The 57,671-nt window shown below is 44.0% G+C and carries 56 protein-coding genes and 1 other annotated feature (1 of these 57 running past the window's edge); of the genes, 20 read left to right on the top strand and 36 right to left on the bottom strand.

Annotation, left to right across the window (positions count from 1 at the left end):
• The 4 genes from GX348_04730 to GX348_04745 form a co-directional block, all read left to right on the top strand.
• Positions 1-1,173: cell wall metabolism sensor histidine kinase WalK (locus GX348_04730; GenBank protein NLP41492.1), on the top strand; the 1,173-nt coding region annotated here is incomplete at its 5' end.
• A gap of 84 nt (positions 1,174-1,257) precedes the next feature.
• The gene (locus GX348_04735; GenBank protein ID NLP41493.1) at positions 1,258-1,395 is read left to right on the top strand and encodes a hypothetical protein; all 138 of its coding nucleotides are present in this window, start codon (positions 1,258-1,260) and stop codon (positions 1,393-1,395) included.
• 16 nt (positions 1,396-1,411) lie between these two features.
• Complete coding sequence (locus GX348_04740; protein NLP41494.1) at positions 1,412-2,797, top strand: PhoH family protein; 1,386 nt, start codon at positions 1,412-1,414, stop codon at positions 2,795-2,797.
• A gap of 145 nt (positions 2,798-2,942) precedes the next feature.
• A complete protein-coding gene (locus tag GX348_04745; protein NLP41495.1) occupies positions 2,943-3,080 on the top strand; it encodes a hypothetical protein in 138 nt (45 codons plus the stop codon).
• Positions 3,081-3,181: 101 nt separating this feature from the next.
• On the opposite strand, the gene phoU is transcribed toward GX348_04745, so the two are convergent.
• The 10 genes from phoU to GX348_04795 all read right to left on the bottom strand — a co-directional run bounded on the left by phoU (position 3,182) and on the right by GX348_04795 (position 13,959).
• Complete coding sequence (gene phoU, locus GX348_04750) at positions 3,182-3,841, bottom strand: phosphate signaling complex protein PhoU (GenBank protein ID NLP41496.1); 660 nt, start codon at positions 3,839-3,841, stop codon at positions 3,182-3,184.
• Between the two features lie 15 nt (positions 3,842-3,856).
• Positions 3,857-4,612 (bottom strand): phosphate ABC transporter ATP-binding protein, encoded by a 756-nt coding sequence (locus GX348_04755; protein NLP41497.1) that lies wholly within the window; start codon positions 4,610-4,612, stop codon positions 3,857-3,859.
• Between the two features lie 107 nt (positions 4,613-4,719).
• Entirely contained in the window at positions 4,720-5,418 is a 699-nt protein-coding gene (locus GX348_04760) for a response regulator transcription factor (protein NLP41498.1), read from the bottom strand.
• Between the two features lie 83 nt (positions 5,419-5,501).
• The gene (locus GX348_04765; protein NLP41499.1) at positions 5,502-5,774 is read right to left on the bottom strand and encodes an HU family DNA-binding protein; all 273 of its coding nucleotides are present in this window, start codon (positions 5,772-5,774) and stop codon (positions 5,502-5,504) included.
• A gap of 96 nt (positions 5,775-5,870) precedes the next feature.
• Positions 5,871-7,340: a nucleoside triphosphate pyrophosphohydrolase gene (gene mazG, locus GX348_04770; GenBank protein NLP41500.1), complete on the bottom strand. Its 1,470-nt coding sequence runs from the start codon at positions 7,338-7,340 to the stop codon at positions 5,871-5,873.
• An 89-nt stretch (positions 7,341-7,429) separates the two neighbouring features.
• A complete protein-coding gene (locus GX348_04775) occupies positions 7,430-9,031 on the bottom strand; it encodes a polysaccharide biosynthesis protein (GenBank protein ID NLP41501.1) in 1,602 nt (533 codons plus the stop codon).
• 200 nt (positions 9,032-9,231) lie between these two features.
• Positions 9,232-9,801, bottom strand: a complete 570-nt coding sequence (gene spoVT, locus GX348_04780; GenBank protein NLP41502.1) for a stage V sporulation protein T — start codon at positions 9,799-9,801, stop codon at positions 9,232-9,234.
• A gap of 146 nt (positions 9,802-9,947) precedes the next feature.
• A complete protein-coding gene (gene mfd / locus GX348_04785) occupies positions 9,948-13,226 on the bottom strand; it encodes a transcription-repair coupling factor (protein NLP41503.1) in 3,279 nt (1,092 codons plus the stop codon).
• 106 nt (positions 13,227-13,332) lie between these two features.
• Complete coding sequence (locus GX348_04790; protein NLP41504.1) at positions 13,333-13,572, bottom strand: anti-sigma-F factor Fin family protein; 240 nt, start codon at positions 13,570-13,572, stop codon at positions 13,333-13,335.
• 3 nt (positions 13,573-13,575) lie between these two features.
• Positions 13,576-13,959: a hypothetical protein gene (locus tag GX348_04795; protein NLP41505.1), complete on the bottom strand. Its 384-nt coding sequence runs from the start codon at positions 13,957-13,959 to the stop codon at positions 13,576-13,578.
• A 163-nt stretch (positions 13,960-14,122) separates the two neighbouring features.
• Here GX348_04795 and GX348_04800 point away from each other — a divergent pair, with 163 nt between their 5' ends.
• Positions 14,123-14,320 carry a hypothetical protein gene (locus tag GX348_04800; protein NLP41506.1) on the top strand — a complete coding sequence of 66 codons (198 nt, stop codon included), beginning with the start codon at positions 14,123-14,125 and terminating at the stop codon, positions 14,318-14,320.
• Between the two features lie 106 nt (positions 14,321-14,426).
• Here GX348_04800 and GX348_04805 read toward each other — a convergent pair whose 3' ends face one another.
• The 16 genes from GX348_04805 to GX348_04880 all read right to left on the bottom strand — a co-directional run bounded on the left by GX348_04805 (position 14,427) and on the right by GX348_04880 (position 31,305).
• Positions 14,427-15,347 carry a peptidoglycan DD-metalloendopeptidase family protein gene (locus tag GX348_04805; GenBank protein ID NLP41507.1) on the bottom strand — a complete coding sequence of 307 codons (921 nt, stop codon included), beginning with the start codon at positions 15,345-15,347 and terminating at the stop codon, positions 14,427-14,429.
• A 185-nt stretch (positions 15,348-15,532) separates the two neighbouring features.
• On the bottom strand, positions 15,533-16,498 hold the full coding sequence (glpX, locus tag GX348_04810; GenBank protein NLP41508.1) for a class II fructose-bisphosphatase: 966 nt from the start codon (positions 16,496-16,498) through the stop codon (positions 15,533-15,535).
• A 121-nt stretch (positions 16,499-16,619) separates the two neighbouring features.
• Entirely contained in the window at positions 16,620-17,267 is a 648-nt protein-coding gene (fsa, locus tag GX348_04815) for a fructose-6-phosphate aldolase (protein ID NLP41509.1), read from the bottom strand.
• Between the two features lie 20 nt (positions 17,268-17,287).
• Positions 17,288-17,926, bottom strand: coding sequence for a hypothetical protein (locus GX348_04820; GenBank protein NLP41510.1), 639 nt, complete (start codon positions 17,924-17,926; stop codon positions 17,288-17,290).
• A gap of 99 nt (positions 17,927-18,025) precedes the next feature.
• Entirely contained in the window at positions 18,026-18,427 is a 402-nt protein-coding gene (locus tag GX348_04825) for a response regulator (protein ID NLP41511.1), read from the bottom strand.
• Between the two features lie 146 nt (positions 18,428-18,573).
• Complete coding sequence (locus GX348_04830) at positions 18,574-20,910, bottom strand: hypothetical protein (GenBank protein ID NLP41512.1); 2,337 nt, start codon at positions 20,908-20,910, stop codon at positions 18,574-18,576.
• 118 nt (positions 20,911-21,028) lie between these two features.
• Complete coding sequence (locus GX348_04835; GenBank protein ID NLP41513.1) at positions 21,029-21,610, bottom strand: YIP1 family protein; 582 nt, start codon at positions 21,608-21,610, stop codon at positions 21,029-21,031.
• Positions 21,611-21,619: 9 nt separating this feature from the next.
• Positions 21,620-22,552, bottom strand: coding sequence for a signal peptide peptidase SppA (gene sppA / locus GX348_04840; protein ID NLP41514.1), 933 nt, complete (start codon positions 22,550-22,552; stop codon positions 21,620-21,622).
• Positions 22,553-22,663: 111 nt separating this feature from the next.
• Positions 22,664-24,271 (bottom strand): CTP synthase, encoded by a 1,608-nt coding sequence (locus tag GX348_04845; GenBank protein NLP41515.1) that lies wholly within the window; start codon positions 24,269-24,271, stop codon positions 22,664-22,666.
• Between the two features lie 164 nt (positions 24,272-24,435).
• Positions 24,436-26,100: an arginine--tRNA ligase gene (locus GX348_04850; protein ID NLP41516.1), complete on the bottom strand. Its 1,665-nt coding sequence runs from the start codon at positions 26,098-26,100 to the stop codon at positions 24,436-24,438.
• Entirely contained in the window at positions 26,090-26,527 is a 438-nt protein-coding gene (locus GX348_04855) for a DUF1934 domain-containing protein (protein NLP41517.1), read from the bottom strand. Before GX348_04855 ends, GX348_04850 begins: the two co-directional genes overlap by 11 nt.
• 188 nt (positions 26,528-26,715) lie before the next feature.
• The gene (locus tag GX348_04860) at positions 26,716-27,588 is read right to left on the bottom strand and encodes a chemotaxis protein (GenBank protein NLP41518.1); all 873 of its coding nucleotides are present in this window, start codon (positions 27,586-27,588) and stop codon (positions 26,716-26,718) included.
• A gap of 45 nt (positions 27,589-27,633) precedes the next feature.
• The gene (locus GX348_04865) at positions 27,634-28,506 is read right to left on the bottom strand and encodes a chemotaxis protein (protein NLP41519.1); all 873 of its coding nucleotides are present in this window, start codon (positions 28,504-28,506) and stop codon (positions 27,634-27,636) included.
• 339 nt (positions 28,507-28,845) lie between these two features.
• Positions 28,846-29,343 (bottom strand): hypothetical protein, encoded by a 498-nt coding sequence (locus GX348_04870; GenBank protein ID NLP41520.1) that lies wholly within the window; start codon positions 29,341-29,343, stop codon positions 28,846-28,848.
• 71 nt (positions 29,344-29,414) lie between these two features.
• Positions 29,415-30,437 carry a SpoIID/LytB domain-containing protein gene (locus GX348_04875; GenBank protein ID NLP41521.1) on the bottom strand — a complete coding sequence of 341 codons (1,023 nt, stop codon included), beginning with the start codon at positions 30,435-30,437 and terminating at the stop codon, positions 29,415-29,417.
• A gap of 43 nt (positions 30,438-30,480) precedes the next feature.
• Entirely contained in the window at positions 30,481-31,305 is an 825-nt protein-coding gene (locus tag GX348_04880) for a VanW family protein (GenBank protein NLP41522.1), read from the bottom strand.
• Positions 31,306-31,416: 111 nt separating this feature from the next.
• Between GX348_04880 and GX348_04885 the strand changes: the two genes are divergently transcribed.
• Positions 31,417-32,916 carry a UDP-N-acetylmuramoyl-L-alanyl-D-glutamate--2,6-diaminopimelate ligase gene (locus GX348_04885; GenBank protein ID NLP41523.1) on the top strand — a complete coding sequence of 500 codons (1,500 nt, stop codon included), beginning with the start codon at positions 31,417-31,419 and terminating at the stop codon, positions 32,914-32,916.
• Positions 32,917-33,085: 169 nt separating this feature from the next.
• Here GX348_04885 and larA read toward each other — a convergent pair whose 3' ends face one another.
• Both larA and GX348_04895 read right to left on the bottom strand, forming a co-directional pair.
• The gene (gene larA, locus GX348_04890; protein ID NLP41524.1) at positions 33,086-34,348 is read right to left on the bottom strand and encodes a nickel-dependent lactate racemase; all 1,263 of its coding nucleotides are present in this window, start codon (positions 34,346-34,348) and stop codon (positions 33,086-33,088) included.
• Positions 34,349-34,466: 118 nt separating this feature from the next.
• A complete protein-coding gene (locus GX348_04895) occupies positions 34,467-35,498 on the bottom strand; it encodes a DUF2156 domain-containing protein (GenBank protein ID NLP41525.1) in 1,032 nt (343 codons plus the stop codon).
• A gap of 104 nt (positions 35,499-35,602) precedes the next feature.
• On the opposite strand from GX348_04895, the gene GX348_04900 reads away from it, so the two are divergent.
• The 3 genes from GX348_04900 to GX348_04910 all read left to right on the top strand — a co-directional run bounded on the left by GX348_04900 (position 35,603) and on the right by GX348_04910 (position 39,200).
• Positions 35,603-37,045 carry a hypothetical protein gene (locus GX348_04900; protein ID NLP41526.1) on the top strand — a complete coding sequence of 481 codons (1,443 nt, stop codon included), beginning with the start codon at positions 35,603-35,605 and terminating at the stop codon, positions 37,043-37,045.
• The gene (locus tag GX348_04905) at positions 37,042-38,613 is read left to right on the top strand and encodes a DUF3369 domain-containing protein (protein ID NLP41527.1); all 1,572 of its coding nucleotides are present in this window, start codon (positions 37,042-37,044) and stop codon (positions 38,611-38,613) included. Before GX348_04900 ends, GX348_04905 begins: the two co-directional genes overlap by 4 nt.
• 113 nt (positions 38,614-38,726) lie before the next feature.
• A complete protein-coding gene (locus GX348_04910) occupies positions 38,727-39,200 on the top strand; it encodes a hypothetical protein (GenBank protein ID NLP41528.1) in 474 nt (157 codons plus the stop codon).
• Positions 39,201-39,284: 84 nt separating this feature from the next.
• On the opposite strand, the gene GX348_04915 is transcribed toward GX348_04910, so the two are convergent.
• Positions 39,285-39,782 (bottom strand): hypothetical protein, encoded by a 498-nt coding sequence (locus GX348_04915; GenBank protein NLP41529.1) that lies wholly within the window; start codon positions 39,780-39,782, stop codon positions 39,285-39,287.
• A gap of 86 nt (positions 39,783-39,868) precedes the next feature.
• On the opposite strand from GX348_04915, the gene GX348_04920 reads away from it, so the two are divergent.
• Positions 39,869-40,048 (top strand): hypothetical protein, encoded by a 180-nt coding sequence (locus tag GX348_04920; GenBank protein NLP41530.1) that lies wholly within the window; start codon positions 39,869-39,871, stop codon positions 40,046-40,048.
• Between the two features lie 92 nt (positions 40,049-40,140).
• Here GX348_04920 and GX348_04925 read toward each other — a convergent pair whose 3' ends face one another.
• Positions 40,141-40,803 carry a hypothetical protein gene (locus GX348_04925; protein NLP41531.1) on the bottom strand — a complete coding sequence of 221 codons (663 nt, stop codon included), beginning with the start codon at positions 40,801-40,803 and terminating at the stop codon, positions 40,141-40,143.
• Between the two features lie 272 nt (positions 40,804-41,075).
• On the opposite strand from GX348_04925, the gene GX348_04930 reads away from it, so the two are divergent.
• From GX348_04930 to GX348_04950, 5 genes are all read left to right on the top strand, one after another.
• On the top strand, positions 41,076-41,414 hold the full coding sequence (locus tag GX348_04930; protein NLP41532.1) for a hypothetical protein: 339 nt from the start codon (positions 41,076-41,078) through the stop codon (positions 41,412-41,414).
• Positions 41,415-41,805: 391 nt separating this feature from the next.
• The gene (locus tag GX348_04935; GenBank protein NLP41533.1) at positions 41,806-42,036 is read left to right on the top strand and encodes a hypothetical protein; all 231 of its coding nucleotides are present in this window, start codon (positions 41,806-41,808) and stop codon (positions 42,034-42,036) included.
• Positions 42,037-42,191: 155 nt separating this feature from the next.
• Positions 42,192-42,329: a hypothetical protein gene (locus tag GX348_04940; protein ID NLP41534.1), complete on the top strand. Its 138-nt coding sequence runs from the start codon at positions 42,192-42,194 to the stop codon at positions 42,327-42,329.
• A 145-nt stretch (positions 42,330-42,474) separates the two neighbouring features.
• Complete coding sequence (locus tag GX348_04945; protein ID NLP41535.1) at positions 42,475-42,789, top strand: hypothetical protein; 315 nt, start codon at positions 42,475-42,477, stop codon at positions 42,787-42,789.
• A gap of 166 nt (positions 42,790-42,955) precedes the next feature.
• On the top strand, positions 42,956-43,708 hold the full coding sequence (locus GX348_04950) for a hypothetical protein (GenBank protein NLP41536.1): 753 nt from the start codon (positions 42,956-42,958) through the stop codon (positions 43,706-43,708).
• A gap of 9 nt (positions 43,709-43,717) precedes the next feature.
• On the opposite strand, the gene GX348_04955 is transcribed toward GX348_04950, so the two are convergent.
• Positions 43,718-47,494 (bottom strand): phosphoribosylformylglycinamidine synthase, encoded by a 3,777-nt coding sequence (locus GX348_04955; protein ID NLP41537.1) that lies wholly within the window; start codon positions 47,492-47,494, stop codon positions 43,718-43,720.
• A 100-nt stretch (positions 47,495-47,594) separates the two neighbouring features.
• Between GX348_04955 and GX348_04960 the strand changes: the two genes are divergently transcribed.
• Positions 47,595-48,491, top strand: a complete 897-nt coding sequence (locus GX348_04960; protein NLP41538.1) for a LysR family transcriptional regulator — start codon at positions 47,595-47,597, stop codon at positions 48,489-48,491.
• On the opposite strand, the gene speD is transcribed toward GX348_04960, so the two are convergent.
• The gene (gene speD / locus GX348_04965; GenBank protein NLP41539.1) at positions 48,488-49,264 is read right to left on the bottom strand and encodes an adenosylmethionine decarboxylase; all 777 of its coding nucleotides are present in this window, start codon (positions 49,262-49,264) and stop codon (positions 48,488-48,490) included. The genes GX348_04960 and speD overlap by 4 nt on opposite strands.
• A gap of 210 nt (positions 49,265-49,474) precedes the next feature.
• Between speD and GX348_04970 the strand changes: the two genes are divergently transcribed.
• From GX348_04970 to GX348_04980, 3 genes are all read left to right on the top strand, one after another.
• Complete coding sequence (locus GX348_04970; GenBank protein ID NLP41540.1) at positions 49,475-50,569, top strand: HD-GYP domain-containing protein; 1,095 nt, start codon at positions 49,475-49,477, stop codon at positions 50,567-50,569.
• A gap of 122 nt (positions 50,570-50,691) precedes the next feature.
• Positions 50,692-50,910, top strand: a binding site (T-box leader).
• A gap of 46 nt (positions 50,911-50,956) precedes the next feature.
• Entirely contained in the window at positions 50,957-51,436 is a 480-nt protein-coding gene (locus tag GX348_04975) for an Lrp/AsnC family transcriptional regulator (GenBank protein ID NLP41541.1), read from the top strand.
• Positions 51,433-52,599: an aminotransferase class I/II-fold pyridoxal phosphate-dependent enzyme gene (locus tag GX348_04980; protein ID NLP41542.1), complete on the top strand. Its 1,167-nt coding sequence runs from the start codon at positions 51,433-51,435 to the stop codon at positions 52,597-52,599. The genes GX348_04975 and GX348_04980 overlap by 4 nt, the downstream gene beginning before the upstream one ends.
• Positions 52,600-52,914: 315 nt before the next feature.
• On the opposite strand, the gene GX348_04985 is transcribed toward GX348_04980, so the two are convergent.
• From GX348_04985 to GX348_05000, 4 genes are all read right to left on the bottom strand, one after another.
• On the bottom strand, positions 52,915-54,540 hold the full coding sequence (locus GX348_04985; protein NLP41543.1) for an L-lactate permease: 1,626 nt from the start codon (positions 54,538-54,540) through the stop codon (positions 52,915-52,917).
• Positions 54,541-54,961: 421 nt separating this feature from the next.
• Positions 54,962-55,384 (bottom strand): acyl-CoA thioesterase, encoded by a 423-nt coding sequence (locus GX348_04990; protein NLP41544.1) that lies wholly within the window; start codon positions 55,382-55,384, stop codon positions 54,962-54,964.
• Between the two features lie 16 nt (positions 55,385-55,400).
• Positions 55,401-55,820, bottom strand: coding sequence for a hemerythrin family protein (locus tag GX348_04995; protein ID NLP41545.1), 420 nt, complete (start codon positions 55,818-55,820; stop codon positions 55,401-55,403).
• Positions 55,821-55,997: 177 nt separating this feature from the next.
• Positions 55,998-57,383 (bottom strand): NAD(P)/FAD-dependent oxidoreductase, encoded by a 1,386-nt coding sequence (locus GX348_05000; GenBank protein ID NLP41546.1) that lies wholly within the window; start codon positions 57,381-57,383, stop codon positions 55,998-56,000.
• Between the two features lie 170 nt (positions 57,384-57,553).
• Between GX348_05000 and GX348_05005 the strand changes: the two genes are divergently transcribed.
• Positions 57,554-57,671: the 5' end (the start) of a LysR family transcriptional regulator gene (locus GX348_05005; protein ID NLP41547.1), read on the top strand. The gene runs 785 nt beyond the window's last position; the window shows 118 of its 903 coding nt (coding positions 1-118); it begins with the start codon at positions 57,554-57,556; its stop codon lies off the right edge, out of view.

Below are 57,671 nucleotides of genomic sequence, written 5' to 3' on the forward strand. Positions count from 1 at the left end.
GACGGCAAGCTCGACGAACGAGTCCATATTAACACCAATGACGAGTTTCAATTATTGGCTCATACTCTTAATAACCTAAGTTCGAGTCTTGAAGATAAAATTGCCCAAATCGTCGCCGAATCAAAGAAATTAGAACTTATCCTCCACAATATGGATAATGCTGTTTTTTTGCTAGACCGCTATGGGAGGGTAACTACCGCCAATAAAATGGCCGGCGAAGTTTTCAATCTTACACCAGCCATGTTGGGTAGACACAATATCCATGTTATCGGCAGTAGCTTTTTTGATCATGCTGTCCACGAGGCAATTGCCAAAAATAAACATCAGGTTATCGACCTAAAAACCAGCCTTGACGGTCAAAAACGAGTGTTCCAAGTTTTCCTGGCTCCAGTGACGGCTGCGAGCAATGATGTCATTCATTTATTAGCCGTATTTCATGATATAACCGCCCTGCAGGAGCTTAATGACCGTCAGGCCGAGTTCATTGCCAACGCCTCCCATGAATTATCTACCCCGCTCACCTCTATTAAAGGTTTTGCCGAAACTTTGCTGGACGGAGCAATTAAAGACCCTGAAATCAGCCCAAAATTTGTCAGTATCATTCTAAACGAAGCTGAACGCATGCATCGGCTGGTTAAAGATTTGCTCCAACTGGCCAAGCTCGATTCGGACGAGTATCGCCGCCAGATTGCACTTGAATCGGTTGAACTAGCTCCGCTGATGGCAAAAGTTATTCAGGAGCTAACCCCCCAGGCCCAACGAAAAAAGATAAACCTCCAGATGGAACCGACAGATGACAATATTTTTGCGGCGGCACACCACGATTGGTTAAAGCAAGTTCTTGTGAACATAGTAGATAATGGCATTAAATACACACCGGATGGCGGAAGCGTCCTGTTAAACTGCCGGCGACAAGATCAGAAGGCCGTCATTATAGTTCAGGATTCTGGAATGGGTATCCCGGCCAAGGACTTACCTCTCATCTTCGAGCGTTTTTATCGCGTCGACCGTGCCCGCAGCCGCACGGCCGGCGGTACCGGTTTAGGCTTGTCAATCGTAAAATTTATTGTCGATATGCTTGGAGGCCAAATCGACGTCCAAAGCAAGGTTGATGTCGGAACAACCTTTATCATCACCCTGCCACTGGCCGCTAAAGAGTTAACAAAAGATTAACAAATTTATAACTCGGGATTAGCTGTCTGTGCATATAATGTAATAGAAGACCTAGGTTAATTCCGCCAAAAGGAGTGACTAGCATTGAGACAGTTTATCAATAACCGCCTTAATGCTGCTGACAATCTTACCCCTGCTTTACCGTTAAAGCTGCCTAGCACTGCTGTGCTGTTAGGCGGCTTTACATTTTCCTCACGACTATTGACTAACACTCGTTATTAAAGAGGGGGTTTCTAACTTGTCAAAATATTATGTGCTTGACACTAATGTTCTGCTTCATTCACCTAGTGCGCTATATACCTTTAATGAACACACCGTTGTTATTCCTGAAGTAGTGATTGAAGAATTAGACCGTTTCAAAAAAGAAGCATCCGACCGGGGCGCAAACAGCCGCGAAATAAGTCGAATAATCGACAACTTGCGCTTTACAGGCAATTTGCTGGAAGGGGTGATCATTAACGATAAAGGCGGCATGCTCAAGCTTGAATCAAATCATACCGATACCAAAATGCCTTCACACTGGGAGCGCGACAAAGCTGATAACCGTATCCTCCAAGTATGCAAAGGTTTAGCCGAGATCAATCGGCAAGTCATCCTGGTCAGCCGCGATACCAATATGCGGGTCAAGGCCACCATTCTCGGCGTCCATGCTGAAGACTTCCGTAATGACAAGGTGGCTGACATCGACGATCAGTACACCGGCCGGGCAGTTGTTTATACCTCGACCGATGTTATCAATCATTTTTACAAAGATGATCTTAACTATATCGACATCTGTGATTTAAAGCTTTATGACGAAGAAACCTCAAGACTTGTCAGTCCTTCGCTTGTGACCAATCAATTCCTGCTGATCCGTTCTACCGATAAAGATCGCCATACTGCTGTCGGCCGGTTCGACGGCAAAAAGGTAGTCCAATTGAAATACCGCAGCCGGAACCCTTTCGGCGTCATACCGCGCAATGTCGGCCAGATTTTTCTTCAAGAATGCTTAATGATGAGCGCCGAAGAAGCACCGCTCGTCATCATCAAAGGAATGTCGGGAACCGCCAAAACCTTTTATTCCTTAGCGGTCGGCCTCTATAAATACATGGAGTGCCGCCCCCGCGAATACCATCATCTCCTGATTTGTCGCCCTAATATCCCGATGGATGAAGACATTGGCTTTTTGCCAGGGTCTGAGGCCGAAAAAATCAGCCCCTTTATGCGCGGCATCCATGATAATCTCTTTACGCTAATGTCAGGTAACGCCGCTGTCGAAGAAAAAGAGATTGCCCAAGTCGAAGACACTGTCCAAATGCTGTTTGACAAGCGGATTATTCAGACTGAAGCACTGGCCTATCAGCGTGGACGCTCAGTGCAAAAGTACTGGATGATATTCGACGAAATGCAGAATTCCACGCCGCGCCAAGCGAAGGGCGTAATCACCCGCCCCGGCCACGGCACAAAAATCATTCTGCTCGGCGACCCGGCCCAGATTGATCATCCCTATCTCGACAGCCGTACCAACGGCCTTGTTTACGCCAGTGATAAAATGCGCGGCTCCAAGCTCTGTTTCCAAGTCACAATGGAACCTGATGAGTGCGAACGCTCACCGCTTGCTGCCGAGGCCGCCATGAGATTGTAATCCAAACGTCTGTTTTGGTATATCTGGTTGATGCAACTCCTATTGCGGCTGATGACACCATTACCACTAAAGCAGCGTAAGGCTAAGAATACTGACGATAATAATCTTTTTCCAAAGTGGCAACACTAGCTACGAGGTGAATACAGTGGACGAAAACCTGCAATCGTCAGTAAGATCTCCTGAAACTGTCAAAACAAACCCTGATCGAACAGGATTGGGATCAGCTAAAGGCTATGTAGAGTTCGTTGAATCCCAAACCAACGAAAACAATTCCCAAAAATAAAGAGGTTGTCCCAAAAGCTTTTAAGCTTGGGGGCAACCTCTTTATTTTTGGAGAAGGCAATTCAAAAGCAGCCTAGTTAGGCGAAGCTTGTAAATAGCCTGTTATTTTTTTCGCAAGCGTTGGCCTGTCACAAGATAAATCACCCACTCAGCAATATTCGTCGCATGATCGGCTACCCGTTCCAACGACATAGCCACTAGAATAAGCTGCGTGGCCTGAGTGATGGCACGGGGATCTTCCATCATATAGGTTAGCAGTTCCCGGAATATCTGCTGATTCAGTCGGTCTACTTCATCATCAGCCTCACAAACCTGCTCAGCTAGCGCAATATCTAAATTAACATAGGCTTCGAGGGCATCTTTAAGCATCTTTTGCGACATCTCTGCCATTCGCGGAATGTCAATCAGCGGTTTTATAAGAGGCTTGTCAGCAATGTGGCAGGCAATCTTGGCAATATCAAAAGCGTGGTCCCCAACCCGCTCAAGGTCAGTTGTAATTTTAAGGCCGGTTCCGATAATTCGTAAATCGCGGGCTAACGGCTGCTGCCGGGCAATGAGCACCATGCACTTGTCCTCGATTTCGATCTCCAAATTGTCAATGATATCATCGCCAGCCATTACAGCTTTAGCCATTGCTGCATCCTGCCTAGCTAGTGCCTCTATGGCCTTAGCGATTGCTTCCGTAACAATTGTGCCCATATGGGAAAGGTCTTCGCGCAGCGTTTCAAGCTCATTGCTATAACTTCGTCTTATACTTGTCATATTCTCCCCTCCTGGTTAGCCGAAGCGGCCTGTAATATAATCTTCAGTTCGCTTGTCCTGCGGTCTGGTGAAAATTGCATCAGTATTGTCATGCTCGACAAGCTCGCCGTTTAAGAAAAAGGCTGTATAATCCGATACCCGGGCAGCTTGCTGCATGTTATGCGTGACCATGACAATCGTATACTTAGTCTTTAGTTCAGTAACCAATTCTTCAATTTTCATTGTCGAAATAGGATCAAGTGCTGAACACGGTTCATCCATTAGGAGGACTTCAGGTTCAACAGCTAAAAGACGGGCAATACATAAACGCTGCTGCTGACCGCCTGACAGGCCCATTGCTGAGCTGTGAAGGCGGTCTTTAACCTCATCCCATAGTGCCGCGCCGCTAAGACTCTTCTCAACGATCGCGTCAAGCGCGGACTTGTTCTTGAGCCCATGGATTCGCGGTCCATAGGCGATATTATCGTATATCGACATCGGAAAAGGATTAGGTCGCTGAAATACCATGCCTACCCGCTTGCGCAACGCAACAACGTCAGTATCAGGGTGGTAGATATTTTCACCTTCAAGCAAGATTTCACCCTCGATTTTTACATTGTCAACAAGGTCATTCATCCGATTGATTGTCTTAATGAAGGTTGATTTTCCGCATCCTGAAGGACCGATTAGAGCCAAAACACTATTTTTATTAACACTTAGCGAAATATCTTTTAAGGCTTGATTCTCACCGTAATATAATGTGAGCTTGTTGGCCTGAATTTTGTATTCCATATAAAAATACCTCCTTATGGAGCCTAATTGTCGATGCTACTTGACAACTATACCACAGGAGGAAAACCTTCAGTGTTAAGCAATTGTTAAGTTAATGTTAAATTTATTTACAGCAGCTCGTCGCTCAGGCGGTAACCAACGCCGCGAACGGTCTCAATGGCGTCGGCAATGGCAGGGTCTTTTGCCAATTTGGCCCGGAGATGGCGGACATGGACATCGACTGTCCTGGTGTCGCCATAATATTCGTACCCCCACACCTTGTCCAAAAGTTGCTCACGACTAAATACCTTACCAACATTAGTGGCAAACAGCTTTAAGAGTTCATACTCTTTAGGGGTAAGCTCTAGTTTCTCTTTATTTAAATAGACCTCATAGCGGCTAAAATTAAACTTTAAACTGCCGACTACCAATTCCCCGGCTGGCAGCGGTTCCTTTTGACTGCGGCGCAGTACGGCTTTTACCCGGGCGACAAGTTCGCGGGTACTAAAAGGCTTCGTTATATAATCGTCAGCACCCAACTCCAAACCAATAACCTTATCAATCTCTTCGGCCTTTGCGGTCAGCATGATTACTGGAATACCCGCTGTAGCTTGATAATTCTTGATTGTCCGGCAGACATCAAGGCCATCCATGGCGGGCAGCATTAGATCGAGCAAAATTAAATTAGGCCGTTCGGCCTTAGCAAGATTAATGCCGTCAACACCATTATCGGTCTCAATAACAGTGTAGTACTCCTTTTGCAGATTGAATTTTAACAGTTCGCGGATGGGAAGTTCGTCTTCAATAATGAGAATTTTGCCTGCCATAATATCTCCTAGTGTTTGGTGATAGGTACGTAAATTTAGTTATAGAAAAACCAGGTCAGTTAACCTGGTTTTAGCTTGTTATATTAGTTGACGGCGTCTTTTAGGCCTTTGCCTGCTTTAAATACTGGGGTTTTTGATGCTGGAATAGTAATCTCAGCACCTGTTTGCGGATTGCGTCCTTTTCTTTCTTCGCGTGCTTTAACCTCAAAAGTACCAAAACCAATGATTTGAACTTTATCTTCTTTGGCCAGAGCTTCTTCAACGCTAGCGAACAAAGCGTTAATCGCCTTTTCGGCATCTTTCTTTGTCATTCCGGATTTTTCAGCAACGCTAGCTACTAATTCGGTTTTATTCACAAATTTAGCCCCCTCATCAAAAATCGTTACGAATAGCATTATTCGCTATTTAGCTTTTTATTCCTCTATGTTCTTAAAAATTTTACCACAAATTACTTATTTTTTTGTAAATTGTTCCATGTTTTTGGCATCATTCCATAATTTATCCAATTCTGACAGCGTAAGTTGCTGCCACTTTAGGCCTTTAGTCTCAATCTGCTGCTCAATATAAGTAAACCGTCTGCGAAACTTGTTGTTGGTAGCCGTTAATGCCACTTCGGGTTCTGCCTTTAGGAACCTGGCTAAGTTAACTACAGCAAATAGGACATCGCCGAGTTCACTTTCGACTGCGCCGCTGTCACCTATCTGAATTGCTTCTTTTAATTCCAGGATTTCTTCTTGTATTTTGCCCCAAACAGGGTCGATATTATCCCAGTCAAAGCCGACTTTTGCTGCTTTAGCCTGAATTTTATACGCCGCCATTAAGCTGGGCAGCCCTTTTGGTACGCCATCCAGTACTGATTTGCGGTCATATCCCTTTTCCCGTTTTTTGATATCCTCCCAATTAACAATAACCTCAGCAGCATCACGTACACTTATGTCGCCGAAAACATGAGGGTGACGACGAATCATCTTTTCGGTAACGGTATTGACCACATCCTGCATTGAAAAGTTGCCGCTCTCTTCCGCTACCCGGGCATGGAAAACTATTTGCAGCAAAAGGTCGCCTAATTCTTCACAGAGCTTGTCTGCATTTTCTAGCTCAATTGCCTCGAGCACCTCATAAACTTCTTCGACAGCATATCGCCTCAGGCTGTGATGATTCTGTTCAATATCCCACAAGCAGCCGTCAGGCGCACGCAGGCGGGCCATCACGTCAATTAATGGGTCTAAGGTAAACTGCTTGCCTTTTTCCTTATAAGGAGGCAAATAAAGGCTTGTCAGGTGGTCGATCTGGCGGACACGATCCAATTCATAGAGCGGCAAGACATCTACCGTCTCATCCGGCAGGCCCAAGTTGCGGACGAGTGTTACCACATAATCATCCGGATAATATTCCATTAGCGATAATTTAGCATCTGAAGCCACTTGACGACTAAATAATTGGGTTACTACCAATCCGGTCGTTAAACCTGGCGGCAATTCATTAATGTCAGCAGCATCAATAACAGTAATGCCGTTGATAGGATCAATTCCTAATCGCACATACAAAACCTCAAGAAAACTCATGCCAGGCAAAATTTTAACCCCAACTTCCTGAGTACCAGCCTGTTTTCGAATAAGTTCGACTGTTTTCTCGGCCACCAGCGGGCTGCCAGGCACCGCATAAATAATATCTTGTCCCAGCGCGGCTCGCGCTAGACAATCTTGGACAATAGCTTGATAAACCTCGTCAAAGGTGTCTTTTTCCTCGTATAGGTAATCATAGCTGGTAAATTTAATCCCCTGCGCTATAAGATGACTTGTTGTCGGATGTTTGATCGTGCGCAGTATTAAGGTTTGGGCCGACTTAAGAACCTCCATGGTCTCGGCCGTAATAAGTCCGGTTGGACCAGGTCCTAAGCCAACAATTGTTATAATTCCCATAATGAACTCCTCTAAGTCAGGCTGCTCTCAACCTCACCCGTCAAGCCTGGTTAAGAACAGCCCTTTTCTCGAAATCTATTTGATGTTTATTATTTACGGATTAAGTGCAAAGCGCGCAGCACCTTAACAAGCTGAGGCCCAACTTTAGGAATGCGCTCTAAATCCCGTTCCTGAATGCCGCCCAATAACAGCAGCGCAATTCCGTAGACCGTCCCGCCGACTGCTATGGCAATTATGGTAGCTAATGTATTATGTAAAGTTTGTGTCATAATGAAGTCATAAGTTAATAAGACCACGCCGCCCATTATAATTGCCGCTCCGGCTGCCTTCGCCGTATCCTTAACATCTATACTGAATCCGACATAACGATAAACAAAATACATATTAAGCAGCGCGGCCACACCAAAGTCGGCATTTGTCGCCCATGCCGCTCCTTTAATGCCTAATGATGGTATGGCAGTTAAGGTCCAGCTCATAATAATTTTAACTACAGCGGAAATTACCATATTGACCAAAGGGATTGTTGTATGACCTAGACCTTGCAAGACACCGGTAGTAACTTGATGAATGCCTAACAGCACAATTCCGACTGACAGTATGGCAATACTAGTTCCGGCATTAGGTGTCCCATAAAGCATTTGCGAAATAGGTGTGGCCAGAAGGCCCAAACCCACAAAGCTTGGGATGGTAATTAAATTAGCAATGCGCATAGCCGTACTGGTCCGCTGATAAATACGCTGGGGATTCTTTAGTGTAAAGGCTTCGGATATAGCCGGAACTAAGCTAGCAGCCAATGATGCCGTCAAAATAGTCGGGAGATTGATTAAGGCTATTGCCATACCGGTCAGGTAGCCAAACAGCTCAGTAGCCTGTTCAACTGTATAGCCGGCAACCTCCAGTCTGGCCGGTACGATTAGTAAGTCAATACTAGAAACAACCGGCAGCATAATATTTGCAAGCGATACCGGCAGCGCCAGTTTAACAATCCGGTAAATTATGCTCACACTTGATTCCTGCACAATATTGGGCTGATTATTCATCAGCTGCTTAAACGATTTGCGCTGCTTATAGTAATAAAAGATTAAAACAAGCAACCCGACAGCAGCGCCTGGTCCCGCCCCAAAGCTAGCGCCTGCGGCAGCATATTCCAGTCCGTACGGCAGCAAGAGATAGGCGAGCGCAATCATAGTTACAACCCGGACAAATTGCTCGGCAATCTGAGAAATTGCTGTTGGCGTCATCATCTGAAGACCTTGGAAATAGCCCCGGTAACTTGACAGCACGGTAACAAAGAATATAGCCGGAGCCAAGGCAGCAATAGCGTAATATGCCCGGGCATCTCGGACAAATTGATTTTCAGTCAGCCAGCCAGCCGCAAAATACAGTAAAAAGGTGAATGTAATACCAGTAATAGCCAATACGCCTAGGGAGAGACGGAAAACGCGATTAGCGCCGCGATAATCAGAACGGGCAATCTTTTCAGCAACAATTATCGATATTGCCACCGGAATGCCGGCAGACGATATGCTGAGGGCCAGCAGATAAATAGGATAGGCCATCTGATATAGGCCAATTCCTTCGCCGCCCAATAGGCGTGACAGTAAAATCCGGTTAACAGACCCAATTATTTTTACAATTATTCCGGCAGCCGTTAAAATCAGCGCGCCTTTTAGAAATGTATCTTTGCTCACTTGGTTCATTCCTCTCCAAAAATTGCCCAGTCCGTCAACGCCATACTAAAATGCATTATATATTATAACAAAATATACCTGTCGATAAAACAACTTTTAGGAATTGTTGCCATAATGTAAGCTAAGCTGTACTATTATTTTCCCCAAGCGACAAAAAGTAGCGAACGCTGTTCGCTACTTAACCGGGAATGGGCTATAAATTATTGCGACATTTGCTTAGCAAGGAAACCGGCTGCCGTCTCGGCTAGCTTTACTTCGGTGTCCCCCATTTGTACACCTGGCTGCTTAGAACAGATAACTACAGCTCCGATCGCGTCACCTTCAACAACAATCGGTGCAATAACTTCCGCTGAGAACTTGATAGCTTCCTCATCATCATCAACTTCAATCGGACTTGCTTTGCCGTGCTTATATTCACTAGCGTTATTGATAAGCATGGCTTTGCGATCGTCCATAACCTTCTCGATAATCGGGCCGATTGGCTTGTTAAGAAACTCTTTCTTTGCCGCACCAGCAACAGCGACTACATTGTCACGGTCAGCAATTAGGATAATTTGACCGATAGCTTCATAGAGTGAATCAGCATATTCCTTTGCAAAATCGCCTAACTCTCCAACTGGAGAGTATTTTTTCAAAATTACTTCGCCCTCACGGTCAACGTATATTTCTAACGGATCACCTTCGCGAATCCTTAGTGTCCTTCTAATTTCCTTTGGTATAACTACTCTTCCTAAATCATCAATTCTTCTTACTATGCCAGTCGCTTTCACCAGTATCCCCCCTTTTCTACAGTATTTGACAACTTGATTTCAGTGATAGTATATATCCCGCAAGCTCTTTTTATTCATTTTTAGGGGGAAAAAACATCTAATGGGTTTTGCTGTCAAAGCAATGATTGTCTAAGAATCAAAAAGATTTAAGAACTAAGTTGTTCTAATACCTCGATAATCAACTTTAATAAGCCTTTTTGGTCAATTTTGGCCGTATTTATCCGAATACTCGAAGGCGGACCTTGGTGAATTATTATCATGCGAGGATGATTATTCCTTAACTCTATAATTTTAGCGCCATCAACCTTGGGATTGCTGTCAAACACCAGTTCAACATATCGCGGTCGTTCAGCTATCGACAAGATTCCAAGTTTACGTGCAACATTTTTAACTTTAGCGACATTTAACAAACACAGCACTGGTTGGGGCGGATCACCAAATCTATCAATCAGTTCATCCAGCAGTTCGTCGATATGCTCATTACGCCTTATCGCTGCTATCCGCTGATATATTTCAATCTTATGCATGGCGTCGCTTATATAGTCGCCCGGAAGGTAGGCCTCCAAATTTAATTCTAAACTTGGCTCGACCGGAGGCTCAACTTTTTTACCTGTTTTTAGCTCATGCACCGCCTCATCTAGCAGGCGGCAATACATCTCAAAGCCAACACTGACAATATGACCATGCTGCTGTGCCCCTAAAAGATTGCCAGCGCCGCGAATTTCAAGGTCACGCATGGCAATTTTAAACCCGGCCCCTAATTCGGCAAATTCCTTAATAGCTTGAAGGCGCTTTTCAGCAATTTCGGTTAGCACCTTATCCTTACGGTAGGTAAAATAAGCATAGGCCATACGGTGTGACCGGCCAACCCGGCCGCGCATCTGATAAAGCTGAGATAAGCCGAAACGGTCAGCATCGTAGACAATAATGGTATTAGCATTAGGCACGTCCAGGCCATTTTCGATAATGCTGGTACAAACCATAACATCATAGTGATTTTCATAAAAATCAACCATCACATTTTCCAGCATTTCTTCAGGCATTTGCCCGTGTGCCGTCATTACCTTGGCATCGGGCAGCATTTCAGCAAGCTGACGCTGGATTTTGTCAATTGTTTGGACGCGATTATATACAAAATACACCTGCCCGCCGCGTTTGAGTTCCCGTTTAATAGCATCTTTGATAATATCATCGCTATACTCAACAACATAAGTTTGAACCGGAAACCTTTCTTCCGGCGGGGTTTCAATGATACTCATGTCGCGGGCACCAACCAGCGACATATGAAGTGTCCGGGGGATGGGCGTCGCGCTTAACGTCAAGACATCAATCTTAGCGCTCCATTTCTTAAGTTTTTCCTTTTGGGCTACGCCAAACCGCTGCTCTTCATCAACAATCAACAGTCCTAGATCCTTAAATATTATGTCAGATTGTAAAATGCGATGAGTGCCGATTAGGACGTCAACCCGCCCATCATTAACACGGGCAATTGTTTCACGCTGTTCTTTTGCGCTCCGAAACCGGCTGACCATATCGACAACCGGCCCAAATCCGGCAAACCGCGAACTGAAAGTTTGATAATGCTGCTGCGCCAAAACCGTTGTCGGTACGAGCACAGCGACTTGCTTCCCGCTCATTACCGCTTTAAAAGCCGCCCTTATAGCAACCTCAGTTTTACCAAACCCGACATCGCCGCATAATAGCCGGTCCATCGGCCTTGGCTGCTCCATATCCTTTTTGATCTCGGCAAGCGCATGAAGCTGGTCAGGCGTTTCTTCAAAGGGAAAAGCATCTTCAAATTCCCGCTGCCAGGGCGTGTCTTTATTGAAAGCATAACCGGGTGTTACCTGCCGTTCGGCATAAAGCTTAATAAGTTCTTTGGCCAAATCTGCCACCGCTGCTTTAGCCTTCGTTGTTGCTTTCAGCCAATCTGTTCCACCCATCTTGCTCAGGCGGGGCGTTTCCCCTTCCGAGCCTATATACTTCTGCAACAGATGTACTTGGTCGGTTGGAACATATAGCTTATCTTCACCGCTATAGCGTATTAAAAGATAATCTTTATTGACACCTGCGACTTCAAGCGTCTCAACGCCAACATATTTACCGATACCGTGATTAATGTGGACAACATAGTCACCGATTTTAATATCGCGAAAGTAAGTGATTTTCTGTTCTTTAGACACTCGGACCCGGGGTCTTTTCTTCTGTCGGCCAAAAATGTCCATTTCGGTTATAACAACAAGCTTGGCCTGCGGTAATTCAAACCCGGCTTCAATAATGCCTGTTGCAATTGTAACGCTGCCAGGCTTTATTAGATCGCCTTCGGCGGCGAAAAGCGCCCGCAGCCCCTGCTGACTTAGACTTTGTTGCAAATTTTTAGCTTTTTCAGTCGACGACATCAATATTAAAACATGGTAGCTATGATCTTGCCAGTTTTTAAGTTCGCTTTCAAGAATATCTAACTGGCGGTGAAAATGCGCTAAACTTTTAGCCGTAATTGCAATAATGTCATCAGGCTTGGTATAAGGGGTCTTCTGCAGCATCAGCGAAAGGTACATAATACCATACTGCTGGGCCGATACAGCGATATCGCTCCAAGAAAATGTATTCTTTTTAAGCTCTGGGTTCTCCTTGATTAAAGTAGTGATCTGCTCACGAATTCTGGTTGGTTCATCAAAAACAACCATGCCGTCAGCGGGCAGGTAGGATAAAAAGACTACCGGCTTGCCAGAGTGCTCCGGTTCTGTCAGCGGCAAAATATCAACATTATCAAGGTTGGCGCTTGAGCGCTGAGTTACGGCATCAAATTCTCGTAATGAATCTATCTCATCACCGAACAGCTCCAAGCGGACAGGCTGCGAACGATTAATCGGGAATATATCAATAATTCCGCCCCGGACACTAAACTGGCCTAGATTATCCACACGATCAACACGCTCATAGCCGAAGGAAACCAATCGGGAAATAAGTTCCTCCGGTTTAACAGTATCATTAAGGACTATGGTAATCCGGCTTTTTTCAAACTCTTGGCGGGGCAGCGTTTTCTGAATTACCGCATCTGTACTGGACAAAACAATTATAGGCTGACCGGCTGCCAATTTCCCTAAAACCTCCATGCGACGAGCCTGCAGTTCAAGACTTTTGGCGTCAGCAGTAAAAGTTGTTATGTCTGCTGACGGAAAGTCAAAGACAGCGACTCCCGGCAATAAGGTTGCAAAGTCAATAAGGTATTTTTCAGTAGTTTGACGATTGGCGGTAACAATTATTAACGGACGCGGCTGTTGCGCAAAGGTGGCCGCCAGTATAGTTGTTTTTTGCGGACCTGTTAATCCATAGACCCAAGTCTGATGGTTTTCCTTTCTGTAATTAGCAATAACCCGCGCTGCATTCTGGTCAGCTGCGATTATCTCAAAAAGTTTCTTCATTAGAGCACCTCATCCCAACTGGAACAAAAATATAATTGGACGGACAAAATGGGCTTTAGCTGTTGCTAAAGCCCTAGTTAAGTTTTTCTATTAACATTACTATGCATCAGTGCAATCGGTTAACACCTTTGAGAAATGAACTTTCGTTTGCAATACCCAGTGCTTCAATACAGCAGTCGCATAGTGATTTAACATACATGGCGTTATTTAATTCATCGGTTTTAATTATATCCCGGCGTTCTTCCTCAGTCAAGCAATCGAACCCGAATCTTACCTCATCGACCTTATCGACTTCGATCATATCAATATGCGAATCGCAGTACTCACAGCTATAATATATCCTCATATGCTACCTCCTTGTTGATGCTTGAATGACGGTGAAATTCCACATCAGATGAGCCACTATACCGCCCGCAAGACCTAACCAAATACTGGTTGAAAGATGCAAAATTCCGACTGTCAAAAGCCCAAACAGGCTATGCCCGATTATGCTGAACGCGGCAGCTTTGCTTTTAAATTCAGCATTGCGCCAATCGTATATAGCCTCAAGCACGCCAAAAGCCGCATGAGTCGCTATAATATCTGCGCCAAGATAAAATGACAGCAGCGTTTTAGCGCTTTCTTCAACTACCGGACTTGCAGTGATTATTGTCAGATTGCCGATATATTTCAACAATACCCGGTTTAGCAGAAAACTGAGAGACGCCATCAAACAGGCGATTATGTAAGCCATAGCCACCTCTCAAAATTGAGAATCAAGATTATTATCACCGCCGAGCAGAGCCGTTATACATGGCAGAGTTTCATCAAAAATCAAAAAATGTTTTTGCCTTTTTCAGTAGCAGTTTGAGGCTTCCTGCATATTATGTAAAAAGAGCCCAAAGGAGGGGGTAGATATGAGTTTTCGCAGGCCGGACTGGGAAAACCCCGTGATAGATAATCCTGACATTACTGATAGCAGCTTAACTGATTTAGAGCACGAACATCAGGTAGGATGCGCCCCGTCTGTGTGCACTCCAGAACCCGGCGTATGGACCTGGGGACCGCCGGTTCCCAGACCGTCATTAAAGAAAGCACAAAAAGAAGAAGGTTAACCGCCATCTCATAAGCTGCATTAAAAAAGAGTCTGACCCAATTAAGGTCAGACTCTTACTGTCTAATGGCGTTAGTTCATATGTAGGCGAAGCTTCCTAAATCCATTTATGGCAAAACGCTGCTTGGATTAATCAGCCGCCCATTCTTACGAACTTCAAAATGCAGGTGCGGCCCAGTAGAATAACCGGTATTACCCATATAGGCCACCGTCTGACCGGCCCGGACATACTGACCTGGTCCTACCGCAAACTCTGACAAGTGCCCATACAGTGTTTCGTAGCCGTGTGAATGTTCGATGACCATTGTATAGCCATAACCGCTCAGCCAGCCGGCAGATACTACTCGCCCAGCCATGGCCGCCCTTACGGATGTTCCAATATCATTGGCAATGTCAATGCCGGCGTGAAGTCGACCCCAGCGAGAGCCGAATGATGAAGTTAGTGAGCCGCTTGCCGGCCACAAGAATCGGGCTGGGGCACTCCGGGATACTTGGTAATCGGCACGGGCCACAACGGTTTCTGCCTTAGGCTGCGGCTTTGCCCCCGGAATAAACAGCTTTTCACCAATGCTAAGGTCTTCCGAATCCTTGCTATTGGCTGTTATAATTTTCGCAACCTCAACGCCATAAGCATTAGCAATGCTCCATAGAGTGTCGCCCATATCTGTGGTATAAATAATGCCTTTTTGCGGCAATATTGTCAGTCGTTCGCCGATTTGCAGGCAGTTTTCGTCAGTATCAGGGTTTGCGCCTCTGATTGTATCAACATCAATATTGTACTTGGCAGCAATAACCTCTAATGTTTCACCCTCACTAACGGTGTGAGTTTTTATGGCGGTAGCAGCGCTTTCGGCCTTTTCGGGCTTTTCAGCCTCGACAGAGCTATCTTCCGATGCAGACTGGACGTTTTGAGCCTCTAAAGGACGGCTCTGCTGCGGCAGCGGAGTTATAGCTACAGCAGTTACCGCTAAGACAAGCGTCGCTGCTAAAAAAAGCAATGGCTTTCTTTTGAATTTTGCTAAATTCATTGCATCTCCTCCGGTATTATTCGTAACTGCGTGGTTAGCATAAGTACTTTTTAACCAAATTATGCATAATGTGGATTAATGGAAGCTTTTCTGACAATATTGGAATTTTTATCCAAATGGAAAGCATTAAAATAGGGCGGGATTCAGAGCCCGCCCTAAAAAGGTTCAATAATAGATAAAATGGGCTAAGCGAGTTTAACCACGAACGGCTTACGGTCAAATTTATGGATTGCATCAACAAATCTAACCGTGCCTGTTTTATAACGCATCACTATCGAATGTGTCCGAGCTCCGCCGCCAAAATAACGCACACCTTCAAGCATATCTGCTTGGGTGATGGCGGTGGCCACAAAAAAGACGTCTTCGCCGTGAACCATATCATCAATTTTTAAAACCTTATTGATATCGGTAATGCCCATTCTGAGGGCCCGTTGAACATCATTGTCATCTTCCGGCCAAAGCTTGCCCTGCATATCTCCGCCCAAACATTTAAGAGCAGCCGCGGCAATTACACCCTCCGGTGCTCCACCGACACCCAGCATCATATGTAAACCTGAGCCTTCGATACCAACACTTACAGCCGGTGAAACATCACCATCGGTGATTAGCTTGATTCGCGCCCCAGCATCGCGAACTTCCTTTATCATTTTGGAATGGCGGTCGCGGTCAAGGATTACGACAGTTAGATCCTCAACAGCGCGATTCAGGGCCGATGCTACTGCCTTCAGGTTTTCCTTGATAGGGGCATCGATATGAATTTTTCCTGCCGCCTTTGGTCCAACAGCAATTTTATTCATATACATATCGGGGGCATGGAGTAAACCACCCCGCGGCGCAATAGCCAAAACGGCAATTGACCCCGGCCGGCCCTTAGCGACAAGATTGGTCCCCTCCAGCGGATCAACCGCAATATCTACTTCAATCCCGCCAGCCCCAACTTTTTCACCAATATAGAGCATCGGCGCTTCATCCATTTCACCTTCGCCGATTACAACAGTACCACTAATATTAACGCTGTCAAAAGCAGCCCGCATAGCATCAACTGCCGCTTGGTCAGCTGCAATTTTGTCTCCTTTGCCCATTAAACGGCCACTGGCAATAGCGGCCGCTTCAGTAACGCGGACAAACTCAAGCGATAACTCACGATCCATTTAAAATTACCTCCTGCATATCAGTAGCTTGCGCCACCTTATATACTAGCAGTATTTGCTCAATAAAACAAACGGACAATATTGCCGTTTGTTAGAGGCATTTACCTAATAAGTGCCCATTTTAGCTCATATTGGCATTTTTCCAGTCCTCAAGAAAACGCTTGATTCCTGCGTCAGTAAGAGGATGGTTAAGCATCGTTGTAATAACTTTATACGGCACAGTCGCAATATGAGCGCCAGCCAAAGCAGCCTTAGTAACATGCATCGGATGGCGAATACTTGCCGCAATGATTTCGGTATCAATACCATGGATAGCAAAAATATCAGCAATCACCCTGATAAGCTCCATGCCGTCTTCACTGATGTCGTCCAGACGGCCAATAAACGGGCTGACAAAAGTTGCTCCTGCTCTGGCTGCCAACAAAGCTTGGTTCGCAGAAAAAACTAAGGTAACATTAGTTTTTATTCCCTCTGCGCTTAACGCCCTTACTGTTTTTAGCCCCTCAGCGTTCATAGGCACTTTGATTACGACATTATCAGCAATTTTAGCCAGTTCTCGGGCTTCGGGAATCATATCAGCCGATGTTGTCGAAACTACCTCCGCACTAATTGGTCCGTCAATTAGGGCGGCAATCTCTTTGATAACCGTTTTTATTTCGCGCTTTTCCTTGGCAATCAGTGAAGGATTGGTCGTTACACCTGCTACTATTCCCAGAGATGCTGCCTCCCCGATCTCTGAAATATTAGCAGTGTCAATAAAAAATTTCATTTTCCTCCTCCTAACCGATATTATTGCTTTTGGTGGGAACGGCGCTCGGCAATAAGTTCAATGACTTCAAGCGAGTTTATCAGGGCTAAATCCTGTTCACGCCGGGCGTCAATAATTTTATGTCCGCCGCAATGAATACATCTTAACGCAATGCCATCGGGCAGAAGGTTAATCTCGACAGCACTGCTGCCGCAACGGCAGAAAATTCCACCACGCTCAGCAATATCATGGACCCTGTTCAGTATCTCCAACATAAGCGACGGATTCTCAATATATTCACCATAATCATCAAAATCCATTTCATGAATAATGCTATCAAACTCACGCTTATGGTCAGCAATCGTTTTTTCAATAACGTTCCGCTTCCCAATGAAGCCCAATTCAAGGTTTTCCTGAGCACAATAAATTTTGTCAAAATTAGTATGCCAGAATTCTTTCTTGTTTAGACGTATTATGTGATTTGTCTGACAAAGCAAGCAAGGGATATTGAGCAGATATTGGTGCCGGCAAGCGGTAAGCGTTGCCTGAATTTGGCCGCAGCTGCAGCTAAGATCCAGCCGCATCGAACTTTTCATTGCAAACCGCGAAATATCATGATTCTGAATTTTGCCGCATCGAGGACAATAAAGCGCCAATGTGGCAACCGTACCAATGATCATTTTCAATCCCCCTTTCTGCCTAATCTTTTCGCCAAAGAGGAAAAAAATCCTGCATGCAAAATTGAAGCATCCGCTGGTTTAACCCGCGGATGCTAAAAATTATCCTATTCTCAATTGACGTGATACTTCGGTGCCGGCAATCTGCTGGCTGACCATCTGACACAAATTAATTATGTCGAAAGGCTTGGTAATATAAGTGTACGCTCCAAGCTGCTGAGCTTGGTTAACAAGTTCCAATTCACCATAGGCAGTCATCATGATAACTCGGTCGGCTTTACCAATCCGCTTTAGTTCCCGCAGCGTTTCAATTCCATCCATACCAGGCATTTTCATGTCCATTAGCACTAAATCCGGATTAGTGTCCTTGACTTGCTGCACGCCTTCGTAACCATTTGCGGCGGTAAATACAGTATAGCCTTCTTCAGCTAAAACTTCGACTAATAACCGCCTAATACCAGGTTGATCGTCAATTACTAAAACTTTTGAATTAGCATTAGCCATCCTTTGATCACCTTATTTCTCAATTTACTGTCCTAGTACATGTTTATTCGCACTCAATGACAAATATCCTCCTATAATTTGGTAAGAACGTATTATTTTCAAAATTTTGGGCGATTTTTTTAGAATATCTTACTAAAACTTATTTTTTACCGCCCAAAACCAATCTTATCCACCAACCAAAACAGCATATTGTTATGATAAATTCTCATTGTATACTTTGCCTGTGCATCATCGACAGTAAATTCGATGTCGTTATAAGGGGTCGGCAGCGCCCATGTCGAATAAATTTGTTCACCGTTTTTCAAGATGCTGATTCGGTAAGCATCGTCACGGTAATAAAGCGGATACTTGACTGATACATTATGCCGGTGGTTTTGATCAATGACAATATCCCGTCCAAGAATATTAATGGCATACTCGCTAATCCAATTGCCGGATTTTAAACATTCTCCGTATACAGCTGTTAGTTTAGGCGTGTAATAGTCCAGATATGCTGCCACCAGCTCGGTCGCTGTCCCAAAAACCAGCTGCCCCGAATCAGCATAAGCTGCTTTTAAATAAGCTAAATGGTCATTAATAGCATCAAACTGCCCGCCTTGCAGACTTTTCCAATCACCTTGCCCCATAATGAACATAGCATGAGTAAAGCCAACAATCGCATGAACGCCTGGCTGGACTTGGCCATCAACGGTAAAGTAGGCCATACCTTGATCAGCTTTGCTATTCATGACGGCTGCTGTCTGGTTATCATAGCAGATAAACGCGCGCGGCGTCGGTTTAAATTCAACAACGCCAAGTTGCTGCAAATCTGTTGCCCTGGTATTGATATCATCCGGGGCCGCAAAGTAAATTTCCTGACCGTAGTCGGCCGACGTTACTCCGCCGGCATTGCCATCAGCGTCGCTAGAACCCCATAAACCCGTTTTTCTAAAGGCTGCAGTACTTTTTAACTCGTCCTCACTGCCATTGCCAAAATCAAATGACCCGGCTCTGGCTGTCAGGATTTGACCTTGCCTTGAAGCGCTGGCAAGCCGATCCAAAATTCGCTGATAGGAATAAAGCATTCCTACCCGGCTGGTATGATCATTGAAATCACCCTCATCAGCAGTCGAGTGTGCCCAGCCATGCTTTAAATGATTTGCCCACAGCCCGTCCACAGCCGGGTTATACGATAACACATTACCTGGTAAATAAGGATCATAATCAGAATGTAAATGAATGCCGTATTCATGTCCTCGCTCACTTTGGTGGCGTACTGATTGTTCGATAGCCGTTACGGCTTTCTGCCAATTGTCATCTTTAGACTGTGATGCCGCCCACTCGGCTGCTTTGACTGCCGGCCAGGCAATATAGTGGGTCCACTTAGCTCCATGAAGTTCAGCAATCCTGTTAAGCTTTTCGGCTTTATGCACAAGTTGGACGATATACTCTTCAGAGTCTAGCCAACCGTTTTTATTGCCCCAGTCAACTGGATAACCAGCCGAATCAATCGGCTCCAAATCTTCGGTCATAACATAAAAGACTTTACCGGGCCGCAGGTCAGTAATATCTATTTTGACAATTGCAGCAGTTTTTACGTTATTAATAGCAAAGCCAACTTGCCACGGTTTGTTTAAGTTGACACTGTTTGCTCGCTGAGCGCTGACTTGCCAGATCAGTTCCCGGCTCTCATTCGGCTGTAATATCTCAATAGCCTTTACGGCGTTTGACGTAGTGACACCAAAGCCATATGGTTCAAGCAGCATAACTTCGATATTATGGACAGCTGCTTTATTATCGTTATGAACTACCGCCCTTATCTCAATCTTGTCACCCACATTGGCAGCAATTTGAGGTTCAGCCGGCATGATTTTTACCGACTTTTCTTTATCGTGCCCTACAGCAAATTCTTTAATTAAGGCATGCTGCCCCTGACCAACCTCGACACTTAAGCGATACTTACCGACATTTCCCGAGTGCTGCGCAGTAAACTGCTCGGTAAATATATCAGTAATATTATAAACCGCCTGCATCCAGTCACCTTTATAGTTAGTATTTGAGCGGATGTCAATCCATTTGACTGTACTCGAATTAGCAGGCAATTGTCCGGTTACCACCCAGCCGACCGTCGAAATAATCTTGCCTTGACTATCTACCGAGCTGATTTTGAGGCGGCCGGTCCCCTGAGTCGATAAAAACTGCAGATGAAATTTGGCCAAAGCGTTCGGTCCCGCCGCGCCTTCAACGGAATACTCTAAGCTTCCGCTTCCACCGGCAGCAAGTTCCAGCATCGTCCCACTGTTCCACTTATCACCAGACAACACACGATAGGTATTGCCCTCACCCTGTTGGATAAGATTGCCGTGAACCTTCCAAGCAGTCAGTTTGTCCTCTTCATTAGGCCGCAGCCCGGCTACAGGTTCCGAAGCTGGAAGTGTTCCGCAGCCGGCCAGCGCTGCAAGTATTAGCAGCAATAGTAAAAATACAATCATTCGGTATCTCATATCATACTCCACTTTTTTGTTGTATGTGTCGCGAGACACTTAAACGAACGGCTGAACAGCATCAGACCCCCAAAGCGTCTTTATGGCGAATTACAAACCCCGCCCTGCGGGACTCCTCTCAAGCGGGGAATGGCATTTTGATGAAAGCTGTTCCCATGAAGATCGTTACTGCCGTTATGACCGCAAAGATGGCTAGCGGCGGCGCCAGCAGTACCAGCAATGCTTTAGCTGTGGACAGCTCATGCGCCTCTTTCAAGGCCGCAACATCAAGATACAGCACCCAACCAGCAATTATCAGCCCGGTCATCCCCATAACAAGCGGCCTGCCTCCGGCTGGCATAAGCGCTGCTACCACCCATAATGGAACTATGAAAATTCGCGGCAGATGGGCAAAGCCAAGGGCGGCTAACAACCCTACTGCTGTGCCCTTACCGCCCGCCATCTCGGCAATTAGGTGCCACAGCGCAGCACCCATAATCCACGCAGCGACACTCCCAACCAACTGCAAAATAACAAAAACTCCGAAAGCATGCTGCATCCCGGCCGTCTTTAACCCGAAATAAACAGCCCAGACTGGAATAATAACACTAAGCAAAACAACAGCTAACGCTTGACCTAGCTGTTTGTCGGCGGCGATTTGCCGCATTGCGGTACGCGGCTGAAATAGCACATCATATAATGTTTCAAAAAATGATCCCATTTCCTCCACCTACCACTTTTCTGGCATGGCCAGCGGCGCCATTATCGGCATGCCTTCATTTATTTGTTTAAACAGCAATTTATCAAAATGTATCTGCTCATTAGCACCTAGCAAGACAGCTAGCGGACTAACTCGGCCGTACTCCTTTATTTCCGGTTTGCCCTTAATTCCGGCGAGCTTGGCTGTCCCATCGATTGCGTCATACATGTTGCCAAGTTCGTCAACCAGACCTAACTCTTTTGCTTGATTACCGGTATAAATCCGGCCGTCAGCAAGCTGGCGGACGCGCACCGGATCCATTTTGCGGCCTTCGGCAACAACGGCTACAAACTGGTTATACATATCGTCGACCATGGTTTGAATAATTTCTCGTTCTTCATCTGTCATCTGCCGTTCAGGTGACAATATGTCTTTATGTTCTCCGCTTTTTATTTTTTCTTGTCTAATGCCAATTTTCTTATAAAGCTCTTCCCAATTAGAATACGGCATATAGACACCTATACTACCGGTCAGAGTTGCGGGATTAGCATATATTTTGTCAGAGCAGGCAGCCAGCCAGTATCCGCCGGAAGCAGCGACATCACCCATCGATGCAACAACAATTTTTCCCGCTGCCCGCAGTTTTTTAATTTCTTCACCTACTTCCTGTGACGCCGGTGCACTGCCGCCCGGACTGTTAATGCGCAGCAAAACAGCTTTAATACTTTGATCATCCCGAGCCTCATGCAATTGTTTAATAACAAGGTCAGTACCGCCATACTCCCTAAGCAGACTGCTTTGTCCACGACCGCCCATTATTACACCTTCAACGTAAATAACAGCAATTTTACCCTGCCCGGCTGCCACATTCCGATTCCTAACCATGGGCGCAACAAATGCTACCGCTACCATAGAAAAAAGGACCACCGCCGCAATTGCCAGCACTACTGTGCGTTTGAACATTATATACCTCCCTTAATTAAAGCCTGTTCCTAAACTTCGCCTGCTACACATTTGGGAACAGCTTTGGCTTCAAAAAAATAAAGCCGCCGGATAGTCCGACGGCTTTGCCCATTACTGCTTATTTTTCAGAGCTGCTCTCACAAATTCTCTGAATAAGGGGTGCGGATTAGTCGGACGCGATTTAAATTCCGGATGAAATTGAGTGCCGACAAACCAAGGATGATCTTTCACCTCAACAATTTCCACCAGACGCCCGTTTGGCAGTGTCCCGCCTATAACCAGTCCGGCTTGGGTCAATTGTTCACGATAAGCATTATTAAATTCAAAACGATGACGATGCCGTTCATACACGATCTCGTCTTTATAGGCTTGATAGGTTAGAGTGCCTTCCATAATCTTGCATGGATAAACACCAAGGCGCATTGTGCCGCCTTTTTCAGCAACGTCTACCTGTTCTGGCATAAGGTCAATAACAGGATGCGGAGTATCGGGATTAAATTCACTGCTATGGGCATTGGTTAGGCCGCAAACATTGCGGGCAAATTCAATGACAGACAACTGCATACCCAGGCACAGACCGAAGTATGGAATCTTATTAACCCGCGCATACTCAATCGCCCTTAGCTTGCCTTCTACACCACGGTCACCGAATCCTCCCGGCACAAGGATGCCGTCAACATTATCGAAGTAATCCTTCAGATCGACGTCCTTGTTCTCAATTTCTTCAGCGTTTACCCATTTTATGTTTATGGCAGTATCATTGGCGATACCGCCATGACGCAAGGACTCCGAGACGCTCATATAGGCATCCTGCAGCGCGACATATTTGCCGACAATAGCAATATTTACGCTATGGATCGGGCGAAGAATCTTGTCCACCATTGTTTCCCATTCAGTCATATCCGGCTGACCGGCAGAAAGGTTTAATTTATCCATTACAATGGTATCAAGTCCTTCTTTTTGCATCATAAGCGGGACTTGATAAATCGTTGAGGCATTTTTATTCTGAATTACGGCCTCGACATCAATATCGCAGAAGAGAGCCAATTTTTCTTTCATTTCGTCAGAGATTTCATGTTCGGTCCGGCAGACAATAACATCAGGGTGAATACCGATCCCTCTAAGCTCTTTTACGCTATGCTGGGTTGGTTTGGTTTTAAGTTCGCCGGCCGCCGAGATATAAGGTACAAGCGTTACATGTATGTATAAAGCGCCGTTTTTGCCGACTTCCTTCTTCACTTGGCGGATTGCCTCTAAAAACGGCAGACTTTCGATGTCGCCGACAGTGCCGCCGATTTCAGTAATGACAACATCGGCATTATCTTCTTTACCAACGCGGTAGATTCGTTCCTTAATTTCGTTGGTAATGTGGGGAATAACTTGGACAGTACTGCCAAGATAGTCGCCTTTACGCTCCTTATGGATTACCGACCAATAAATTTTACCGGCTGTTACATTGGAGCTTTTGCTTAAGTTTATATCAATAAACCGCTCATAATGCCCCAAGTCCAAGTCAGTTTCAGCGCCGTCTTCAGTAACGAAGACCTCGCCGTGCTGGTACGGACTCATTGTCCCGGGGTCAATGTTGATGTAGGGATCAAATTTCTGAATGGTGACTTTAAGTCCACGATTTTTTAGCAATCGCCCTAAGGAAGCCGCAGTAATGCCTTTGCCAAGTGAAGACACAACCCCCCCGGTCACGAATATATATTTTGCCATAATTAACGTCCTCCTTACAAACTTGACTTGCACCGGCAAATCGGCGAAGTCCGGAAATCCGAATGTCCTATCAGCAGTATTATACCCTAACGAGCAAGGGTAAAATTCTTCCGAAGCCCTGCCCGTAATTGTACACTTTGGAATTAAATAGTGTCAAGGCAGATTTACATTTTATCAGGGGCATCAATACCCAAAATACCAAGAGCATGACGAATAGTGTTCTGGACAGCCTCAACTAGGGCCAGTCGCGCAATTTGCAGCTCAGATTCCACACCGATTATCCGGCACTGATTATAGAAAGTGTGGAATAATCCGGCGAGTTCATGTACATAGCGGGCAATACGATGCGGAGCCCGCTCCCGGGCAGCGGCCGATACTTCGTCAGGATAACTGCCCATTTTTTTAATTAAGTCTATTTCACTTTCTTCAACAAGCATATTAAGCTTAGCATTTGCATGGCCCTTGTAGTTTACACCGGCTTCAGCAGCCTGGCGGAAGATGCTGGAAATCCGGGCATGCGCATATTGGATGTAATAAACCGGATTTTCATTTGAATGCGATTTAGCAAGATTAAGGTCAAAATCAAGCTGACTATCAATTGAGCGCATTATAAAGAAGAACCGCGCGGCATCGCGCCCAACTTCCTCAATAAGCTCAGATAAAGTAACGCTCTGACCGGTCCGTTTTGACATCTTAACAAGCTCACCGTCACGATACAGGCTCACCATCTGCAAAATCAACACTTCTAAGCTATCGGCAGGATATCCCATGGCGGCAATGGCGGCTTTTACCCGGCATATATAGCCATGATGGTCGGCACCCCAAATATTAATCAGTTTATTAAACCCACGCTGTAGTTTATCACGATGATAAGCAATATCGGCAGCCAAATAAGTTGGCACGCCATTGTCCCTAATGACTACACGATCTTTGTCATCGCCGTATGCTGTGGCCTTAAGCCATAAAGCCCCGTCTTTTTCATACATATTGCCATTGGCTTTAAGCGTCTCGCAGGTTTCATCAATAGCGCCGCTTTGATGCAGGGTACGTTCGCTAAACCATACATCAAATTCGACATTGAATGCAGCAAGGTCTTCTTTGAGCGCTGCAAGTTTTTCCTGCAATGCCAGTTCTTTAAATAAGGCTAGACGGTCCTGCTCAGGCATATCGAGATATTTTGAGCCGTCTTTGTCAATTAAGCGCCGGGCAGTGTCGATAATATCTTGGCCATGATAGCCGTCCTCGGGAAACTCTACCATTTGACCTAACAGCTCAAGATAGCGGGCGTTGACCGATGCTGCCAGATTATCAATTTGATTGCCAGCATCATTTATGTAGTATTCGCTTTCAACATCATAGCCCGCGGCTTTTAATAAATTAGCCAGCGCACTGCCTACCGCTGCCCCCCGGCCATGCCCAACATGGAGAGGTCCAGTAGGATTGGCGCTGACAAATTCGACTTGAATGCGTTCGCCTTGTCCGGCCTTAGTATTGCCATATTCTTTTCCCTCGGCAAGAATACTTTCAAGTTTTTCATACAGCCACTCAGGCTTTAAGTAAAAATTAATAAATCCCGGTCCGGCGATAACAGCCTTGTCCAACCAGCTAGCTTTAAGCCGTTCCACAAGAGCGGTTGCAATAGCACGAGGATTGGTTCGAGCCGCCCGCGCTGCCTGCATGGCAAAATTGGTCGCAAAATCGCCAAACTCTTTCTGGGGCGGCACTTCGAGAATAATTTCCGGCATCTCGCTTAAAGTAATAACTCCGTCACTTATGGCCTGCTCTACAGCCTGCCGAACCGCCTCCTTAACTAATTCCTTAATGTCCAAAGTTTTGTCCCTCCTGAATGGTTATCGATAAAACATTCTCGCTTTGCCATTGTCCGTCCACTTCTAGATCATAAGCAATATCAATCGCCCCTGAGGCTACTCTAAAGTCGGCCTTGATTTGACGGGTTAAGATAGAAAGCTCCATATTGCCATAAGGCGTAGCATATGTACTGCTTGTCCTATCTCCGAGCCGAAACACCTGCCGCTGCTCTACATTGCCCGTACGGGCCAGAATAATATGGTCAGAATAAACCTTCAGCAAAGTAGTTGTCTGAAAGCCTTCTCTACTAAGCGGTTCATCAATATAAGTAAGATAGTGAACGCCATTTTTTAAATAGTAACGTCCCAAGACCGTTGTTTCGATGCAAGTTTCCTCACCATAAATATCTTTTTGCACACCAATAATCTTTACTACAACATTATCCATAATATATCACCTTTCAACAACGAATATATTATAACCTACTCGGAAAGGCTTGCCAACTTTTTAAGTGAAAAGGTTTTCTTTAGTCAAAAACCAAGCGCCGCTTGTCCAATATGGGACAAACGGCACTGTCGCGTCATTTTTCCATTGTTAGTATATGCAAATAGATGCAAAAAACTCAAATAAACAACTTACTTGCTGTCTTTTTGATAAAGGTTAACTAACTCGCTAGTCGAAACTTGGACTGACTCTACCATTTGAATAATATCCTGCATAGCGCGAGCTTGCTCAGCTGAAATCGAAGCAGATTGGTTAATGCCCTCAATTACTTTTTGAATTGCATCTTGAATTTCTTGCAGAATTTTATTGATATTTTCAGTTGCGTCAGCACTGTTTTGGGCCAATTTTTGCATTTCCTGGGCAACAACTGCAAAACCGCGGCCATGCACGCCGGCGCGGGCAGCCTCAATGGAAGCGTTAAGACTCAAAAGCTTGGTCTGAGTAGCAATGCCCCGGCTCATATCCAGAATCTTTCCGGTGTCTTTCACTTTTCTCACAGCTTCGTGTGATACTTTTACTACACCGTCAGTGGTTGCCGCCAACTCTTGCGACGAGGCCGAAATTTCTTCTACCGCAGCCGCCGCTTGGTGGACATTGTTCGAAACAAGCGCAACCACTTGTTCAACAGCTATTCGTTGATAATCTTCCTTCACCCGGGCCGATACGACGGCTGCACCTACTTGCGTAAGCGGTCTAACAATTTCAATAGGACCAGTAATGCCAAATGTACCGATCCGTTCGCCGTCAGCTTCAATCAGGCAGCTGAAACCCTCTTTAACATTAGGGTTTTGCGCGGCCTCCTCCGGCGTCACTGTATAATCGTCCATAAGTCCCTGAACAATCTTTTGCGCTCCTGCATGCTTAGTGCCAACCCGTACTCCGCCTAAACAGTCGGCAATTACTGTTCCCGTATCATCACAGATAATCATATTATAACCGGTTTTACCTTTAATAAATTGGACAAGTTCACCTGCAAGCGCGCTGGGAATCTTGTAATTAGCCATATTCTAACCCCTCTTTGTTCTGTGGATTTAAGCTAAGATATATTGCTATTTGGATTCTTTCTCAAAAATAGCTACTAAATTGCTTGTCGATGTTTGAACAGACTCGACCATCTGAATAATATCCTGCATCGCATGGGCCTGTTCGCTTGAAATAGATGCCGTCTGATGAATGCCTTCAATGACCTTTTGAATTGCCAGTTGAATTTCATTAAGAATATTATTGATGTTTTCAGTTGCGTCGGCACTGTTTTGCGCAAGTTTCTGCATTTCTTGGGCAACTACAGCAAAGCCCCGGCCGTGTATACCGGCGCGGGCGGCCTCAATTGAGGCATTTAAACTCAAAAGTTTCGTTTGGGTCGCAATCCCGCGGCTCATATCAAGAATTTTCTCGGTATCTTTAACTTTCTTGACAGAATCCTCCGAAAGCTTAACTACACTATCGGTAGTGGACGCTAATTCTTCGGAGGACGCTGAAATTTCTTCAACAGCAGCTGCCGCTTGGTGCACATTGGTAGAAACATTAGAAACCACTTGCTCTACAGCCTGCCGTTGATAATCTTCCTTGACTCGGGCCGCAACAACGGCGGCGCCCACTTGGCTGAGTGGTTTAACAATATCAATCGGACCGCCGATTCCAAATGATCCAATCCGTTCGCCGTCAGCCTCAATCAAACAGTTGTAGCCTTCTTTAACGTTAGGGTTCTGTGCTTCCTCTTCAGCCGTTACAGCATAATAATCGGTAAGACCCTGGACAATTTTTTGAGCCCCAGCATGCGTAGTACCAACTCGAGCTCCGCCTACACAATCTGCAATTATCGTTCCATTCTCATTGCAGATAATCATGTTGTAACCAGTTTTACCTTTGATAAATTGCACAAGTTCACTTGCAAGCTCAGTGGGAATGCTGTAGCTAGCCATGTCCTACACCTCTCTCTGTAATAATTTTATGAGCGTTAGCAACCTACGAAGACTCTTGTAGGCCGCTCTAGATAATTTGTTATCGAGATTCCGCCTAATCCTTTTCCTTTTTTATACATCTTTCCACAAAGCCACTAGAAATCCTGCATTATGGACAATGTTTTTTCATTTTTCACGTCTTTTTCCAGAATATAACTATACTAAAAAAAGCCGTAGCGCCGCTGCTCTGGAGCAGCGGCGCCTAATCGGGATGAAGCGCCGTTGGGCTGCCTCTCCCATTATAATAATATGCAAAAAACGCGGATTTCTTGCTTGCCCGCGTTAAAATAAACTGAAAAATTAGTAACCAATAATTAGCAAACTCTTGATAAAGCTGAACAGATGCTCAATATTACATAACCGTTTGATTGTATTATCATAGAAATCCATCTTCGTTTGCTGTCCCTGTCTGATAACGGGAACCAAGAGGACACCATGTGTTATAACAGGTGACTCGGCAAACTTGCAGATATTCTTCCAGATATTATTTATTTCACCTTTTTCTACTTCGACGGCAATTTGCAGTTCCGGGTGAAAAAAGTCTATCTCAAAGTTCAAGCCGCGTTTAAACAAATTTTCATATTTACGATTTGTGACTGAGTGGAGGAATCCCAACTTTTCCATATCTGCGGCGATCGCCTTCTCGGCCTCGATACTTTTACGAAAGGGAGTATTGCGAATTTCAACCAGAGCCTCACTATTACTGACAACGATCTGACAGAGCGGCGACTCGTGCGGATTTTCCGCCAGCCGATACAGATATCGGCGCGGCGGATATTCTTGCTTGGCTGACTGCATTATTATCAACCTCCTGACAGAAAAACGAAGGGTAACAAAGTAATGGTTGGTGCTCTGCGCCCTTCGTGCATCTAATCCCAAAGTTTAGTTATTACAACACCGGGGTAATAGTGGGTAATCATTTCCGCAGCGGTCTTACCATGCTGCGCATCAGCATAGGCTCCCCACTGGCATAAACCAACGCCATTTCCCCAGCCCCTTCCTTTAAAAGTAAAATTTCTGCCATCATAAGTCATCTCAGTAATTAATGTTGATTTAAGCCGATCATAACCAATACGTTTGCGAAACTCGGAACCATAAATTTTTGTATTGCCAACGCCGATATATAAAATCCGGCCTGATGGCCCCCGTTCTAGGATTGTTATATTACGGGGGTCGCCTTTATAACCTATTGCGGCTGCCACCTGATTCCCCGGTATCTTGACCGTCCAGTTGCACTGCTCAGCCGGTGCAAACTCGAAACAATTATCGGCTATCGGCTGAAAATAGGGCGTTGGGTGTTGGATTTCGGTTGGAAAACTTTCTTCTTTAGTAGCTCCGACCTGCGCGTTGCAGGAACTATAAATGGCATTAACCAGCGTACCGTTATAGAGGATTATTTGTCCCCGGGTTTTTCTAACAGCCTCACGGACCTTATCATTTACTTTTTCTGGAGCATAAGCCTGCAGTTCTTCTTTCGAGGTGCTTACGTCGGTACCGTGCAATCTTCTGATTGTTCCGGCTTCAATAGCGCTGATTGTAAGGGTGCGCGAGGCGATAGCCTGGGCAGCCAAAGCCTCAAGTGGCCAATCCGGGAACATTTCTTTGGCAATTACGCCTTCAAGATATTTTTCCAGCGGCATGCTTTCAATCGTGCCTCTGTCGTACCTATATACCGAAACAACTGGCTCAGTCTTATATTTCCCAGTATCAAACTTGGGTACGCCCGGCATGGGGTCAGCCGGAGCTGGTGCCGGCGCCGGAGTGCTAGGGGCCGGCGGGGTCTCAGGAGGCTGCTTAGGGGCAGGAGAACGCAATAGACTGTATGCTCCCGTAGCAATTGCGATAATTAGAATTATAATTATTGCGGCATTTAAATTGCGACTTTTTTGCATTCTCCCACCTCAGTCTTAGTATGCATGAAATTTTAGGTTGTATTCACTGTGGTGGCAGCGCGAATAAATCAACTGTCAGCTCTTTTCCGGAAACAAAAGCTCTGATAATAAGAGTTTGCCTTGTATTATTAATAAATCGCAAATCTTTATCGGTATATGTCGTAGCATCACGATTGGGCGGTACATAATCGACTGGCTGCGAATGCGGATGGCGTTCAGTTATGATCAGTCCCATAGCTAAGGCCGCATTATACAGCGTAGATGAGACTTGGCACATGCCGCCACCGATACCTTGCTCATGCCGCCCGTCATCGGCGAAAACTGTTGCCTCTTTAAAACCGCGTTCAGCAGTCGGCTCACCGGAGACTTTATTAAAGGAAAACTCGCTGCCGGAATCAATTACGCTATTATTAATCAGTTTGGCCGTCAATTTAATATTGTGCATCCGGTTAGGCTGGCCATCTAGGATAGGCGTTGTATAACTCCCCGCCTTATTGGCGGCATTTAAACTCTCAGTAGTAATGTACGGCAAAATATCCTGATAGACTGATGAAATATGACTGTAGGGCGGCGCCGACATAACTTGTGCTATTACTGCACCGGTATTAAGCCGCCGGCCTTTGCGGCTTTGAGATATTCCTCCATTTTCATCAAACCCGGCGTTTATCGGAGCGATATAGCTTTCAGCCGCGGTTTTGGCTAGGAGAGCCTCTAGCTCGGTTAAAGACAGATTACCAATAGCCGTTCCGTTCAGTGTTACCCCTTCTTGAACCTTCGGTGGTTCCGGCTTAGGAGCTGGTTTATTTAAACTGCAACCAGTTAATGCTAAGACCATACCTAACAGGACAACTACCATAATCTTTTGCAAAAAATTCACCCTCGCTTATTATTCGAAACCGACTGCCTTTTTACTCACTTTTCGCCACGCAGCTTAATACTATGATACTGGCTTTTTAGCAAGCCGAAAGGAAGTGAAATAGTGAGCACACTATTCGAATTAATCGAAAAGGCTTCAGGCATTACCTGCGATTCACGCCAAGTCAAACCCGGAGATATTTTTTTTGCTTTAAAAGGTCGCCTGACGGACGGGAATCAATACGTTCAAGAGGCTGTACGGCACGGGGCGATAGCCATTGTAACCGACCAGCCACCGCCCCCTCTCAGCATTCCGGTCATAGTTACGGCCAATGCCCGTAAGACTCTGGCTGAAGCATCAGCCCGGTTTTATAATCAGCCATCACGTGACCTTTCCGTAATCGGCGTAACCGGAACAAATGGCAAGACAACTATAACCTATATGCTTGAGCAAATCCTCAGCCATGCAGGCTTAAAATGCGGCCTGATCGGTACCGTAAAGGTGAACACCGGCCAGCAGTCGTTTCCCAGCCGTCTGACTACGCCTGATGCTATCAGCCTCCATAACTATCTGGCCCAAATGCGGGCAAACGGTGTCACCCATGTCCCCATGGAAGTTTCTGCCCAGGGCGTAGAAATGCACCGAGTCGACACGCTCCAATTTTCTTGCGGTATCCTAGCCAACATTAGCCCCGACCACCTTGATTTTCACGGCGATTTTGACAGTTATTTTGCCGCCAAAAAGGCGTTTATTAATCTGTTAGGTAAAGATACTCCGCTTATTATAAACATAGGCGACCCCTGCTGCCGGACGATTGCCTCCGGGTTTGACGGCAGACTTATTACAGCCGGTGTCAATACCAAAGCCGATATCACCGCAAGCGCAATCAGCACCCATGCTTACACCAGCCGGTTTGAACTCAGTTTTGGCGAACTCGTAACAGTTACCGGACAAAGGTTAGCCCCTACACGCATCACCGTTAATCTGTCGGTACCAGGCCTTCATAATATTGAGAATGCTTTATTGGCTGCTGCCGCCGCTATTATTCATGGTGTTCCTGTTTCCTCGATTGCAGCAGCCCTCGCTAGTTTTCGCTGCGTCGAACGACGCATGAATATTTTTCATTTAAACGCCAGGACGGTAATTGATGACACTGCGCTTAATCCTGCCAGCATTAGCGCCGTGCTTAATTCACTGCCGACCTTTCGCTGCCGCCGGCTATTTGTTGTAAATGCCATTCGCGGCAACCGCGGCGCCGCCATTAATCAGGCAAATGCAAAAGTGTTGGCAGACTACCAGAAAAAGCTGGGTTTTTCACTGGCGATTACAGCAAGTGTTGGCAGCGTCAACAGTAGCGACGCCGTCCAATTTGACGAGAAAGCTGCTTTCATTAAAACGCTTAATCATTCACAAGTTGAGTATACATATTTTTCCAGTCTTGAATCAGCAATATCATCAGCTTTAACTCAGAGCAGACCGAATGATCTTCTGGCGCTGCTTGGCGCGCAAGGCATGGACGCCGGCCGGGATATTTTAACCGCGCTTACTGCATCGTCTTCACCTCAACCTCACGCCTTGTACTCGGATGCCCTAACTGCCCACAAATTGGCCAGCGCACTTTAACTTTTGCTGAAAATGTAATCATAAAATGTCTAAATTAGAAAACCCGGCCTAGCGCCGAGCTTCAGCGAAAGCGCAAGCCAGGGGCTTGCGCTTATGTCGCGAGAATTTATAGTTAGAAATTCTGGTAGACTAAAAAAAATCGCAGCCAGGTACGGCTGCGATTTTCAGCTTATTTTACATATGGAATAGTCAGCGGTCCTAGTGGCAGAACAGCTACTCTTGCATTCGGGCCATACTTATCCATGAGCTGTTTCAAAGTATCTTCTATATCTTCTACATGATTTAGCATAGCTTGTTTAACGGTTTCTTTATCAAGTGACGAATACAAATAGCAATCAGCTTTTAATTGAATCATCGCCTGCTTTTGCGCTTCCCATTGGTCGAATAACCGATAAGACGGTTCGTTAATCATATCGAGGAGTTCTTGCGGCGTTTTTCTTGCTTTAAGAATATCCGCGTAGTTACCATGGTTCGGCAAGCCATCTGAACATTCCGAAACTGCAATTATCGCACCGCCCTGCTTGACAATTTCAGCACCGGCGCTCATTCCTTTAACAGTCTGATACAGATTTTGGTCAAGCGGATAGCCTGAGTTTGTTGTAATGACAATATCAAATGGCTCATCGACTGCATACATAGCATGTTTCTTAACAAATTCACAACCAATGCGATGAGCTTCAATTACATCGCCAGCAAATACATCGGTAATTTCTTTGTCGCCATTTAAAGTGACATTGAGCATAAACTGCGGCTTGGCCATCAGGCAGTTTTGGGTAGCAGCATTCTGCAGAATATTCCCGGCGATAGTCCCCCAAGTACTGTTAGGATCACCAATCATTTGCGCATTGTGGAAGTCAAGAATAGTCTCAATACTGCATATACCAGGGCAGATGCCTTTGGGGCCGCCTGAGAATCCGGCAAAGAAGTGCGGCTCAATGAAACCGGTTACAATTTTGAAATCACATTCTACGTAAGTTTTATTTAGGTATACTTTTGAACCATAACTATTAGTGCCTACATAAGACAGCTCGTCCGGATTAAATGCATCGCTTTGAACGATTTTTACGGTATTAACTATATCTTCACCTAACATCTGAATTAATTCTTCACGAGTGTTCGCCCGGTGACTGCCTAATCCGTTGATGACGACAAAGTTTTCCCGCGGCACATGAGAAAGTTCTTCCATAATCCATGGTACCAATTTATGACTCGGAGTAGGACGAGTCAGGTCGGCAATTACAATACCGACTGTGTCGGTCGCCTTGACCATTTCCTTGAGCGGTCGGGTGCCAAAAGGATTTCGCATTGCCTTGATTACTGCCGCTTTTTCATCAGCCAAACCGTCTAAATGACGAGGCTCGATTACTTCTGCATTATCCGGCACATTAACTACAACATGCCCCTTACCATACGCTAACTTAACCTGTTTCATGATTATCACCTCTGAAATTTTTCCAAACACGATACTTATTATATTATTTTGATTATTAGCGCGAATATTCCTTCCGATTTCCAATTGTGAAAAAAAGACTTTAGTTGTAACTATTTTTTTAAGATTGCTTTAATTTACGGTCTTGTTCTTGATCTCTAATGGTCACCACATACTTCTTAACAAACTTAACTGGGTTATATGAAAGCTTAGACTTACGCAAACCTTCCAGCCCCATGTCTTCTTCGCGGTTAATATAACGCATTTTAGACCAAGCATGTTTTACAAACTGCTGGTTAATTGCGGGGTATATGCCGCGAATATCAGCATTAGCCTTTTCGACATGAATAACTGCAGTATCGGCATTAAGCTGTTCCCCAAAGGTAAACGCTTCGACAGTGCCGTTAATCATGATAACACCGCCGGTAAGGTCTAAGTATTCCTGGTTGGTAAGCGCTTCAATTATCGCGTTTTTTTCATAATCAATCAGCTCATTTTTAATCGTATCGGTCTTCTTCTCAAACCAATCGGCGGCGGTGGCAACACATTGTCCGACTAACTCAGCAGATAAGGGCAGATAAACAAAGTTGCTGTACACTTTTTTAAAATTATTGAAATGATTCTTTTTACTATGGAACTTGCGGCCTTTAAGATTTATTAAATCCTGGGCGCTATAAATATAATCATAATTATCCCGATCTTCGTGGAACTTGAAAAACCCTGGTCTGAGTTTTTCAAACTGAAGGGCAGCTCCGCTCTCTATTCCGCTAATGATAAACGGTAGGTTATTTTGTTTGAAATAATCCTCCCATATCGTAATGGCCTTCCCTAATTCAGCCTCCGGACCAAACGGCTGCAGTGCAAATTGTTCCTTGCCCCAAGCTGCTCTTATTAATAAAAAGCCTGCCTCAGTACACCACTCTATGTTAAAGGCATGACGCCACATAAAGAGGTTCGTAAAATTAAAATGCGCATTCTCATAGCGGCGTGCGCGAAAAAAGCTATCAAAAACTGGTTTATCGTCTAATTTAATTGGCTGAAAATTAATAATAACCCCTCCTATCGGCGCAAATAACGCACCGTACCATTCTATTATATTACACACAATTCGCAAAAGGTACAGTATAAATACAAAATTCACCAATTTCGACATTACGATTATAATTTGGCAGGACTTTCCTAATCTTTATTGTATAATTATATTCAGAATAGTTATGTAGTTCGGAATTGTTGACAACATTCATAGGAGGTCGCAAATTGGACAAATTCGATGGTCTAGAGAATATTACCTTGCTTGATCTTATAGCCATTGAAGAGCTACAGGAAATCCAGGATGTCTATGCCGAAGCACTGGGGATAGCGACGATAATCACCGATCTGGACGGACATCCCATAACCCAGCCGAGCAACTTTTCTAAAGTCTGCAACATGGTACGGGCTACAGAAAAAGGCTTAGAAAACTGTATGTATTCCGGCAAAGTTATGGGAGCGAAAGCTCATCAATTACTTGTGCCAACCTATCAGAAGTGCCTTAGCTGCGGCTTCATTGATGCTAGCGCACCTATCACTGTAGACAACAAGCATATCGCCAATTGGGTAGTTGGGCAAATAAACTCAGGTGAAGTCGACGCCGATCATCTTCGGGCTTACGCTCTGGAAATCGGGGCAGACCCTGACGGATTGGCCAACGCGCTGGACCAAACCCGCGATATGCCGCTGCCGCGTTTCGAAAAGATTCTTCGTTTATTGTGGCTGCTAGCCCAAAAAATTTCTGCCATGGCCTACAATAATCTGCTTTTATCGCGTGATAACTTGATGCTTAGCCAAGCTGAACGTGAAATTAAGCAGCTCAATCAGGCTCTTGAAAGTCGTGTATTGGAGTTTGAAGCCGCTAACTCAGATTTACAGCAAACGCTTGCCAAACTCCAAGAAACTCAGGAGCATCTTATTCAGCAGGAAAAATTGGCCTCATTAGGCAGTCTGGTTGCCGGCATTGCTCATGAGATAAATACTCCTATCGGTTCAGGTGTAACGGCAGCCTCATATTTGGAACAGGAAACCAATGCCATTGTTAAACAGTTCAAAGCCAATGCATTAAGACGATCCGAACTGGATAGCTATCTTGCTGCTTCTAATGAAGCGATAAAAATTATTCTCATAAACCTGAGGAGAGCCTCAGAGCTAATATCCAGTTTTAAAAAAGTAGCGATAGACCGCTCCAGTGATGCCAAACAATTCTTCAATATCAAGAAATACATTGGGGCAGTAATTTTAAGTTTACGACCCCAGCTAAAAAAAGCCAACCACCATATTATTGTCAAATGCGATGATTATATCAACTTAAACAGCTATCCTGGTGACTTTTCCCATATTATCACAAACCTAATTATAAATACACTTGTTCACGCTTATCCGTCAGGAAATCAGGGAACCATCACAATTGATGTAAGCCACCAAAATGATAAGCTAACACTTATTTATTCAGATGACGGCATCGGCATTCCCGAAAACCACTTACCTAAAATTTTTGAGCCTTTTTTTACAACTCGTCGAGGCAATGGCGGTACCGGATTAGGGCTTAATATTATTTACAATATTGTCACCCAAAACCTTAAAGGATCAATAAGCTGCACTAGCCGGCCAAATCAAGGAACAAGCTTTACTATAACAATTCCAACCGAAAATGGAGGTACCTTATGAACAACCTGGAGGAGGCAGTCGAAGCCGACCAGTCTAATGACTTACTTCAATGGGCTGAAGAAACAGAAAGTTTCCAGCCGCAAACAGATAGTTTCTGGAAGATTATGATTATTGATGATGACGAAGCTGTCCATAGTGTTACCAAATTAGCCCTTCGTCATTTTGTCTTTGAGGGAAAGAAGCTTGAATTTATCAGCGGTTACTCGGCAGCTCAAGCGCGCGATCTTATTGTGAAACATCCCGATACTGCCATTCTTCTGCTTGATGTCGTAATGGAAGACGACGATGCTGGTTTAAAAGTGGCGCGCTATATTCGCGAAGAATTAAATAACTCGTTTGTAAGGATTATACTTCGGACTGGCCAAGCAGGTCAGGCTCCTGAGGAAAAAGTAATTCTCGAGTATGATATTAATGATTATAAAGAAAAAACCGAACTTACCGCCCGTAAGCTTTTCACAACGGTAATAGCCGCCCTGCGGGCCTACCGGGATATAATAACAATTGATGCTAACCGCCAGGGCTTGGAAAAAATTATCGAAGCCTCGGCATCAATCTTTAAAGTTCAATCAATGACCAAATTTGTATCAGGAGTTCTTAGACAACTTGTTTCTATTCTTGGCCTGAATAAGAATTCTTTATACTGCCAAACTTCCGGTTTTGCTGCAACGAATACCGGCGGCGATTTTCGAATTATGGCTGCAACCGGTGATTTTGAAAAACATATCAACGAAAAAATCGAAACTGTTTTGCCTCAGGATATTTTAAACGAACTCAATACCGTTTTTACCGCTAAAGAAAGCATGCATTTCGGCAATCGGTTTTTGGGCTATTACCATAGTAATTCCGGCTCAGAAAGCATTATATATCTTGAAGGACTGCAAACCTTAAACAAAATTCAGAAAGACCTTGTAGTTGTCTTCTTTAATAACGTAAGTACCGCCTTTGATAACCTTTATCTAAATGAGCAACTGGCTAACGACCAGATGGAAATGCTCTTTACTTTGGGAGAAATGGCCGAAAATCGCTCGCATGAAACCGGCCTCCATATAAAAAGAGTAGCTCGTTATTCCCGGCTGTTTGCGCTTAAATACGGTTTAAACGAAGATGAAGCTTCCCGGCTACAGTTAGCTTCATCAATGCATGATATCGGTAAACTGGCTATCGAGGATAAAATCCTCAAAAAGCCGGGTCAGCTTACGCTTGAAGAATTTGCTGTAATCAAACGCCATTCGCTCATTGGCTACCAAATTCTTAGCAGTTCCAACCGGCCGCTTTTAAAAACGGCAGCCATCATAGCCCTTCAACATCATGAAAAATTTGACGGCACCGGGTATCCTAATAATCTTTGCGGTGAAAATATCCATATTTATGGGCGAATAACTGCTATTGCCGATGTTTTAGACGCCCTCAGCAGCGACCGGGTTTACCGTCCTGCCTGGCAGATTGATAAAGTATTACTATATATTAAAGAACAAAGCGGTAAACATTTTGATCCGCAATTGGTTGATATACTATTTAAAAACCTGGATGAATTCCTTGCAATTATGAATGAAACAAGCGAGGACTAACAGAGCCTCCGGTCCAATATCATGATTTAGAACGATATTTAAATAATTGTCAAGGGACGCTATTTGATACGGACTATATTTTAATACCTGACAGAAATGAGTTAAAAAAAATAATGCTTGAAAAACCTTTTGAGATGGATGAGATTGTTGTCGATAATCTTCTTAAAACATATAACAATTCTCGTATCTACTATGCGATAGAGTATGTTAAAAACATGAAAAATGTAAATCATTATCCGTCTTATTTGTATAGGAGCATTGAGAGAAATTATGGCCAACAATGGGCAGATGCTCAATTTTCAAAAAGTAAGAAAAAACGAGAGGCAAAAGAAAAGGCCGCAGAGATTGAAAGAAAATTACGTGAAGATTTAGATAAAGAAATTGATCTGATTAATAGTAAATCAGATCCAGCTGCATTTCTTGAATTATATAAGTCAAGAAAACAAACGGCTGCTGTTAAACACGCTGAGGCTCCGACTAAATCTTTTGTACCGACAAAAGAGATGTTATTGGAAATGTTGTCCTTAACAAAAGACGGTCCGGCTAAAGATAGATTAATTGAAACATATGGCTATTTACTTAAATAGCAAAAAAAGAAAGAAAAAGACTACCGTTTTGTGTTAATAGATTTAAAATAACACAGAATGGTAGTCTTTCTTTTTTACTTTTTTTTAAGCTTTAATATTTGCTTTGCGTTTCTTGGCACAGCTTGGACATCTTGTGCCTTTATATAAGAAGTTTTTTACGAACACGTTCCAGACCTTACCGCAGGTAACATGTTTAATATTTATCCGGCGGGAAAGAGGACAGTATTCACCGGCTATCTCATATTCGCCATTGGTTAATTTAGGAATTCTTTCTCTTAACTGTTCTGTATCTAAAGGGATAGCGCCCCGGCCGAAGCATTTAGGACAACGATTACCTTTAACGAGAAAATTATGAGGAAATACTGGCCACTCGTGGCCACAGGTAACATGTTTCATATTAACGCGATTATTAATACCACGATATGTTCCTGTTACGATATAATCGGTCCCAACAGCTTCCAAGACCTTAGCCTCGAATGACTGCTGAGTGTCTTTAAGAGCGCGAAAGTGACGATAATTTTTGCGGTGTTTTAAGCGACGAATCGCGAGTTCTTCTCTTTCGAGATCATCAATGATTGACATGGTTATGAATCTACCTTCCTTGCTTTATTAATAAGTGATATAATAAATAAAATAATTGCTGAGAGAAGAGAGGGTGGGGTACATTTATGGGACATGCTAATAATAAAGAAAAATCTAAGCACCCTGGTAATGCTACCACAGATGAAAAACGTAAAGACGGATCTACGAGTATGCCGCCGGTTCGTTCCGCTCGTTGTGGAGATGACAAACTTATCATAGTTTTTAATGAGAAATTAGTAGAACATCTCATGTTAATGAAAAAATAGTACGTTGCTATTTTAGCAACAGTAAATATTTAACCCCTGACATTATCGTATATTACGGTAGGTCAGGGGTTCTTTGCACCCTCACGATTGTTTTATTTCGTGGGGGATTTTTTATTTATTGCGGTATTTATTTCCGCTTTTTCTTTCTTCTTATTTTCAGCGCAGATTGGGCACACCGGATTACTACTAACTAGTGTATTGCCCTTTACTAAGTATTGATGATCGCAGTTATTATCGAGAACAACAATATCATCGGAGTAACCGTGACTTAATTCATTGCTAATTATAGTAAAACGATCACTGTGTTTATTTTTGACTCTAATCTTCAAGTCTTCAAGAGTTGCTTTCCCGCGATTGCATCGAGGACACCTATTGCGTTTTTTACCGACAAAAAATGTTGGCCGTATCATCCATTCTCTTCCACATATGTTGTGCCTCATTAAAATAGGGGTGTCCCCATCTACGTATTCTCCAAGAACTGAATACTCATTGCCGACTTGATTCAATACTTTCTCTTTAAAAATATCTGCTTCCAAAACTTTATTTCTTGAATTACATTTAGGACATCTATTTCCGATATTGACAAAGTTAGAAGCTATGACTTCATATTCGTGACCACAAGTGTTGTGTCGCATCAGAATTTTTTTATAAGATTTAACATAATCACCAAGGACAGTATATTCGTTACCGACTAACTCATAAACTCTTTTTTTAAAAGATTCTGTCGTATATTTATTTGGTCTTACTTTTGCCATATTGTGAAGACTCCATTTCTCGCTGTTTGAAAGACATATTACGGAGCGAGAATAGGTGTTTTCACATTTTTTTATTATAAATAAAAATTTTTATTATATATTTTTTAACCTAGTCGTTTCAAAGTTTTTTTATTTATAAATGAAAATGTCTCAGATCGTCTCGGTATGTATTTGACTTTATTCATGATTGTAAGTAAAACTTTTAGCCCCCGGGTATCACTCAACGCAAAACAAATTATGGTCACGCGGACCTTAAACGTAGGAGAATAATTATGACTATTGCACAAATCAAAACTAAAGCTTTTCATCTTAAAAAGGCAGGTATTGTAGTTATTGAATTAATTGATGATCATGGCATAGAGGTATCATGCTTAATTAATAACACTAAACGTGTTATTGGTTATATCAAAGCTGAAGACAAGATTCAAGAAATGTTAGTATTGGCTGCTAATACTGTAGTGTCAGCTACTGGTACACAAACTGTTGTATGCACAGATGTATATAACAGAATGTTTAAGATGGTAAATCATCGCTTAGAAGATGATGCTATCTTTATGGATGTGCTTAAAAATGATGAATATAAAATTCATAGCAATGCCTTTAATTGTTAAGTCTTATGTGCACAAAAGATAAAAGAACAATACAAACTAGATGTCCTAAGCACGACAGTAATAAACTGCTTATTTTTTTATGCTCTGCTTCTGTAGCTATGTACTATCTAGGTATGGCTGCAGTATGGAGTGCATAAGCACTACTAAAAAAAGGGAAGGAGGTCAACTATGAATAAAAGAAAAACCGCCACTGTAGCAGCAGTGACGGTCATCCTTGTAATTCTAATTGTGTTGCTGTCTCTACACGGCACAGTTAGTATTACAATCTCCAATGTATCTGTCTATATAGGCAGATAGGCTGGAGCGTCTTGGAGGCGGACGTTAAACGCCTCTTTTCTTTTATTCTAATCTGCTAAAAATTAAAAGTCAAATTTTAAAGGAGAGATTGATTATGAATAACTTAGCTATTAACACCACTTCTAAAAAGGTTACTGTTTCTACTGAAAAAGGATTTAAGCTTCCTGGATCTGATAAGCGTTGGAAGCTAAGAAAAGACGCCCCTGTAAAGATCACGCTAGCAGTAGCCGCTGCCGGCGTTCTTTTATTAGGAGCGTCTCTTCCTGATTGTGATGTCACTAGCATCACTACTGGTCCAGTTACCTGGAATCCGCTTGGTAGATAAGAGCAACTTCAGTCTCTATTATACCATGTCCTGACATCACGGACAATAAACAAAAGATGCCGATGCGCCTAGATATAGGTAGCTGTGTAACTCAGCTTTAAAGCATCGTGTCGGCAATCAAACCGATGAAAATACATATAAGGAGCTGTCGTGCTATGAGTAACAAGAAAGAAAAGTTAGAACGTGCCCGTCAAGTAGTACGGGAAGCCCAAGAGTTAGTTATCAAGTTCAAAGACTTAGATAAGAAAGCAGTTAAATTGCTCGTGAAGTACAAGCAACGATCTAATGATTAAGCATTGTCACGATCTGGCCAAGCCAATGAACTTGTAATACTAAGTGGCAGCCAAAGGTAGTAGATAGATCTATTTTTAATAAGTAGATTTAAAACATGCAAACATCAGCGATTGTGGTATAATAATAATTAAGGAGTTGATCTTGATGGAAGAATTATTAAAAAAAATCATTCAACGTCTTGATAAGATGGAAGCACGGTTTGACGAAGTTAACACACGATTTGACAAAGTTAACACACGATTTGACGAAATCGAAGAGAATATGGCGACAAGGGCAGACATTGTTCGCCTTGAGAATAAGATGGACATGCATTTTGGTGCTTTGTATGATGCTAGAGAGGTTCAAGCAGATGTGAACGATCAAGTTCGTGATAGCCTGAATAGAATAGAAAAAAGATTAGATCGCGTTTCATTGCGGACCAATCATAATAGTGCAATAGTTGAGAAAATAGCAAAATAATTAATTTCTTATTTTAAGATCACGATTAAGTTCGTGGTCTTTTTTATTTTTTGTCCTTTGCATGGGACGTTAAAGAGCATGCATTGATGGCCTGTAGGGATGGCTAAAGTATCCTATAAATAATAAGAGACACCTGCTGCCAACAGGTGTCAAAAGGAGAATAATTATGACCAACACAGTCAACAACAATTCTCAAGTACAGGATATCAAAGAAAGAGCTTCTCGTCAAGCCAAAGCTCGTAAACTTTGGATGGCACGCGCTGCTAAACAAGGTAAAGTGTATACTACCAAAAGAATGCGTCGGGATCGCAAGGTAAGCACTATCTTAGAGCGGGCAACTTACGCAGGCAAGAAGATGGAACTGGTTTATTCGTCGATTATGATCGATTCCAAAACCGATTACAAAACTAAAGAGACTACTGTTACTGTAGTTTTCGGGGAGAGCAAGATGCCCCGGAATCGCATGGTAGAAAAGTTCGGTGAGGAACTCGCGTCCGCTACCGATGTTAAATTTGTTCGTGGAACATTGAGAGATGGTGTCTTCACCGGTGACGAAACTTTCGTTGTTCACAAAGCAAGTAATACCAGCATGCCTACAACTAAACTGTTCTCTGTTCAGTTTGGCGAGAATGCCGAGTATCTTGCTAATATGATAATTGGCGATGGTATCTGGTATCGCTTGTTTGGTAAGAAACCAATTATGATTTCCCGTGTTAAATACGGTAATGAAGAACTTTGGCTTGACGTATTAACTGGCAGACCTGCCGATAGACAAGATTATCAAGTGTCTTCATCAAATGGTTGGAGACATCTGAAGTTCTACTGCGCATCTCCATCTAATGTTCGTCTTACTACTTGCCTCATGATGGACGTTGCTGACGCCAAACAGACCGGAGGCTCACACTTATTACCAACCTAACTATTCATTCTAGCCAAAATATTTTACACCGGCCGCAAATAACTGCTGATCCTTACAACCCGGTACGTTTTTGGCAACATTAGCGCCAATCCGTTCAGAGTGGCCCATTTTACCTAAAATTCTGCCGTCAGGACTGGTTATTGCCTCAATCGCGCACATAGAGCCATTGGCATTATACTCAACATCATTGCTCGGGTTGCCATCAAGGTCAACATATTGAGCGGCAATTTGTCCGTTTCTGCTTAGCTGTTCAATAAGCTCAGCATCGGCCACAAATCGTCCCTCGCCATGCGAAAGAGCTATTGTATGAATATCACCAACATCTACATTGCTAAGCCAAGGCGAAAGATTTGATACTATTTTAGTCTGAGCCATGCATGATATGTGACGGCCAATCTTGTTATAGGTAAGAGTAGGGCTTTGACTTGAAAGATCGACAATTTCACCGTAAGGAACCAAACCAAGCTTGATGAGAGCCTGGAATCCGTTGCAAATCCCCAGCATCAGACCGTCCCGCTGTTTAAGCAGGTTGTCAATAGCCTCTTTAATTCGTGGGTTTCTAAACATGGTTGCAATAAACTTGCCGGAACCATCAGGTTCATCACCGGCACTAAACCCGCCCGGCAGCATAACAATCTGGGCTTGATTTATCTCGGCGGTGATCTTCTCGACAGATTCTTCAACGGCGCTTGCCGTTAAATTGCGCACAACCAGGGTGCTGACAGCCGCCCCAGCCTGTTCAAAGGCTTTTGCTGAATCATATTCGCAGTTTGTACCGGGGAAAACCGGGATGAATACCCGCGGCCTGGCGCATTTTATAGAAGACTTACTTGGTTGTGAGCGATAGTATGGCTTATAAGCCGGCTGCGGAACAACTTTTTCAGTTTGAGTCGGAAAAATTTTTTCAAGCGGCTGCTGCCAAGCAGCCAGCGCATCATCTAAGCTTATCGTACAATTATTTATTAATATGACCGGTTCAGATTGAGTTGTTCCAAGCAGGGTGTACTCAATGTCACCCAGCGTCTGGCCCAGGTCGATTTCTTGGCCAAGCTCAAGAATAATTGAGCCGTAATCAGCACTGAATAATTTATCGCAGGCAACGTCCTCTGCAAATTTCATGCCGATTCTATTGCCGAAACTCATCTTACTTACCGCAGCTGCAATACCGCCAGTCTTAACGGTGTGAGCGGCCAAAACCTTGCCCGCAGCAATCAGTTCGAAAATTTTGGCATAACCCAGCGACAGTTTATCAAAATTAGGCAGTTCATACTCGTCGCGTTCAAGCGGTATTAGCACAACCCTGCTGTCCGCTTTTTTAAATTCCGGTGAAATAATATGTTTGGCATTTGCTGTTGCTACAGCAAATGCTACCAGTGTAGGCGGCACATTCAGGTCCATAAAGGTTCCGGACATGCTGTCTTTACCGCCAATTGCCGGAATCCCCAGCTGCCGCTGAGCATGTAAAGCTCCCAACAAGGCGCCGAACGGCTTACCCCATTTCCTTTTATCCTGACCGAGCTTTTCAAAATATTCCTGGAGCGTCAAGCGAATTTTATGATAATCGCCGCCCATTGCCACAACCTTGGCCGCCGCCTCGACTACCGCATACACCGCACCATGGAAAGGGCTCCAGGTTGTTAATTTAGGATCGTACCCGTGGGTCATAATAGTAGCAGTAGTCGTTTCGCCCTTTAATACCGGAACCTTTGCCGCCATCCCCTCAGCCGGTGTTAATTGATGCTTGCCGCCGAACGGCATAATTACCGTGCCAGCTCCAATGCTGCTATCAAACCGCTCAATTAAGCCTTTTTGACTGCAAACATTAATATCCCGGAGATTAGCCAGCCAGGCTTTTTGCAGATCGTTGCCGTCAGCGAGTATTTCAGGGTTAACGCGGGAAAAGAAATTAGCAGTCGGTTCAGGCGCCGTTACATAGACGTCAGTTTGCTGTTTTACACCATTGGTATTGAGAAATTCACGGCTTAAATCAACAATATTTTTGTTGCGCCACATCATCTTAAGGCGTGGCTCAGCTGTAACCTCAGCGACAACTGTTGCCTCAAGATTTTCATCATCGGCTAAACTAATAAATCTTGCGACATTTTCAGCGGCAACGACAACTGACATTCGCTCCTGTGACTCCGAAATTGCTAGCTCCGTGCCGTCCAAACCTTCATATTTTTTTGGTATAACATCTAAATTTATTGCCACGCCATCGGTGAGTTCACCGATTGATACCGAGACACCGCCGGCCCCGAAATCGTTACAGCGTTTGATCATTCTGCTTGCTTCAGGGTTGCGGAACAGCCGCTGAATTTTCCGCTCAGTGGGCGGGTTGCCTTTTTGGACCTCTGAACCGCAGGATGCCAGCGATTCTTCAGTATGCTCTTTCGAAGAACCAGTTGCACCGCCGCAGCCATCCCGCCCTGTCCGACCGCCAACTAAGATTACAACATCTCCGGCTGCCGGCGCTTCCCTCACGACATTGGTCCGAGGCGCCGCAGCTACAACTGCTCCAATTTCCATGCGTTTGGCAATATAGCCTTCGTCATAGATCTCCGTAACATGTCCAGTGGCCAAACCAATTTGATTACCGTATGAACTATAACCGGAGGCAGCACCGATGGTTATCTTCCGCTGTGGCAGTTTGCCGGGCAAGGTATCTTCAACCTTGCGGCGCGGATCGCCACTGCCGGTAATCCGCATGGCCTGATAAACATACGACCGACCTGACAGCGGATCGCGAATACAGCCGCCAAGGCAGGTAGCTGCCCCGCCAAATGGTTCAATCTCGGTAGGATGATTATGAGTTTCATTTTTAAACATTATCAGCCATTCTTCACCATGACCGTCGATATCCACATCAACAACAATGCTGCAGGCGTTTATTTCATCAGACTCATCCAAATCACCCAGCTTGCCCTGTTTCTTTAGTTCTTTCATGCCGATTACAGCAATATCCATCAAGCAAATATCTTTGTGATGGGACGTGTAAATTTCGCGGCGAATATCGAGATATTCCTCATAAACCCGCTTGACCGGCTTAGTAAAATGCCCTTGTGCAACTTCGACATTGTTGATAACAGTATTAAAGGTGGTATGACGGCAATGATCCGACCAATAAGTATCAATTACGCGAATTTCAGTAATTGTCGGATCACGTTTTTCAGTCTCTTTAAAGTACTGCTGACAAAATTCAAAGTCGGCAAAACTCATGGCAAGGCTGAGGTCAGCATACAGCACCTTCAATTGATCAGTGGTTTTGTCGATAAATCCAGTTAATACTTCAACATTATCCGGAATCTCATGGCTTATCTCAAGGGTTGCCGGTTTAGCCAAAGCCGCCTCCCTTGCCTCGACAGGGTTGATACAGTAATTCTTAATCTTAATAATCTCCTGCTCGCTCATTACGCCGTACAGAATTATCACTTTTGCCGAGATGACATTCGGCCGGTCTTTTTGAGTAAGGATCTGGATACACTGAGCTGCTGAATCTGCCCGTTGGTCGTACTGACCGGGTAAATACTCAATAGCAAAGATGGCTGCATACTTGTCCACAGGCAGTTCTTCATCGTATACATTATCAACTGGGGGTTCAGCAAAAATGATATTACGGGCCTTATTATATTCCTCATTATCAAGACCGGCCACGTCATAGCGGTTTACAATCCGAACGCCGGTCAATCCTGCTATGCCAAGATTTTCTTTGAGATCAGCATATAAACTGCGAGCTTCAACATCAAACCCAGCTTTCTTTTCCACAAAAATGCGTCTAATAGTTTGCATATCACGGGCCTCCTCGATAGCGTCTTTTCTTTCATTTTAGTATAATAGCATTAATAATGACAATTAATAATACTAATGTCACACATAAGAGGTGCTTATAATGGATGTAAATTTCGAATTATACAAGGTTTTTTATTATGTTGCCGCCAAATTAAGCTTTTCCGACGCTGCCGCTAAGCTTTATATCTCCCAGTCAGCGGTTAGTCAATCCATCAAGCTGTTAGAGGAACAATTAGATACCAAACTCTTTATGCGCAATACTAAGCAGGTCAAGCTCACACCTGACGGTGAGCTTTTATATAAGCATGTCGAACAAGCCTTTAACTTTATTAAAACCGGTGAACGCAATTTGCAAGAGGTCCATTCGCTGGAACGCGGAGAAATTAGAATCGGAGCCAGCGATACCATCTGCCGCCACTACCTTTTACCTTATCTCAGACGCTATAACCAGCTTTATCCGCAAGTAAAAATCAGCATTACTAACCGGCCGTCCTCAAAATGCGCAGAACTGCTGCTAAAAGGACGCATTGATATTAGCATCGCCAATATTCCGGCCGTTAAACCCTCGAAAGGGCTAAATATTATTGAGCTTATCACAATCAACGACGTCTTTATCGCTGGTCCAGCTTATAAGCATTTGCAGAACAGCGAACTGTCACTTCAGGATATTACCGAATACCCAATATTAGCGCTTGAACCACACTCGGTAACACGGTCATATCTCGATAAGTTGTTTGAGCAAAATGAACTTCACATTACGCCGGAATTTGAATTAGGCAGTGTTGATCTGTTATTGGACTTAGTAAAAATCGGGTTAGGCATCTCGTTTGTCAGTAAGGAATTCATCCAAAAAGAACTGGCATTGGGTGAGATATTTATCCTTAAAGTCAACGCAGCCATTATGCCGCGCCGCTTAGGGATCCTAACTCTCAAACACATGCCAGTTCCTATTGCCGCTCAAAAATTTATTGAATTATTGCAAAACCAAATCCTTTAAACCCTAGGTATATTGCGACCGCTGAATATTTCAGCCATCTCCTTTTTCAGCCGCTGTTTGATTTTCTTTTTATCACTAGGGGTTAAATCGCGTTGTTCAGTGCCGAACAGATAATTATCGAGATCAAACTCTTTCAGGATCATTTTAGTGTGGAAGATATTTTCCTGATACATGTTAACATCGATCATGTGATAGAGCTCGCGAGTCCGTTGGGCAATAAAATTTTGAATAGAGTTTATTTTGTGATCAATAAAAAACTTGCGGCCCTTTACATCACGGGTAAAGCCGCGCACCCGATAGTCAGCAATTACAATATCGGAGCAAAAACTATTAATTAAAAAATTAAGCGCCTTTAACGGCGAAATTTCACCACAGGTTGATACATCTATATCAGCCCGAAAAGTACTGATACCTTTATAAGGATGACTTTCCGGATAGGTATGGACAGTAATGTGGCTCTTGTCAAGATGAGCAACTACGGCGTCAGAACAGGGCTCAATACCCTCTTCTGAAATGAGCATAGTAACACTGGCCCCCTGTGGCTCGTAATCCTGTTTTGCAATGTTGAGGATGTTTGCGCCGATCATGTGCGCAACTTCCTCAAGTATCCCCGTTAGGCGATCGGCGTCGTACTCTTCATCGATATATTCGATGTATTCCTTACGATGCTGCGGTGTAATTGCGTAACAAATGTCATACATATTAAAGCTCAGCGTCTTTGTCAAATTATTAAAACCATAGAGTTTTAGTTTGTCAATTTGTTTTATTTCCATCGGGTTCACCTTACTTATCTAAATCTTTTGGTAGAGTTCTCAACTTAATATTATTACTATAGTAATAAATGTTATTCTACAATGATTGACATTTACCTGCAACATGAAAATAGGTAAGAGCTGGCTAGATAAAAAAGGTTTTTGGTGGAAAACGTCGAAAATTTTTACAGTTATTGATTGTAATATCCTTGTTTAAATGGCGGAGGAATTATGCAAAAGATGTCTTTAGCCAACCTTCGGCCGGGAATGGTTGTTGGACGGCATATTTATGGCAGCGATGGTCGCCTGCTACTAAACACTGGAACGGTTTTGACTGAAGCCTTTATTAACCGGTTAAAAAAAAATGGCTTAGGCTCAATTTATATAAAAAACAGCTACCTTGATGATATCGAAATACCTGAGATTATCCAAGAAGAGACAAGAAAAAAAGCAGTCTCGCTTATGCAAAAATCCTTTGATGACCTCAAGTCAACTGCCTCCATCAAGATTGAGCAGTTTGAACAAGCTGCCAAAAGTATCGTTGATGAGGTTATAACAAATCGCCAGGCGCTGGTACACCTTACTGATATTAGAACATACGATAACTATACTTTTGGACACTCAGTGAATGTTTGCATTCTTTCAACAGTAACCGGGCTGCAGTTAGGCTACAGCAAGTCAAAGCTGCAAACTCTAGCGCTAGGTGCGCTCCTGCATGATGTCGGCAAAGCCTTCGTGCCACTTGAAATTCTAAATAAGCCTAGCCATCTAACCGATGATGAGATGGCGGTAATGCGCAAACATACCGAAACAGGTTTTAATGTTTTGCGCAAACAAATTGAGCAAATTCCGCTCCTTGCCGCCCATGTAGCTTTTCAGCATCACGAGAAGCAAAATGGCAGCGGCTATCCCCGTGGTCTAGACGGCGATCACATTCATGAATTTGCCAAAATCGTCTCAATCGCAGACGTTTATGACGCTGTAACAGCTGACCGCCCCTACCGCAGCTGCATGCCGGCCCATGATGCCTATGAGCTTGTCGTTGCCCTGTCGGATATCCATTTTGACCCTGATATTTTGACAACCTTCCTCGGTAATATTGCTCTATATCCGATTGGCAGTTTTATTGCCCTTAATTCCGGTGAAATTGGGGTTGTCACCAATGTTATCTCGAAACTTCCCACCCGGCCGATTGTTAAGGTCATAACCGATACTGATTGTAAATTGCTTGCCCAGCCTTACGAGTTAGATCTCACCGCCGAACTGACGATTGTCGTTGATTCGGTTTTGTCAGAAAAAGATCTCGTAGATTTGAAACTGGTATAAAAATATTCCTGCAGTACAGTAGGCTACAGCACTAGTTATTACCATTCAGAATATTGCAGCTTTACCGCTCGTTAAGCTTGAATTAATTTATCGGCTGTGCTAACATAATATTAGCTTAATATTAAAAGGCAATGATAGGGAAAATACATGAATTAGTCTTTCTTCAGAGAGCCGGGTAAGGTGCAAGCCGGCGGGAGGTTATCGTGTAGGCCGCCTTGGAGCCGCCAGCTGAAAACACGCATTTGCATGTTATAAGCTGAGCCGCAGCCTAGCGTTAATAGGAAGAGTGAGCCGTCGAGGCTAATTTAGGTGGTACCGCGGGTTTTTGTCCCGTCCTTTTCAAAGGACGGGACTTTTTATTTCGATTAATTTAAAGGAGGGTGTTAAATGAAAGAACTACTAGAACTTTTGGAACAAAATCATACTTTAACTACAAAACAGCTTGCTGCAATTTTGGGCAAGCCCGAAGAAGAGATAGTCGCCTCCATCAAGCAGCTCGAAGACGACAAAATAATTGTTAAGTATCAAACTATTATTAACTGGGAAAAAGCAGGTGCCAATATCGTCACTGCCCTCATCGAAGTCCGTATCACGCCGCAGCGTGAAGTAGGCTTTGATGCCATAGCCGAACGCATTTACAGATTCCCCGAAGTTCGCAGCTTGTATCTAATGTCTGGAACCTACGATTTACAGGTAATAGTCGAAGGCAGCACCCTCAAAGAGGTGGCTGAATTTGTTTCGACTAAACTGGCGACAATCGAAGGAGTTGTCAGCACTACCTCCAATTTCATGTTGAAGAAGTATAAAGAAGACGGAGTTATCATTGAAGATAAAGAAGAAGATCGCAGATTGGTGGTGTCACCATGAGCTTCAGTGATAAAATAGCGCCAACAGTAGCAGCAATGCCGACATCGGGCATTAGACGGTTTTTTGATATCGTTGCCGAAATGAAAGGCGTTGTATCACTGGGAGTAGGCGAACCCGATTTTGTTACCCCTTGGCACATTCGCGAAAGCTGTGTTTATGGCCTTCAGCGCGGTTATACCGCATATACATCAAACTACGGCCTGCTTGAACTAAGACAGGAAATCGCCAAGCTTTTTAAAAATCAATATAATGTAAGCTATGATCCGCGGCAAGAAATACTGGTTACAGTCGGCGTCAGTCAGGCTCTTGATTTGGCGATGCGCGCTATTCTTGCTCCGGGGGAAGAAGTACTAATTCCCGAGCCTTGTTATGTATCGTATAAAGCTTGTGTCACTTTAGCGGGCGGCACACCAGTACCCGTCCCAACTTATATTGAAAATGAATTCAGAGTCACTGTTGAACAGTTGGAAAAGCTCGTCAGTCCTAGAACCAAAGCATTATTAATCGGATATCCTAGTAATCCGACCGGGGCGATCCTAACCCGTACAGAGCTTGAGGCAATTGCCGACTTTGCTGTCAGACATGATCTTATTGTTATCTCTGACGAAATTTACGGTGATCTCACATATGAGGGGGATCATATATGTTTTTCCAGCTTGCCGGGAATGCGTGACCGCACTATCCTGCTTAACGGTTTCTCCAAAGCATATGCCATGACCGGCTGGCGAATCGGCTATGCTCTATCAAACCCGGATTTTATCGGTGCTATGACCAAGATTCATCAATACACAATGTTATGCGCTCCTGTAACGGCCCAAATTGCCGCTATTGAGGCCCTGCAAAACGGCGAAAGAAGCATGAAAAAGATGGTAGCCGAATACAATAGCCGCCGCCGCCTGATGCTTGAAGGCTTCCGTGGTATGGGACTGACCTGTTTCGAACCCAAAGGCGCCTTCTACATCTTCCCCAGTATTAAAAGCACCGGGCTTTCCTCACTTGAGTTCGCCGAACAGTTATTAAAAGACCAAAAAGTAGCTCTTGTCCCTGGCAATGCCTTTGGCGATTGCGGCGAAGGCTATGTCCGCTGCTCCTATGCCACCTCAACCGCCAACCTCCTCGAAGCCCTCGAACGCATTGAGAAATTTGTAAAGAAGCATCTATAAACCGCTCAGCCGTGCTTTTTTCTTGATAAAAAAGCACCAAAAAATCAAGGACCTATCCTACAGCGGCTTCCGTAATGTTCCGTAAGAGTATGACCGGGGTAACGCTTAAAAGGCCGGTTCGTTTAATCGATCCCCGTACTCCGTATCTTTCGGCCCATTATGGAAAAAACCGTTCCGAGGTTTTTGGAAGAGGGCCTGGCCTTTTTGGTTACCTTTTTTAGGCAATGCCAAAAAGTAACAACTACCTCATAGGCTAAGTAAATACCTCCATTTAAAAAGGCGCCCATATTGTGGGCGCCTTCTATGTTTTAACCTTTAGGGAATCAAGCCTGGGAATACGAACTGATAGAGGTATACTAACACGCCAAGGAAGAGTGCATACGGGATTGCAAACTTGATAGTCTTGCGCATGATTACACCTTCCTTACCCATCAGACCAACAGCGGTAGCCGCGATAACGATACTTTGCGGGGAAATCATTTTACCTGCCGAAGCGCCGGCGTTGCCAGCTGAAGCCATCAGAACATCAGATAAGCCAAGACCTTGAGCAGTCAGTGTTTGCAGGTTGCCGAACAGCGCATTGGCTGAAGTGTTACTGCCGGTGACAAATACCCCAAGGGCACCAATCGCCGGGCTGAGGAACGGCATGACTTCCTTATCAATTGCCGCTACAAGGCTTTTCGACATTACAGCAATCATCGACGGCTGCGCCGCCCCACTAGCAGTTGCCCAAACGACAGCTTTAGATTTAAGATCAATGATCGGCAGAGTCAGGTTCATAACCTCAGAGATCGACAGAATACAGGCTACAGTTATGAAGGCTGGCACCATTTGTTTGAAAGTGATACCAATTTGTTTGGTAAAATCGCTGAACCGGATACCCATGAATTGGAATGCAATCAGACCTGCGATAATTGTAATGGTACCAGGGCTTTGCAGCCAAGTGAAGGCATAAACCTTATTCGGGTTGTAGATTTGCGCCTTAATCAGCATCCACTCGGTACCGGCAACTTTTCCGGCAAAGATTGGTTTAGTTCCGGGCAGGTTAACTGCGATAACCAGAAGGGCTAACAGGATATATGGAAGCCAGGATAAGCCCAGCTCTTTAAAATTGAGGGTATGGGCACTGCCGGTTGCAGCAGCACTTTCACCAGGGAAGAGCCAAACTTCAGTTTCTTTACGGGTATAGAGATAGAAGCCAAGTACGCCTAAGCAAACGAGCGCACCTAAAATACTGGCAAGGGTTGCACCAAGCAGGTTAGCAACCAGGAACTCTACGATTGAAAAGCTCAAACCGGTAATAAGGATAGCCGGCATAATACCTTTCATGCCTTTAACGCCTGACATTACAAAGACAGTGGCGAAAGTCATGATGAAGGCCATTATCGGCATTAAACGACCGGTCATTTGCGACAGTTTCATGAAGTCAAGCTGAGTTGTTAGCGCCAGTGTATCAGTCGGAATAGCCAGTGAACCAAACGGAACCGGTCCGGTATTGGCCACCAAACATACCAACGCTGCCATCAGCGGATCATAACCAAGGCCTACTAAGATACTGGCCGGAATTGCAACAGGCGATCCGAAACCGCAAATACCTTCGAGGAAAGCGCTGAATCCGTAGCCTATTAACAGAGCTTGCGCCCGACGGTCAATGGTAATCGAGGACATTGCATTCTGCATCTTGTCCATCCAGCCGGTAGCTTTAAGAACATTGTAAACAATAATTGCCCCAAAAGGGATATACATTATCGGGAATATACCGGTAATTGCACCTTGCAGCGCTGCTAACAACGTTACCTGCGCGGGGAATCCAAAATAAAAAATAGCAATTAAAACTGTTACTAACCATGCAACCGGTGCTACTTTCACCGCTGGTTTCATTAAAACAGGAAGACCAATCAAAAATACGATTAAGGGTATTGCAGCAAATAAAGCATCCAAACCTGTCCCCTCCTCTGGAATATCTTATTTTTTTAATCGGCTTAACCTCGGAGTTCTTTCATCACCTCCTTTAATATCCTAGAATGTTCCAAGGAAGCCGCAAACGTCATTTATCACATTTCGCCAAATTACCATACTTTATAGCAATATTGTTTATTTTTTCACAGTACATAATTATCCGACAATTCCAAAATGTCCTCCCTTACACTTATGTCAATTATTCATACCATTTATAGTTAAATATAATATATTGCCAGGAAGGAATCGATAGGTATTGATGAAATCTAGCGTTGTGAGCATTTAGGAGCACGAACTCAGGTATAAGGCTGCGCTAAGAGTAAAATATTTCCTGGATTATTTGAAAGATTTCAATAAGCAAACGACTTGGCCTGCGCCAAGTCGTTTGCTTATTTCACACTTATTAATTTTTAAAGGATTTTGCCTTCTCATAGAGTTCTATTTCCTCTGCTGAAACCGGATCAACGATTAAGCCATGCGGCGTAGCCTTGCCGCTCTCATCGACATGTATGAAGGTCAGAAAGCCATCCACAACAAATTCATCAGTTTGAGCCATTGTTACCTTAACATAGGATATCAGACTTGTTCGGCCGGCATATACAACCCTGCTCTCATACTTAAGGAGGCTTCCTTTCTTAACCGGTCTGGTAAAAGTCATACCATGAATTTTTAAGCATACTGTGCTTTCAGTCGATGTTAAGCTAGAGGCAGCGACAAATCCGGCTTCTACCAGCCATTCCGCGCCTCTTCCCGCATACAGTGTACCATGATGATTAAGGTCGGCTCCCTTTACCAAATGGTGAATAATAAATGATTTAACCTCCATATGTATCTCCTTATCCTTAGTAAACCCCTTTGGAGTTTAAAAACTCGCTGTATTTTTTATCAGTATGCAAAATGTGTTTTTCAATCCAATTGACAGCAAACATTATAACATCCAGCAGAATCTGTTTTTCATTCTTATCAAGGTCCTGTTTACTAACCTGGATTATCTTATTAACGAAGCCGCCATGTTCCAGTTTGTGAAGCTTGGTTTCCTGGTCGTCATAACCGTACTGCGCCAATAATTTCTCCTCATAGCCGAAATGATACACCGTATAATCACGCAATTCTCCAAAAATCCTGTTTATTTCATCATAATAATCATATCCATCTTTAGCTTTAGCTATGTCATATAATTGCCCGGCTAATTCAAACAGTCGTTTATGCTGCTTATCAATCTCAGCAATGTTTAGATTATATTCCGGTTTCCAGTCAAACATACATTCATCCCCTTACTGCAGCTACCAGTTTATGATAGCCGTATGTATACAATATTCGTGCTTACTGCTTTCGCTAAATATAGATATATTCCTGCAAGAGAAGTCCCATTTAATAGAAAAAACCGAGAATGCCGCGCAATGTCTATATAACCTGCGCGGCAACTCTCGGTGTAATTATTACATAGTCATTCGCTCAATTATAGTACGAGCAGCATATACTCCGCTGGCGCTCGCCTGCGACAGTCCGCGCGTTACGCCGGCGCCATCGCCGATGGCGAACATATTTGGAATTGCGGTTTCCAGTTTGTTACTGAGCTTGAGGCGTGAACTATAAAACTTAACTTCAACACCATACAGCAAAGTATCATCATTGGCCATGCCCGGAGCAATCTTATTAAGGGCATAGATCATCTCAATAATATTATCCAGATGACGCTTAGGCAGCACCAGACTCAAATCGCCGGGCGTAGCTTTTAAGGTAGGTTTAGTAAAGCTTTGGGCCATGCGATGCTCATTCGTACGGCGTCCCTTAATTAAATCGCCGAAGCGCTGCACCAGTACGCCACCGCCTAACATGTTGGAGAAAGAGGCAATCCGTTTGCCATATTGATGCGGTTCGTTAAATGGTTCAGTAAATCTATTGCTCACCAATAGCGCAAAATTAGTATTTTTGCTGTGGAGCTTCTCATCACGATAGCTATGACCATTGACGGTAATAATCCCATCAGTATTCTCGGCAACTACATAGCCCTTGGGATTCATGCAGAAGGTTCGAACAAGATCACCATATTGTTTAGTACGATAAACTAGCTTAGCTTCATAAACTTCATCAGTTATATGCTTAAAAACGTCGGCCGGTATCTCGACCCTTACTCCGACGTCCACCTGATTATTAAAAAGCTGCAGACCTAATTCACGACACTGGCCAGCAAACCATTCCGAGCCGGCCCGTCCAGGCGCGGCAATCAGATAGCTGCAGACAACCGCTTCCTTGACCCCCTCAAAGTCTAAGGAAAATTCGTTGTCACCAATATTTATTTTGGTAACACGCTGGTTATAAACCATTGTTACTTTTTCTTTTAAGTGCTCATAAATATGCTTCATGATGGTTAGATTGTTTTCCGTTCCTAAATGGCGAACCTTAGCCTCAAGAAGATGAAGGTCATAAGCAAGCGCCTGTCGGGACAAACCGTGGTTCTTGCTGCTGAATACCTCCGAGGGCGCGCCATACTGCATATTTATTTTATCAACATAGTCTATTAAATCCAAGACTTCATTATCCGAAAGATATTCATTAAGCCAACCGCCATATTCAGTAGTAAAATTATACTTGCCGTCCGAAAAGGCTCCTGCGCCGCCAAAACCACGCATAATGCTGCAGGGATGGCATTTTATACATTGAGCAACTTTCTTTTCGGCGATTGGGCACCTGCGGGTGTGAATATCACGTCCCTCTTCAATTAGAATAATGCTGGCATTTGGCTGTTTAGCCGCAAGTTCATACGCAGCAAAAATACCTGCCGGCCCACCACCGATAATAGCTACGTCATACTTTTTATTCATCCTGGCAACACCCTTTCGTGAAACATTATTAGAAAAAATCAAAGCCAAGCGACATTATACTTCATTTCTCTTAGTATGTATATAGCTAAAAATAGGATATTCTAGTATTATGGTAAGAAGTTTTATAAATACTACATAGTGAAAACCACTTACCGGAGGATTAAGTATCAATGGATATCCATCATTTGGTATACTTTATTGAAGTTGCCCGCCATCGTAACTTTACCAAGGCTGCTCAAGCATTGCATATTTCGCAGCCGTCAATTAGCAAAATGATTAAGGTACTCG

The organism is Veillonellaceae bacterium (genome assembly GCA_012523975.1).
Classification (GTDB): domain Bacteria; phylum Bacillota; class Negativicutes; order JAAYSF01; family JAAYSF01; genus JAAYSF01.

Bases quoted from the DNA above. Each gene is read 5' to 3' on its own strand.
- phoU (NLP41496.1), bottom strand. From the start codon at position 3,841: ATGACAAGTATAAGACGAAGTTATAGCAATGAGCTTGAAACGCTGCGC.
- GX348_04755 (NLP41497.1), bottom strand. From the start codon at position 4,612: ATGGAATACAAAATTCAGGCCAACAAGCTCACATTATATTACGGTGAG.
- GX348_04760 (NLP41498.1), bottom strand. From the start codon at position 5,418: ATGGCAGGCAAAATTCTCATTATTGAAGACGAACTTCCCATCCGCGAA.
- mazG (NLP41500.1), bottom strand. From the start codon at position 7,340: ATGGGAATTATAACAATTGTTGGCTTAGGACCTGGTCCAACCGGACTT.
- mfd (NLP41503.1), bottom strand. From the start codon at position 13,226: ATGAAGAAACTTTTTGAGATAATCGCAGCTGACCAGAATGCAGCGCGG.
- GX348_04790 (NLP41504.1), bottom strand. From the start codon at position 13,572: ATGAGGATATATTATAGCTGTGAGTACTGCGATTCGCATATTGATATG.
- GX348_04795 (NLP41505.1), bottom strand. From the start codon at position 13,959: ATGGCTTACATAATCGCCTGTTTGATGGCGTCTCTCAGTTTTCTGCTA.
- GX348_04800 (NLP41506.1), top strand. From the start codon at position 14,123: ATGAGTTTTCGCAGGCCGGACTGGGAAAACCCCGTGATAGATAATCCT.
- GX348_04805 (NLP41507.1), bottom strand. From the start codon at position 15,347: ATGAATTTAGCAAAATTCAAAAGAAAGCCATTGCTTTTTTTAGCAGCG.
- glpX (NLP41508.1), bottom strand. From the start codon at position 16,498: ATGGATCGTGAGTTATCGCTTGAGTTTGTCCGCGTTACTGAAGCGGCC.
- fsa (NLP41509.1), bottom strand. From the start codon at position 17,267: ATGAAATTTTTTATTGACACTGCTAATATTTCAGAGATCGGGGAGGCA.
- GX348_04820 (NLP41510.1), bottom strand. From the start codon at position 17,926: ATGATCATTGGTACGGTTGCCACATTGGCGCTTTATTGTCCTCGATGC.
- GX348_04825 (NLP41511.1), bottom strand. From the start codon at position 18,427: ATGGCTAATGCTAATTCAAAAGTTTTAGTAATTGACGATCAACCTGGT.
- GX348_04830 (NLP41512.1), bottom strand. From the start codon at position 20,910: ATGAGATACCGAATGATTGTATTTTTACTATTGCTGCTAATACTTGCA.
- GX348_04835 (NLP41513.1), bottom strand. From the start codon at position 21,610: ATGGGATCATTTTTTGAAACATTATATGATGTGCTATTTCAGCCGCGT.
- sppA (NLP41514.1), bottom strand. From the start codon at position 22,552: ATGTTCAAACGCACAGTAGTGCTGGCAATTGCGGCGGTGGTCCTTTTT.
- GX348_04845 (NLP41515.1), bottom strand. From the start codon at position 24,271: ATGGCAAAATATATATTCGTGACCGGGGGGGTTGTGTCTTCACTTGGC.
- GX348_04855 (NLP41517.1), bottom strand. From the start codon at position 26,527: ATGGATAATGTTGTAGTAAAGATTATTGGTGTGCAAAAAGATATTTAT.
- GX348_04860 (NLP41518.1), bottom strand. From the start codon at position 27,588: ATGGCTAATTACAAGATTCCCAGCGCGCTTGCAGGTGAACTTGTCCAA.
- GX348_04865 (NLP41519.1), bottom strand. From the start codon at position 28,506: ATGGCTAGCTACAGCATTCCCACTGAGCTTGCAAGTGAACTTGTGCAA.
- GX348_04870 (NLP41520.1), bottom strand. From the start codon at position 29,343: ATGCAGTCAGCCAAGCAAGAATATCCGCCGCGCCGATATCTGTATCGG.
- GX348_04875 (NLP41521.1), bottom strand. From the start codon at position 30,437: ATGCAAAAAAGTCGCAATTTAAATGCCGCAATAATTATAATTCTAATT.
- larA (NLP41524.1), bottom strand. From the start codon at position 34,348: ATGAAACAGGTTAAGTTAGCGTATGGTAAGGGGCATGTTGTAGTTAAT.
- GX348_04895 (NLP41525.1), bottom strand. From the start codon at position 35,498: ATGTCGAAATTGGTGAATTTTGTATTTATACTGTACCTTTTGCGAATT.
- GX348_04905 (NLP41527.1), top strand. From the start codon at position 37,042: ATGAACAACCTGGAGGAGGCAGTCGAAGCCGACCAGTCTAATGACTTA.
- GX348_04910 (NLP41528.1), top strand. From the start codon at position 38,727: ATGCTTGAAAAACCTTTTGAGATGGATGAGATTGTTGTCGATAATCTT.
- GX348_04915 (NLP41529.1), bottom strand. From the start codon at position 39,782: ATGTCAATCATTGATGATCTCGAAAGAGAAGAACTCGCGATTCGTCGC.
- GX348_04920 (NLP41530.1), top strand. From the start codon at position 39,869: ATGGGACATGCTAATAATAAAGAAAAATCTAAGCACCCTGGTAATGCT.
- GX348_04925 (NLP41531.1), bottom strand. From the start codon at position 40,803: ATGGCAAAAGTAAGACCAAATAAATATACGACAGAATCTTTTAAAAAA.
- GX348_04930 (NLP41532.1), top strand. From the start codon at position 41,076: ATGACTATTGCACAAATCAAAACTAAAGCTTTTCATCTTAAAAAGGCA.
- GX348_04935 (NLP41533.1), top strand. From the start codon at position 41,806: ATGAATAACTTAGCTATTAACACCACTTCTAAAAAGGTTACTGTTTCT.
- GX348_04940 (NLP41534.1), top strand. From the start codon at position 42,192: ATGAGTAACAAGAAAGAAAAGTTAGAACGTGCCCGTCAAGTAGTACGG.
- GX348_04945 (NLP41535.1), top strand. From the start codon at position 42,475: ATGGAAGAATTATTAAAAAAAATCATTCAACGTCTTGATAAGATGGAA.
- GX348_04950 (NLP41536.1), top strand. From the start codon at position 42,956: ATGACCAACACAGTCAACAACAATTCTCAAGTACAGGATATCAAAGAA.
- GX348_04955 (NLP41537.1), bottom strand. From the start codon at position 47,494: ATGCAAACTATTAGACGCATTTTTGTGGAAAAGAAAGCTGGGTTTGAT.
- GX348_04960 (NLP41538.1), top strand. From the start codon at position 47,595: ATGGATGTAAATTTCGAATTATACAAGGTTTTTTATTATGTTGCCGCC.
- speD (NLP41539.1), bottom strand. From the start codon at position 49,264: ATGGAAATAAAACAAATTGACAAACTAAAACTCTATGGTTTTAATAAT.
- GX348_04970 (NLP41540.1), top strand. From the start codon at position 49,475: ATGCAAAAGATGTCTTTAGCCAACCTTCGGCCGGGAATGGTTGTTGGA.
- GX348_04975 (NLP41541.1), top strand. From the start codon at position 50,957: ATGAAAGAACTACTAGAACTTTTGGAACAAAATCATACTTTAACTACA.
- GX348_04980 (NLP41542.1), top strand. From the start codon at position 51,433: ATGAGCTTCAGTGATAAAATAGCGCCAACAGTAGCAGCAATGCCGACA.
- GX348_04990 (NLP41544.1), bottom strand. From the start codon at position 55,384: ATGGAGGTTAAATCATTTATTATTCACCATTTGGTAAAGGGAGCCGAC.
- GX348_04995 (NLP41545.1), bottom strand. From the start codon at position 55,820: ATGTTTGACTGGAAACCGGAATATAATCTAAACATTGCTGAGATTGAT.
- GX348_05000 (NLP41546.1), bottom strand. From the start codon at position 57,383: ATGAATAAAAAGTATGACGTAGCTATTATCGGTGGTGGGCCGGCAGGT.